Source organism: Flavobacterium sp. ACAM 123 (genome assembly GCF_000264055.1).
Classification (GTDB): domain Bacteria; phylum Bacteroidota; class Bacteroidia; order Flavobacteriales; family Flavobacteriaceae; genus Flavobacterium.
Genome location: NZ_AJXL01000009.1, coordinates 1 through 57,671 on the forward strand (window position 1 = coordinate 1; position 57,671 = coordinate 57,671).

Here is a 57,671-nt window from a genome sequence, read left to right on the forward strand (position 1 = left end):
TGTAGTACGTTAAGGCTAAAATACTTCCAATAAAAAAAAGGTATCTAGATAAAACGGTAATTTTAAAAAAAAAAAAATNTATATATAGTCAAATTTAGTTATCGATATAAATTTAATTATTTCTCTTGTAGCTTGCCTGAGATTGACCAGAAGTCGTTGCCAATAGTAATAGAGCGTAAGAGACAATTGATTTTGATTAAATACTTATATACAATTCATTATCAGCACAATATTAAATTGGTATGTATTATCTTATAAAATTGGTATGCCCAAAATGACGAAAACTTTCTTTGTTTTACAGCGAGTAGTTTTTACAAATACCAATCGATATGAGAAGAGCCTATTATCAAATATTTAGCAGCATCATAACTATTGTATTCGTTGCAGGGTGTGCTAGTGTAAAACCAGTACCATTTAAAACGGCTGTAGATACGACCTTAAAGCATATTGATTTTCAAAGCAAGCAAACATACCATTTAGATGATCTCGGAATTTATGCCAGTAATGAATTTGATGGAGCCCGTTTAAATAGTTTTGTTAAAAAGAATGATAGTACGGCTTTGGTTTTAGTACAACCGGAAAATATGCCGATCAACAATAGTCCCTATTATGCTTTTAAAACTTGGTCTGACGCTCCAAGATCATTCTATTTTGAATTTAAATATCCAAAAGGGTTTAAACATAGGTATATATCAAAGTTAAAGATCAATAACAAATGGACTGTAATCGACTCTTCGTTTGTATTTAAAAAAGATAGCATTATTACTATTAAATTGAATTTAAGTAAAGCGCCCATTACTGTGGCAGCTCAAGAAATCCAATCATCAATTGATGTAAAAAATTGGTATAGTGAAATTGTAAAAGGTAAAGAAGATTTTGTTAAGGTTAGATCAGCTGGAAAATCTGTTTTAGGGAAGAATTTACCAGTATTAGATCTTTATAGCGGTAGTAAAAAAAATAAAGAGATTATTATATTATTGACGCGCCAACACCCACCTGAGGTCACAGGTTATTATGCATTTCAAAGTTTTTTATCAACTATATTGGCAGATAATGATTTGTCTAAAAGTTTCTTATCTAAATACAGGGTATTGGCTTTTCCTATTTTAAATCCTGACGGAGTAGATTTAGGGCATTGGCGCCATAATGCAGCTGGTGTCGATTTAAATAGAGATTGGTCTGTTTATAATCAACCAGAAATTAGACAAATTACAAGATTTATTGAGAGAAATAAAAAAGGAAGAATCATTTTAGGGTTGGATTTCCACTCTACTTGGCACGATGTTTTTTATACTAACAAAGCTAGAGAAGGAACTACGCTTCCAGGTTTTATTGATGATTGGTTCGCTTCACTGGAAAGAAATATTCCCAATTATAAAGTAAATGAAGAATCAGGAAATAGTGCTAAACCTGTTTCCAAAGGATGGTTTTTGCAGGGGCACAATGCAGTGGGGATTACTTATGAGATTGGAGATGCTACTCCAAAAGAATCTATTGCGCTTTTCGGCAGAATTTCTGCTGAACAAATGATGACTATTTTAATGACAAAATAAATATTAACCAAAACCAAATTACTAACCAAACTCAATTAACATGAATTAAAAAACTATTTTTATGTATGCTGACTATGCTTCTTTCGAGTAGTTATATGTTAGCGCAGCGCTCGGTAAGCGGTATCGTAAGCGACCGTACCGGACCGTTGCCTGGAGCCAGTGTGGCCATAAAAGGTAGCTCTTTGGGAGTTACAACAGATCTTGACGGGAAATTCTCTCTGAATGTCCCTGATAATAAAACTATTTTATCTATTAGCTACATGGGGTATACAACTGTTCAGGTAGCTGTAGGTGATAAATCTACATTCAAAATTACTTTACAAGAGGATTCACAAGCGCTACAGGAGGTTGTAGTAAACGTATTAGGAATCAAAGGAAAGAGAGATAACCTAGCGTCCACTTATTCAGTTATAGATACAAAAACTGTATTAGATTCTAAAGAACCAACATTCATTAATAGTTTAGCTGGAAAAGCCTCTGGGGTATCCATTACGGGTTCAAGTGGGGATCCAGGAGCGGGTTCTAACATTCAGATTAGGGGAGTAAGTTCTATTAATGGTAGTGCACCGTTAATCGTGGTGGATGGTATACCTCTTAATAATAGTAATCTTGAAGGTCTAGCAAGTGCTTCTGATGGAGGAGTTTCACAGCAGTCTAGGTTGAACGATATCAATCCAGATGACATTGCAACTATTCAGGTCTTTAAAGGTGCTTCAGCAGGATCTTTGTATGGATCGCAAGCTTTAGGTGGTGTAATTGTTATTACAACGAAAAGAGGAAAAGCGGGTAAATTAAAGGCATCAGTAAGCTCTTCTGTTTCTATTGATCAAATCAATAGAAGACATGAGTTACAAACTAATTATGGTCAAGGTGGGAATGGTATTTATAGCCCGACTGCTGCAAACTCGTGGGGAGATAAAATAGCAGACAGAACCGGTGGAGCGGATGCAGTAAACACATCAGGAAGATATTTTGAAGCTGCGGATGGGAGTTTATATTATCCTATAATTACTAAAAATTCTAAAGAGGTATTTCGTGACAGTAATTTTGATCAGATTTTTCAAAATGGTTTAGCTCAGGAAACAAGACTCAACTTGTCAGGAGGAACTGACAAAGCAACGTTTTATTTTAGTGCTTCACACCTTGGTCAAGAAGGGATAATCAAACAAAGTAACTATTTCAAAAACACCTTTACATTAGGAAATACGTATAAATTTAATGATTGGCTAGATGCTTCAGCTAAAGTTTCTTATATAGCAAGTTCTTCAAATAGAATACAGCAAGGATCAAATACGGCAGGTATTTACTTAGGTTTGTTAAGGAATCCTGCTGATTTTGACATAAGTGATTATACAGGTACTTATTTTGACGCTCAGGGAAATCCAACACCAATGAGACATAGAAGTTATAGAAGATATTTAGGAGATACTGCAAATCCTACTTATAATAATCCTCTATGGACTATTAATGAGCAAACTAGCCTTACAGAAGTTAATCGTGTATTAGGGTCCTTAAATTTTAATATTAAAGCGACTTCTTGGTTAAACTTTATAGCAAGAGGGGGATTAGATACTTTTAATGATGATAGAACTTATTTTTTCCCGATGTTTTCAGGGGATGGTGCCAATACTGGAAGGTACCAGAATGAAATCTATAAAAACACAGAGATTTCTGCAGAATTAATTTCGATTATGAATTTTAACATATCAAAAGACCTTTCGGCAAATGTAACGGTAGGTAGTGCCATTACAGATAAAGCTAGAAAGCAAATATATGTAGAAGCAATTGATTTTCTTTTCAATAGTAGACTTCAAAATCCATCTGTTGCCTCTAACGTAGACGAACGAGAAAGCAATAGAAGAATAAGAAACGCTCGTTTTTACGGTCAGTCTAGTTTTGACTATAAAGATTTATTAAATTTAAATCTTGGTCTTACTTATGAAGATGCGTCTTCCAGTATTAATTCAATAATTTATCCCAGTATAGAGATAGGCTTGAAATGGCATCAATTACTTAAATTAGAAAATGATGATTTGCTTTCTTTTGCAAAACTTAGATTGACATATGGTGAAGTTGGATTAGCACCTGAGCCACATGGTTTTGAAACAGGGTATGAAAGTGCAACGTATTCGGGGTATTCAGACGGGATATCTTTACCTGCCTTTGGTGGTGGCTTTAGACTGAATGATGATCAAGGAAATCCAAATTTGGATTTTGAGAAAAAGAAAGAATATGAAGCAGGTCTAGATTTTAGATTTTTTAGAGACCGATTGAAGCTTTCTGGGACCTATTACTTTAACGAAACTCGCGATATGTTACTTCCTGTTGCGTTGAATCCATCATCTGGGTTTGATACTTTTTTAGGAAATGTAGCAGCACTTCAAAATAAAGGGTTTGAAGTAGAGTACGATTACAGCTTTATTAAAAAACAGAATTTTTCAGCAAGTATTTACGGTAATTTTTCACAAAATAGAAGTGAGATAACAGATTTAGCGGGGGTAGCTTCGGTAAACTTTACACCGGGTTCATCTATAAAATCCAGTGCTGTTGTAGGACAACCTATAAGCGTATTATTAGGGAGCGCGGCGATGAGAAATGATGATGGTACTTTCGATCTCGATGCTAACGGGTTTCCTCAATTAGACACAACTGGTGATAAAGTTATTGGAGATCCAAATCCGGATTGGACAGGAGCTGTAGGAATGAGACTTAATTACAAAGACTTCTCGTTAAATGTTTTATTTGATACTAGTCAGGGTAATGACATTGCTGAACGTACAAGATATGTTCTTTACGGTTTTGGTACGCATGGTGATGTTGGTAATGAAGTAACGCTAACTCAGGATTTAAAAAACTATAGAGGAGCTGTTATTCCTGCTGGTTCTTCCGTTAGAGGAAATATTGCAGATTACGGCGCAGGTCCTATATTATTAGACGAAAATTGGTATACTACACTTGGAGGAGGATTTGGAGGTTCTGTAATTAATGAATTTGCCATAGCAGATGGAAGTTGGACTCGTTTGAGAGAGCTAGGTTTAAGCTATAATTTGAAAGGAAATTTACTTAAAAAAACGGGTTTAGAATCCGTTAACTTTTCTGCTACTGGAAGAAACTTGTTTTTATGGACAAAAATTAAAGGAATTGATCCTGATGTTAACCAATTTGGTACTGGCGTAGGAAAAGGGATAGATTATTTTACAAATCCAAGCTCAAAATCTTTCGTTTTTGGAATTACTATTAACTATTAAAAAAGAGTAAGATAGAAAAAACATTTTAAAACAATTATATATACCGCACTACTATTTTCTTTTTTAAGTTGCGATAGCTACTTAGATATTAATGAGGATCCTAATGTATCTACAGACGTGCCGCCAGAGTTAGTGTTAAAAAGTATGGAGTTAGCTAATGTCCAAATTCAATCAGGTCATTTAATGCGTATTTCTCAATTTTGGACAGGTCAAATGAAAGGAGTTTTTAATTTATATGGGCGAATTAATGATTATATTATTTCACCTGAAGATTCGAATGATATGTGGGCCTTTATGTATCATGGAATCATGACACAAAATGACATAATACAGTCCAAGTCAGAAGATAATTTGGTAAAGGGAATAGCTAATATTATTGAAGCGCATGGAATTGGGAGTATGGCTTCAATGTTTGGAGATGTACCCTATTCAAAAGTGGGAGTGGAAGCAAAAAGTGCGTTTGATAGTCAAGCTGACGTTTATAAAGCTGCACAAATATTACTTAATGATGCAATTACGCAACTAAGCACTGTTCCATCTGGCAGAAGATACACCAATGATATCTTGTTAGGAGGGAATCCAACGGCTTGGATTCAAGTTGCAAATACTTTAAAAGCTAGATATTTTTTAATGACTAGGGAATACCCAGAAGCTTATAATAGTGCACTTTTAGGAGTTAAGTCAAATAGTAATTCATTAAAGTATGCTGCAGCTTATAGCGCATATGGAACAACAAATGAAAATAGTAACTTATATTTTCTTATTTTATCTGGGAGTAGGTCTGGTGACCTTACCTCAACTGGTTCTTTTATTCAAAATTTATTAAGTAATACCAATTCACTTTCTAGAAACAATGCCAAAACGAATGAAAGTAGAAGACGTGATTTTTTAATTTTGGATCAAGCGGGTATTAAAACCAATAGATTGAGTGCTCAAAAGGCAATGATGCCTCTGGTTACTTTTGAAGAAAACATGTTGATTTTAGCAGAAGCAGGATTTAGAACGACTGGATTTAATGAAGGTCTTACGCGATTAAATGCTTTACGTGCCCATTTAGCAACTGGAATGTCGTTTGCAGGAGATCCGTTACTTCCTATTCTTTATGCGAACTATTTGTCTACTGATTTTGCTGCTGGAGGCATTGAAAATACTGGAGGTATTAATGCAAATAGAGCTTTACTGAGAGAAATTATGGAAGAAAAATATGTGTCTAGTTTTGGAACATTGCTTCCTTTTGATGACTTTAGAAGAATTCGTACTACTGATAATGATATAGCACTACCTATTCCTATTAATGCAGGTACTGCTTATCCTGAAAGGTTTTTAATCGCTCAAGATGAAATTAATGGAAATAATTTTGCACCATCACCAATACCTGGTTTATTTGTTAAAACAGCAGTGAATCAATAATAACTAAGTTTTTTTATACTAGAGGTTGTTTAATTATTTAGTAAACAACCTCTTTTTAATTTAAAATTAATTCAACTATTAAATGCTAATTCCTGATCATTGATTAATTGGTATCAGTAATACACTACTACATAATCACAATTTAAAGTTTTCCTAGCTAGGATTCTCTGTTAATTGAATACTGTAACTTACGCATTAAATGTAATTGTAGAATAATTTGAGTGACTATAGCTGACATTGTATTATAGAAATTAATTTATATCAAACCTACTTGTGTTTTCGTCCGACCGGAGTTTGAGTACTAGGTTCATGGAAATAGTCCATGCTTATTTTTCGACTTAACAGGAATGTAGTACAATGCAGTTGGACTATGTTGAATCTACAATCAGTATTGTTTTTTTAAAGATGGGCTAGTGCAACACTATAATTTAGTGCCCTTTTAAATAGTACTATTTCAAAATGAGATTAACCTTTAACGTAGCTAATCGTTTTTGCTACAATATAATATGGTAATTTGTGTGCGTTAATTTAGAGCGCAGCTAAGTCACTTAGAATTATTTAAAAAGTGTATTTGAACTTATGTCCACACAAGTAATGGTAAATTCTTGAATAACTGGTTTCTAAAGAGTACTATAAATTCAATTGTGAATTCATTAATCAATAACAAGACGTAATAAATAAAAAAGAACCTATGAGAACTAGTAAAATAATTGTGTTGTTTCTAATTATGGCCGCATCAGGTCATATTCAAGCCCAAAAGTTAACAGAAATTGAAAAAGAAGTTATTGCGATCATTGATAAAAATAATGATTATGCCATAAGTCTACTTGAGAAAGTGGTCAATATTAACAGTGGATCTTTAAATGTAAAAGGCGTTAAAAAAGTAGGGGATGTTTTTGCTACTGAGTTTGAGTCTATCGGATTTAAATCGCGTTGGATTGATATGCCAGCAGAACTAAATAGAGCAGGACATTTATTTTGCGAATTAAATACGGGCCAAGTCGATGGGAAAAAATTATTATTAATAGGCCATTTAGATACCGTTTTTGAAGAAGATAGCCCTTTTCAGGAATATAAAAGAGATGGAGATAGGGTGTCTGGTCCTGGTGTTGATGACATGAAAGGGGGTGATCTCATTATTTATGCAGCACTAAAAGCACTACAGGAAGCGGGTGTTTTAAATAATACTCAAATTATTGTTGCCATTACTGGTGATGAGGAAAAAGCCGGATGTCCCATTAGTATAAGTAGAAAAGATTTGGTTGATGCGGCAAAGCGAAGTGATATTGCTTTAGGCTTTGAGGGAGCAACTGGTTTGAATTATGCTACTGTAGCGAGAAGAAGTTCGGGAGGATGGGTACTAAAAACCGAAGGAGTGCAAGCACATTCGTCCGGAATTTTTACGGAAAACGTTGGAGCTGGAGCTATATTTGAGATGTCTCGAATTTTGACTGCCTTTTACAATGAACTTCCAGAAGAATACCTCACCTTCAATCCTTCAACAGTTATTGGAGGAACCGCTGTAAATTTTGATGAAATGCAATCCAAAGGGTATGCGTCTGGTAAAGACAATATTGTTCCTAGAGAGACAATCGTCCATGGTGATATTAGATGCCTTAGTAAAGAACAAATAGAAGCGACGGTAAATAAGATGAAAGCAATAGTATCTTCTAATCATTTACCAAAAACGAATGCAACAATAAGCTTTAATTTGAAATACCCTCCAATGAAACCAACACCTGGCAACTATGAAGTTCTAAAAGTTTTAGATGAAGTTAGTAAGGCGATGGGGCAAGGTGCTGTTGAGGCATATGATCCTGGTAAAAGGGGGGCCGGAGATATTTCTTTTGTTGCTGAATATGTAGACGGTTTAGATGGACTAGGTACAATGGGCGGAGGATCTCACACACCAAAAGAATATATGGATCTAACCCATTTTAAAGATTTAACAAAAAGGGCTGCGCTTTTAATTTATAGACTGATCAATACTACGTCATAATCAGACTAAAAGGGTGACAAAACCTCATTAAAAGGGAGGCCCTATTTATCTAAGATAATTAGTGAATTGGTTTTAGTGAAGCAATAGGAATGTAGAGTTGTTTCTAGTTGTATTAATTTTAAAAAAAAGAGTAGTAGCTGATCAAATGTAAAAGTTTTGTAATGTAGTCAACTACCATGATAGGTTTTGAAAGCAGCAAATCCACATTTCAGACGGTTTTATTTTTTTAGTCATATTAGTAGAGAATGTAAAAGTAGAATTTAGAAAAAAATGAAATTTATATAACTTAAAATAATAACATACATACAATGGAACTTACCGTGAAAAAAACAATTCAGTTATTATTTTTATGCTGTGCTTTACAATCATTTTCTCAAAATACGGACTTAAAAGAGATTACTAGGCTTCAAAAATCAGCTAAAGAAGTTACTATTATTAGGGATAATTGGGGCATTGCACATGTTTATGGTAAAACTGATGCTGACGCTGTTTTTGGGATGCTATATGCCCAATGTGAAGACGATTTTAAACGTGTCGAAATGAATTATATTGAAAAACTGGGGCGCCTCTCGGAAATCAAAGGACCATCGGTTTTGTATAATGATCTAGAAATACGCCTTCTCATTGATGTGGGTGAAGCAAAAGCAGATTACAAAAAAGCAGCTCCTTGGTTGAAAAAACTATTAAGCAGCTATGCTGATGGGATCAACTTTTATTTATATCAACACCCTGAAGTAAAGCCTGCTTTATTAACTCATTTTGAGCCATGGTTTCCTTTGCTTTGGACAGACGGAAGCATCGGGGCCATAAGTACTGCAGATTTAACCACTGGCGAACTAAAATCTTTTTACTCCGGTAATGCAGATAAGGTTTCTTATATTGAGCGGGAAAAAGATATGCAAACGGGATCTAATGGGTTTGCTTTGGCTCCGGCCAAAACCGCTTCAGGAAATGCTATTCTTTACATAAATCCACATACGACTTTTTATTTCAGACCAGAAATACAAATAAGCAGTGAAGAAGGCTTGAATGCATATGGAGCCGTAACTTGGGGGCAATTTTTTATATATCAAGGATTTAATGAAAATTGTGGATGGATGCATACATCCACTAATGTAGATGTAGCAGATATGTATGCCGAAAAAATTGTTACTAAAAACGATAAACTATTCTATGAATACAATTCGAAATTGGTACCTGTTATCGAAAAAAGAATTACCGTTAAATACCTCCAAAAAGGAAAATTAATTCCGAAAGAATTCAAAACTTATTTTACTAATCACGGTCCGATAATGGCTGAAAGGGACGGGAGATGGGTTAGTCTAAAATCTAAGAACCGAAATATGGATGGTCTTGTTCAAAGCTGGGTAAGAACAAAATCTAAAGGGCTTGATGATTACAAAAAAGCAATGGACATAAAAGCTAACGCTTCAAACAACACCGTATTTGCGGATAACAAAGGAAACATTGCCTATTGGCATGGAAACTTTATTCCTATTAGAGATAAAAATCTAAATTGGTCGAAAGTGATTGACGGAACTACATCGGCAACAGAATGGAAAGGCTCGCACGAGGTCTCCGAAACGGTTCATTTGTACAATCCTTCGAATGGTTGGCTACAAAATTGCAATTCCACTCCCTATTCAGTTGCTGGTCCAGAAAGTCCAAAAGAGGAAAACTATTTACCCTACATGGCACCTGATGGAGAAAATTTTAGAGGAATAAATGCAGTTCGTTTATTAAGAAAAGGCGAAAAATATACCTTAGACAAAGTAATTGCTGATGGATATGACATGAAACTCTCCATTTTTGAGGTGTTAATTCCTGCCCTGATTTCCAGTTTTGAAAAAAACATAAAAAAAGGTGATTCCCTTTATGCAGATTTGGCAGGACCAATAGCAGTTTTAAAAAATTGGGATTATTATGCAAATGCGAATTCGGTAGCTACAACTCTGGCTAACGAATGGGCTTTTAAGTTAGATCCTATAATTAGGAAAACGTACAGCGACCAAGGGGAATTAGATCAGGTTGAAAATACTCGAAATTTTGCACAAAATGCTTCTCCAGACCAACTCCTTCCGCAATTACAAATGGTGGTTCAGGAATTAAAAAGTAAATTTGGAATGTGGCAAATTCCTTGGGGCGAAATCAATCGTTTTCAAAGATTGTCAGGAGATATTAATCTTGATTATGATGATGCCATTGCTAGTTTGCCTATAGGTGCCGCTTCTTCTCTTTGGGGCTGCCTACCAGCTTATAAAAGTGTTTATCAAGAAAACACAAAGAAAAGGTATGGTTACAGCGGAAATAGTTTTGTATGTGCGGTAGAATTTGGCGATAGGATCAAAGCCAAGTCTTTATTGGCCGGTGGAAATAGCGGAGATCCTAAATCAAAACACTTTCTTGATCAGGCAGAAATGTATCAAAAAGGGGAATTTAAGGACGTGCTTTTCTACAAAGAAGATGTAGAAAAACATAGCGAACGAACATATCATCCTGGCGAATAAATTCTGACCGAAGTTAAATGAAAATAATTATCGAAAAAAGCACAGAGGTATAATATTCCTGATCAAACTAGAATACTTTGGACTAAACCTAATAAAGCTTCTGGTCCTAAATAAACGATGTAAATTATACGTCAATAATTGTTGGTTTTTTTGGGATAATGATATCACTTGCAATAATATTTTTTAGAAGTGTTTTTTCTTTAAATTTCTTACTAACATTAAATAAGATGTTTAATAGGTGAAATTGATCTTGGACTATTAATGAAGTTTAATGTTTGTGTAATTTAGAGAAGCAGAAATCGCTGAATTTTTAAGAATATCTATTTAATATTTTTGCATTTATATGAAGGGAGAAAGAGAGATATGATAACTCATACTATATTTGGTAAAGTTAAAAATTTGATAAGATTAAATAAAGTTATTAGCCAATAATCAAAGGTGCAACCTGTTCCATTTTTAGGCTTGTGTACTCGTAGGTACCCTATCGACACAAGCTCATTTTGGAGCTTGTTGAGTTCTTTTCTAATGTTTTGTAGCATTCTAATGCTTTGGCGATAACTCTTTCCTGTAATACGTTGTATGTCTTTAGGGTAGATACACAATTTCGTGGTTGCTGCTTTCATACTCTATCTATAGCTTTGATTGGGCTTTGGCTTACTTTAAAATTCTATTATCCAAACTTCTAAGTAAAATTAAACAAAAAAGTGCTTGTTTACTTCGGCTGGAATAAACTGCTGTATCTTTCCTCTAATAGTAGTTTGTATTTTTCTTTGAATGCTTTAGACAGGAATGAATTGTCGATCCACTGCATGGCAATTGGTTTGTTTTTTTGGAATCGTTTTACTATTCCTTTTAGCTGTTTTTCGTTAAGACCAAGGTTTGTTCCTAGTGTTTGGAAATGCTCCCATTTTAGTTTTTTCTTTTTTTCATCGAGAGTTAAGGCTAGTTCTTCGGTGTCTTCCGGGTTTACTATGGCCACGTTCAACAGATCATAGGCTGGAGCCAATGTCCAACTATCCCCTGTATTGATCATCGAGAAGTTCTTCAGGTGCATGTCGTTGTTTCCGGTCAGATAGCTAAAAATACCCAGTTCCAAAAAGTATAGTTTATCCAGTAAGGTGTTGTCTGAGAATTCGTTGATTGCTTTGCCTATTTTTTCCATCGAGCTTTTGTATTTGTCAAAAGCTTCCGTGATTTGGAACATGTCAAGCATGTGGATTTTTTCTCCGGTAGCTGTCCTATCAGTGCGTTTGGTAATATAGGAAAGCTCGCCAGATTGTAGTCGGATCAAGCTTGATTTTACAGTGTTAATACCAAAAGCTTCTGCAATGCGCATCGTTACATGTTCATTTGCGGGCATTTCAAGGAATTGGTCAGATGGCGGTTTGAAAATATAATTCCCGCCCAAAGCACCTACGACGGTAAGACGTCCTTTATTCCCGTCCTGAATCGTGTCATTTACTATTGATAGTGATAATTTGGGTTGTACCCCAGGTACTGCTACGCTGCGCTCCACGACATTTAGCGCTAAGGCGGTCATTTGTTGTAGGGTATGTTCAAATGCAGGTTGGTGTTTTGTTCCAAAAAACGCTAAGCTGCACTGCTCATGAAAATCACCTACAATTGTATCATCCAATATTTGATAACAGTATATGCATTTCTTACTCATTTTCATTTGGTATTGGTTGAACACTGACGGCACCGATACAATTTTGGCAGCAGGCCAAGAGTAATCCCATACGGTCATTGGGATTGATTTTCCAGTTTTTGGATGCGATATCCAGGAGCCAGCCTTCAGGAATTAGTCCTTCAAAAAAGGGGAATAATCGTTTGTCGGTATATATTTTAGGACTTACTGGCATCGTAAACGTAATGAACTGCTTGGGATGTTTCTTTATGTATTGTTTTTCATACTGAAAGATATAGTCTCCTTCATCTGTTTCGGTGAGTATTCCCGCTAAGACGTCTTTATAATGTATTTCTGCCTTTCTCATTATTCTTTCTTTTCATTTTTGCCTGCCTGTCCGGTAGACAGAGATAATTCTCTGGCGTTCACTGGTGCGAGGGTATGGCCGAACATTCGGAGCACTTGATTTACCTTCTCGAGATTTAAATTTTCTTTTCCTTGTTCTATTTTTCGAATAACGGTAAGTGCCACACCAGCTCGTTCCGCAAATGCTTCTTGGGTGAGGTTTACTTCATTTCTTTTTTCTTTTACAAAGTCGGCTAGTGTCATCATGATTATATGCATTTACATCGAATTAGAACAAATATATGAAATTATATGTAAAAGCATATAATTTACTTGCTAAAACACAATCTATATGTAATTGCATATAGAAATTTATAACTCGTAACGAACTCACAAGTATCATTTATGTCGAATTATGTCATCTGTGTCTGATTCTGCCATCTAGTCGCCGAGGTCTTTTTAATGTGATTTAATTGGCTAAAATTTGTATTCAAATCAATTGATAAGTGTTGCAACCGGTTGAAAATTGAAACGATTTTAAAATCAATTATAAACTTAAATTTTAGGAATTATGGCAAGACAGAAAGGCATAATTAAGTTGAAAGGTACTATTGGAGATATTACTTTTTACAAAACGCAGGATGGGCATTTGGCTAGAGAGAAAGGAGGTATTAATGCGAGCAGAATCAAAAATGATCCTGCATTTCAAAGAACGCGCGAGAACGGCAGTGAATTTGGAAGAGCGGGAAAGGCTGGAAAAGTGTTAAGAACGGCTTTGAGAGGGTTGCTTTTAAATTCTGCTGATGGTCGAATAGTAAGTCGGTTAACGCAAGCCATGGTAAAAGTGATCCAAGCCGATACGGTAAGCGTGCGGGGATTACGAAATATAATTGATGGTGAAGCGGAATTGCTTATTGGTTTTGAGTTCAACATCAGAGGGAAATTAGGGACCAGTATGTTTGCACCTTATAATGGGGCTATCGACCGAGCATCTGGAGATATTTAAAAAACATAAATTATTCTTCTTTTACACATAAACTTTTGCACATTTATCTCGACTTTAAAGGAATGTCCGAATTAATTTCTGGTATAATGGGAGAAAACTCATTTGAAATACTTTTGGAGCAAGATTTAGTGTTATTTATTCATAATGTCTGTCCGCTGTCCGCAAAAAAAGTTTCCATATTATCAACAAATGAGCTTTATTAAATATAATTTTGTTCGAGCAAGAATAATATTTGGAAATAATGATTTGACTCCACGATTTTATTAAAAATAACGAATCGGATTTGGTTGGAATAAATTAATTTATCGTGGTAACAATTTCGCTTTTTAATAATGTAATTATGGAAGACAATCCTAAATGCTTCAATTTTTTAGAAAAACTAAAAGACATACAGCCTGAATTACTCGATGTTGTAAAGATGTTTGATACAGATTAGAATAATTCATTAGATTTAAACTTAACTCCTGTTTTTTTAAATTCCGAAAATAATTTGGAAAACTGCTCAATAAATAACAAATTAAAAAGTAAAAATAATTACTGTTAGTGACAGCTAAAGTATCTCTGGGCTTGTAAAGCCAACAATGAACCGGCGGTTGAATCTTCCGAGGTATAAAAGTTGAAACTGAAAGTAAATCTACTCATCCAAGTTGACGCCAACTTCACCCTTATTCACTTATGTGTTCATAGCGCCAACTCTTCTTTATTTGAGCTACCGCCACTATCAGCGAAGAACACCATATTTTTTTCGCTATTTGAGAGTGTCTTTATTACTTTATTTGTAAGCATCGTTACAAAATTAAATGTGAGTTGCCAATTGTTTCTTTAAAATTGGCTTCTACATTGGCTTTTTCGGCAAATTCATACCAATTTGTAACGGTTGCACTAATCTGCTGTATAATAACATTTGCCTTTTTAATATTCATAGTCTTGGCAATACCTAAAAGATCATTTTTTGTAATGTCTTTTCTTTTTCCATTGATACTAAGATTGTGTTGGCTCACCCAATCGCTTTCAGGACGGTAGGCAAAGCAAATATCGTAGGCTGGTGCCAATTCCCATTCTCCTTCTTTTTTTAAGCGAAAAGCGAAGTTTTTGGTATGGTCATCACAATTTCTAGCGATTACATTAAATACCATTCTTCTAAAAAGTTGTTCAGCTTGAGGGTAGGGAAGTCTTAACAAACGCATGGTTTGAAAGAGCTGTTCGTAGCTAAAACTTGTGATTTGACTAAAATCATAATGCTGCACGGCGCACAAGGTTTGTATGTGGTGTTTTTGTTCTCCACCTTCACGGTCAAAGCGCTTGGTCATGAAATGTGCTCTGCCATTCTCCTCCATTAATCGACTTTCCATCATGTCAATATCACAGGCTTTTGCCATGAGATAGTAGGCCATTTCGATTCTGCCATAGCCGGTGCTTTCGCCAAATTGTACATCACTTACTGTATCTAATTTGATTAACCAGTGTTCAAATCCTTTTGGAGCGATTGTTTGTCCAGATTTTACCTGCCCTGTTTTTTCATTGTAGGCGATAATAGCCTTTGGACGAGCACCACCTGCTGAGGTTCCGATCTTAAGAATATCTAACATAGCTTTTTGTTCGTCCTCGCTTAAGTTAGTTTCAAAACCGGCTCTTTTGGAAAGCATTTTTTGAGAAAGGCTAATCAAATTATCTATTTCAATATCAAAAGCTTTTTTATTTATTTTAAGTTGTGAAGGTTCAAACTCCAAAGCTCCCATGCCACGTGTTCCAATGAAACATAGGAGTTCGACGGGGTTCATGCTGTTTTCAGAACGACCGTTTTGTGCTAACCAACTGTTGATTAATTGGTTTCCGTAGTCATCGGGCAGTACATCCGCTAATAAACCAGGCAAGCCTTTAAATGTTTTTACATCCCGTAATTCTGGAAAGGAAAAAATACGCTTGTTACTATTGATTAGTGGCATTTTTAGTGGTGCTAAATCCGATTTAGTACTTATAAACTTTGGGTCGTATTCAAAACTAGCTACACCAGTTTGGTTATTCCATGCTACGGCACCGACTGTTTCTCCCCATATTTTTACAAAAGCTGTTGTTATCATTACCAGTCGGATTGTTTTGTGTTATCAGTACCACTATTTCTAGCACGTTTTCTTTTTTGTTGGTCTTGTTTTGCGAGTTCTATAGGGCTGATTTCCTGTTTAATGGAAAATCCTTCGAACAGGTACAAAACATCTAAAGCTCTCATAATTTGAATTAGTGAAATCATCGTAATAGCTTCACCGTTTTCAATTTGGCCTAACGTCCATCGGTTGATTCCTGCCTCATTAGACAATTGTGCTTGCGTTTTATTAATCTTTAATCGGTGCTGTTTAATGAATTCTCCAATGGTATTCACGATCGCGCTGTCGCTCATTCCTACCCAATTAGTGTTGGTGTTTACCATTTTTAATGATTTAAATTACGCTCAGTGTTGGTACTTACCAGCAAATATAATAAAAAATAATGATTGAAGTTCAATTAAGAAGTGTTTTTATTTGTTGATAAATACCAGCTTAATTATTTAAAATAGCAATTAGTGTTGGTTTTTACAATCTTTTGCGTTATTTTATAGTAGTAAAAAAATAAGGTCTATTATTTTGACTTCATTACTATCTTCATCATAACGGCTAGATTATGTCAATTGGGGATAATTGCTTATTAAAGCCATTAAAACTCTATAGTGGATATACTAATTTAGCATGGAGACTGAGTTTAGAGAAAAACTTACTTTTAACATATGATAACAGTGAGAAAAATTTATGATACTGCTTTTAAGACCAAAGCAGTTGAATTGAGTAATGAAAGATCAAACATTACTGAATTAGTCAGAGAACTAGGCATTGGAGTTGATATGATATACAAATAGCGCAAAGAGTATAAAAAATTTCGTTCAGATAGTTTTCCTAGAAATGGGATTCTCAAACAAACATAAGATCAAAAAATCGTAAGCGATTTAGAAGCAAAACTCAAAGATGCAGAACTCGAACGCGACATATTAAACAAAGTAATAGGTGTTTTTTCCAAGAGCGGTTGATGATATCTGATTTCATAAAAGACAATGAAAAAATATTTCCGATTGAAGAAATGTGTCAGGTTTTAGTGGTACGTTCCAGTGCGTTTTTTAGATGGAAAAAGAAAATTATTTCAAATAGAATTGATAGAATGAACCATATAAAAAGAAAAAATAACTTCAATCTATTTTGAATCCAAACAATGGTATGATAGCCCCAAAAAAACCATTGAATTGCAAAGTTTAGGTTATTCAATTTCAAGAATAACAATAGCAAAATACATGAAACAAATGGGTTTAAGAAGTAAATTGAGTAAGAAATTTAAAGTAACTACTGATTAAAAACATAATTATTTGACAGTTGAAACTGTTTTAAACAGAGAATTTAAACCAACATTACCGTCAAAAGTATGGTTCTCAGACATTAAACATATCCATATAAAAGAAGGATTTTTATACCTAAGTACTGACTATTGTAAAATACCGTATTTTTAAATCAAATAAAATATTTTAATGAGTTGATTTTTAGTTGTTATCCGTTAGATTTGTTTTTTTGACTTTACGACTTTAAAACTTTCGATTTACTTAACAACAGTTATAGATTTATAAGATAGAAAAATAATTGGCTGGAGTTGAAGTAGTACCATGAGTACTCAAGACACTATATTAACGGCTTGGCGACTGGCAACTCATAACAGAGCTGTGCATGCAGGATTAATATTTTATTCCGATAGAGGGACTCAGTACGCTAATAATAAATTTGTAAATGTTCTAAATTCGTGTAAAAAATTACTCAAAGTATGTCCAGAAAAGGCTAACGCTGTAGCAGAAAGTTTCTTTAAATTATTGAAAACCGAATTGATTTATGGTCCCAAGCTCATTACTAAATATAAATAACAAATGAAATTAGAAATCTTTCAGTATATTGAAATTTGGTGTAATAAAAAAAGAAGGCACTTAGCCTTAAACTATAAAAATATTGACGAATTTAGCAATCAATTTAATTACAAAAATGTCACTTAACTTAATCTCCGTTTTTTATTTGCATATCCAATTTTGAATTTGAACCAAAAGCAACTGTAAGTTTTGAAGCAGTCAAATCTTTTTCTAGAAACTTCCTGTCTTTTTCAAACTGCTCTAGTTGTTTCAAGAGAATCCCACAGTATCTTGATTAATATCGTCTATTTCCCTAGTTAGGTGTATAGTTTCATTCTCCAATGTTGCTTTACGAGCTCTCGGTCCTGCTGCTTTAACCCCTTTATCAACGAGAGATTGAGATTCTGTTTTAAATGTTTCAAACTTAGCATTGATTTTTTGAATAAGATCTTTCATGATAGGTTTTTATTAAGTTACGACCTAAAAATAGTAATTTAGTCTTTAGCTCTACTAAATACGCAATAGAATTGGAGCAGTTTATTCTTTATTTTACTACTTTCGCTTCTTCTTTTTTAAGTTCTTCAATAAAATAGGGGGTAGGCATTCCCGTTCTGGTTTTAAATGCAGTCGCAAATCGTTGGGTGGAACTAAACCCACTTTCCTCTGCCAATGCTGTATTTGTATATTGCTGCAGCTGTTTACTATTTTTAAGTGCCTCGACCATAAAATCTATTTTAAGATCATTTATATAGGGTATGAAATTTTTCTTTCGGTAATGGTAGATAACAAGAGAAAGGTATTTTGTATTGGAATTAAAAGTAGTTGCTAACTTTGCTAAGGTGATGTCTTTCTCTAGGAATTTCTTTGCCTTTTCCCATTTAGCAAGTTGGGTTACTAATTCGCTAACTGCCAAGGAATTCATGTCTTCGATACCAGCGTGTAACGTTTTACTGTATTCTTTTTTCCCCTGTGGATCTTTACTCATCACTGCGTCGTATTTTTTTTTGTACATACTTTTAATTTTAAAGTTGCGATAACTTACGAAAAGTAGAGCTAAGAATATGAAAGTGCCAAGGACTATAAAAATTATTTTTTTAGTATTGCTGCCCATCGGCCATTTGCTTTAGTTTTTGGTTTTCAGACAAAATTGTTTTATTGTCATATTCCTTATTAATTTTAGAGACAAGATAATTATTGGTTTCACGTAACGCGACTTCTGCTTTAAGAAGTTGGTCTATATAGTACAGGTGTAGTTTATCCTCTTTTTTTGTTTTATAGTAGTTGATTAATAATACATAGGTCTCCAACAAATCCTTACGTATAAATTGAGTGCTATTAAAAATCTGGTCCACTTTATTAAAATAGGGGATAGCCTTAGGTTCTTTCTTAAGTTCCCAATAACTTTTGCCAATGTAAAAGTTTCCAACAGACTCATTAGCAAAATCGTTGTTACTTTGTATTTCAAGCATAGTACTCTTTAGATTATCAATAGCCTGTTGATAATTTTTTATAAAGTATTGGTTGACACCTTCAGAATGCCTGAAATAGACTCCCATTTGAGGAAGAGCACGTTTGGCGCTTTCTTTGATTCCTTTGTCGTTAGTTTGCGAACACTTGCCGTAATTTCCTATCTTATTATAAGAAAGTCCTAAAGAATGAAGTGAATTGAGATAAGGTCTGTCGTCATTCTTTTTGTAATATTTTACACATTCCCTCAGTAAAACGATGGCTTCGTCATAAAACCCCATACTGCTTTTTAATTGTGCAATGTTGTATTTCACTTTATGAATAAGATAGTGGTCGTCAGTTTTGCTTATATACTCGTTAGCAATCAGATAATCATCTAGCGCTTCTTTGTGTTTTTTGTCCGCAAAAGAAACAATTCCTTTGGATAAAAACGCACTACCTATAGTTGCATTGTCTTTGGTCTTTTTTGCGGCATAAACCATGCTGTCAGCGTAAACAGAACGCAATGATGCTGGGGACTGGTGCATTATGTTTTGATAGCCGTTTTTTAGTTCCTCCCAGTTGCGTTCCCTTTTCGCTTTTTGGATGTAAGTAAACAGGTATACGGCAGCTCTAGCGCTGTCATTGTTAAAATGATCAATTCTATTTTCCAAATAACGGAAATCTCTATTTTGGATGGAATCTGGAATTATAAAAGAGGTATTCTGAGATTGCACCCACATGGGACCAATTAACACTAAAATAAAAAATTTCTTCATAAGTGCATCAATTAAGTTCAGGGACAGCTGCGAAATATTCTTTTTTTGTTTTAAGATGTAAGTACTGGAATATTCTCAATAAAGCATATTTCAAAAATACTATAATCTCCTGAAAAATAGAGTTTTATTATGAGAAAAGTAGTGTGGATTTCGTGAAAATCCATACTTGAATTCGTGAATATCCACTACTAAAGTGTTGTAAGGCATTTTTTGAGCACATAGATTTGTAACGAATTCAAAAGCAAAAAGTTTAGCATCGTGCTAAATAAAGGTTCTGCTTACCCGGGTAAATGAACGGAGAAATTATTCTCAGTCACATTTTATAACTAGTAATTATGAAAAATTTATTTTTAGGTTTGTTTGTTATTTTGGTAATGATTTCCTGCTCGTCGGAAGAATATGGAATAACAGCCGTAGATGGTAATGATGTTTCTACTCAAGCTAGCACAGTGAAACAATTGGGCCCCGCCAATGATGCTAATCCTTATGATGAAGTTGGAAAAAGATATGGTAAATGGCTTACAGACTACTATCAGATTCATCGAAATTCTAAAACTATTCATGATTTGACTGCTCAGGTAAATTATGTGGGAGCAAAGTTGAAGGTAAACGATGTCTTTGGTAAAAGTAACATTTTGATAACGGAAGACGGTATTACTTTCAGCGTGAGCAATCTAGAAAATACGGCTACTTCAACACTTGCAACGGCCACATTAAGCGAGTCGGCAAAAAGTAGTTTATTGAGTTTTTTTGTCTCTCTCATTCAAAATAAAGAAGTAGAGTACAGCTTATTGTATGATTTCATTGTCGCATATGAAGCGGATATATTAGACTCTACCAATCTAACAGTCCAAGAACTGGAAACGATTTTAGGGATTACCTCAGTAACCAGATACGCACTTGATGCCGAAGGAGGCCATAAGGATCGAGATTGGGAAATTTCTGTGGGAAACAAGAAAGTACCGTCAAAATTTGGTCCTTTTCAGGCTTCCCTAATTTCAGTAATCGTTCATCTGCGTTTTTACCTATAACAGAAGAATCTTTTTATAACAAAAAATGATCTTTATACTGATGAAACTACGCATTTACTTTTTTTTATTGTTGGTCATTTTTAACCTCACTAGTCTCTATTTCATTATAGATTTATTAAGCTACGATGAAATAGTCGGCTATTGGATTAATGGTCGCATGAAAAATGTGAGTACTCAATCCATGGGTTATTTGATGTTTGCTACAACACTGTCTAATCTGTATTTTTTTTTCTTGATTGTTATCGAAAAATCAGATAATAACCATTAGTAGGACTTTAGTTTACTATAAATCTTGATTTTTTTAAATGAGTGAGCTTATGTTAACGACTTTACTACATATCGATTTAAATGAGCTTCCTGTTAAAGGCTTAGACGTTCAAATTCTAAAAGATTGTATTCTTACGAAAGAGAAGCATGAAGCTTTCTTTATAAACAATACTGCTGTACTGCTTATAAAATCAGGAAGTCTAAGGCTTTCGTTTCGTGACGTTTTTTTTGAGTTATTCGAAAATGATTTAGTAGTGCTTTCGAAAGGAGCTTCTTTAGCCATTTTAGGTACGGATCCTCAGTTACAACTTTTCTATCTTTCATTTAGCACTAGCTTTGCCATAGAAAATTGTACTAAACAAGCCCTCCTTGATGCTTTTTATTTTCTTAGTGGTAAAAGTGTTAGAAAGGTTAGTTTAGATCTTAAAAGTACTTTAGTAGTATCCCTAATCTACAAGTTAATATATCAAGTGAACAAAGATTCCGCAATTCGGCAAGCGGCTACAGAGCTACAGCGTATTAGTTTTAATCTCTTTTTATATGAACTCCGTTGTATTTATGGGCATTTTGTGAGTGATTACCACTTGAGTTTTACAAGAAATGAAAATTTGACCATTCAATTTTTAAATATTCTTGCCATTCATTTTAAAGAGCAGCATAGCGTACAGTTTTACGCAGGTGTTTTATATGTTACGGCCGGACATCTGAACAAGGTGGTCAAGCAGACTACAGGCAAACCAGTAAAGAAAATTCTTGAAGAAACCCTTATCATGGAAGCAAAAAATAGGCTTGATGACGACCAAATTACTATAAATCGTTTATCAGAGGAGTTGGGTTTTAACAGTCCTTCTTCTTTCAGTACCTTTTTTAAAAAGCATGTTGGAATAGCACCGTCAGTATACCGTAGTAGTTTAAGCAAGTAGATTTACCGCTCCCTTAATTAATTGTTTTTCACAACCAATAAAACAATTCTATGATACAAACAAAATACCCCTTAGAATGGTTCGATTGTTTAATAGTGCAGGAACTTAACCCCAGGAGTGGCGTACTACAATCCATATCACTTGCTGAAAGCAAGGAACTGGTTACTCATATTGTAAAGGAATCTCGTAGGATTCAAATACAAATTAAGCAAGAAGTTTTTTCTGTTCGAAAAAAGAGACAGTTTCGGCTTTTGGTTCGAAAATACCACTCTAGTTTTATTTATCTTTTAGATTGTAGTATAGAAAACCAACAACATGAGCATTTTAAAGAACCCCATCTTCATCATATTGGAGTAACCATTACATCCGTTTTAGAAGATTTAATATCTTTTGTCGAAAATCGTTTTTACAAGTACCTTAGTTTGGATGTGCGTGTTCCGATCACCTATCAAATAGTTTCCAAAAGAGAAATGCTGTCGAAGCTGGATGTTATTAAAAAAAACATTTTGACGTCGATAGATACAGAAGAATCTTTACAACTTGTTATAGCAAAACTATATCAAAAAGTGACATCTGAACACTGCAATAAGAGCACCTATAGGGAAATAGTCTATAGAAAGGAGTTATTGAATGCCTTAGCTAATGATACGCGAGAAGTTGTAAAAAGCAATACATATTCTACAGCAGATGAAATACTCATATGTTTTAATTTTAATTGTCAGGAATACAGTACTTATCTTAAGAATAGGATTCTACTCCAACTCGATCATTATGATAAAGTTGGCGATAGATTGGCCGCTATCTTACTTATTTACAAAGAATTTGGGCAGCTCTATTGTAAGCCCAAAAGAATGTTTGACCCCCAGGAACCTCATTTGAAAGAGGTTTTACAAACTTGGTTTCAACATGAAATTCGCTACCTGGAACAGCAAATAAAAACCAAAGAAGTAGCTGTTGTAGTTACAACTTCTCAAAGTGACATAACAGTAATCGATTCCAATCTTAAAATGGAATGTGATTTATCGTGCGATCAAATTGCTCTTATTTTGAGAGCTGCAGATGAATCTCGTGTCGTAAAAGCCCGTTCTATGAGTCAGGTATTTAAAAGTATTGTTCCTTATTTGTCTACCCCGTTTAAAAAAGAGCTTTCCTATCAATCAGTAAGGAGCAAGTCTTACAATGCTGAAGACCGTGATAAGGCAGTTGCTATTAAGACACTGGAGAAGATGATTACCAAAATAAACGGCTACTAATTATTAATATATAAAATAGATTATATAGCTCTTTTAATCAGGGGTACTAAAGGGTACGACTTAAAGTTGTACTTGTGAGTAAAGTTAACTAATTGTTCTTTTGACTTATGAAACCAAACATCAATTGTTTTTGTGTTTGAGGTAAAAAAAAGGAAGTTGAACATTTAATTAAGAAACTATGTTTACAAACATTTCATGGAGCAATTACATCTTTGTGATTGTACTGCTATTAGCCAGTTGGTATCTATTTATTGGATTTAGATATTATTTATTTGACATCACAGAAATTGTGACAGGAAAGCGGAAACTTCGGAATCACAGAATTAAGGATTTAGAAATTCATTATGATGTAGTTCATCCGCAAACTTTTACTGGTAGTTCTAAAAAAACATCATTTGGAGAAACAGAAGAAACTATTCTTGATATAGATGCTTTCGCCGAAAAGCTAAAAAATCTAGTAAAAGATGCAAGTCAAAGAGAAGTTATCAAATCAGAATTTATTGGACATCTCAGTTTGCTATTTACCGAATACTCCAGTATTAAAAACTCTCCTTTTAGATCCTCAGTCAGTGAACTGATTATTTCAGAATGTGAAAAACTAGATACTATAAGTTTAAGCCATGTAGAGGTGGAGGACTTGTGGAATGAATAAGAACAATGTTACAATGTGGAGGAATTGCCCCTGTCCATTTCAGTGCGGTATGGCTTAATGTGACAAGAATGAGAAATTGAGACAGCGGCATGCTCTACATTATTTTAAACGAATGGAACTTTAAAACAAGGAATTATGAAGAAGTACGACTGGAACATTGAAAGAATGAGCCGACAAAAGAAGATGATCGGCGTTAGCATAGTGGTATTACTGGTATTTAGTTATCAAGGATATGGACAGGATGGTCTCGCAGGAATTAATGAAGCCAATCAAAAAGTGAGAAGTTATTTTGATGCAGGTACGCAATTGATGTACGCTGTTGGTGCTTTACTAGGATTGATAGGAGCTGTTAAGGTCTATCAGAAATGGAATGCGGGCGATCCTGATACAGGAAAAGTAGCAGCAGCCTGGTTTGGTAGCTGTGTATTTCTTGTTGTTGTCACCACCGTAATCAAATCCTTTTTTGGGGTTTAAAGCTTGGTAAATATGGGAAATAGCGTCTATCATATAAATAAAGGAATTAATAAGAGTATCGAATTTAAAGGGTTAAAAGCGCAGTACATCTGGTATTTTGGAGGAGGAATAGTAGTGTTAATGATTCTTTTTTCGATGATGTATTTTATCGGTTTACCCTCTTTTATCTCGTTGGGAATTATTGGCATAGCAGGAACGGTGATGGCTGTAAAGATTTATAAAATGAGTCACAAATACGGAGAGCACGGAATGATGAAAGAGCTAGCGAAAAGACAATTACCTACAGTAGTTAAGACTCAAAGTAGAAGGATTTACAAAATGCGAATGCTGCAGTGAAAGGAATGAAGAATCAGTTAAATTTAAATGAAGATGGAAAAGAGGATGGAAGCTGTTTTACCGATAATGGATATAGAACACGACTGTATTCTATCAAAGCAAGGAGATGTTACCGTGGTGTTTAAAGTAGCCCTACCAGAGATATTTACATTATCAGATCAAGAATACGAGGCATTTCACCAAGCTTGGGTGAAAGCTATAAAGCTATTGCCAAAGTTTAGCGTTTTCCATAAGCAAGACTGGTTTATTGATAGCAAGCATCAACCACATTTTGCCAACGACGACCATAGTTTTCTCAGTCGTTGTAGTGAGCGATTCTTTAATGAGCGTCCATTTCTAGATCATTCTTGCTACATTTTTTTGACTAAAAAGCCAGTGGGAAGAAAAAGCTCTAGCTCGCTATTTTCTAATTTAATTAGGTCTTCAATTGTCCCTGAGGAAACCTTAAAAGAACAAGTACGTCAAGATTTTGTCGATAGCACTGGACAATTCAGACGAATATTGGAAGACAGCGGATTTGTAAAGTTACAGCGTCTTAGCGATGATGAGCTACGAAGTCACAGCAGAAAGATTGGTATTATAGAACGCTATTGTTCCTTGTCTGAGAAACCGGAATCCTTTGTATTCAATGACATCGCTTTCAAGGATAGTTTACAGGTGGGAGAGAAACATTGCCAGATTTATACTCTAGGAGATGCAGCCGATTTGCCTGCGTTATGTGGTTCTAGAATTAACTATGATAGGTATTCAACCGATAGGACCAAATTTAGCATTGGTTTTGCTTCTACTCTAGGTCAGTTACTTTCGTGTAATCACATTTATAATCAGTACATTTTTATAGAAGATTTCCAAAAAACCTTGAAGAAGTTGGAAAGTAAAAGACTGCGACTACAATCTCTATCAGCATACAGCAGGGAAAATCTAATTGCTCGCGATGCTACAAATGATTTTCTTAATGAAGCCATTAGTCAGCAACGGCTCCCTGTCAAAGCGCATTTTAATGTCTTGGTTTGGACAGATCGAAAAGAAGAATTGAAAGACATTAAAAACAAGGTTTCTTCTGCGTTAGTACAAATGGATGCAGCAGCAAAACAAGAAACAGTGGGAGCAGCCCAGATTTATTGGGCAGGGATTCCTGGAAACGCCGCTGATTTTCCGATGAATGATAGCTTTGATACGTTTGTGGAGCAAGCAAGCTGCTTTCTAAATATGGAAACTGGCTATCGTTCGTCACTAAGTCCCATTGGGATCAGACTAGGAGATCGTTTGACTGGAAAGCCAGTACATGTAGATATCAGCGATGAACCAATAAAGATGGGGATATGCACCAATCGAAATAAGTTTATACTAGGGCCTTCTGGAAGCGGAAAATCTTTCTTCACCAATCATATGGTTAGAAGCTATTACGAACAAGGAACCCATGTTGTACTTGTCGATGTAGGTCATAGTTACAAAGGGTTGTGTGATATGGTCAATGGATACTATTTCACCTATGATGAAAAGAATCCAATCAAGTTCAACCCCTTTTACATCAGTGAAGGCGATACTTTAGATACAGAGAAAAAAGAAAGTATAAAGACCTTGCTCTTGGCACTTTGGAAAAAAGACGATGAGACTTTTAATCGGATTGAATATGTAGCCTTATCGAATGCTTTACAATTGTATTATGAGAAACTAGCTATAAATCCGCAACTGTTTCCCAGCTTTAATACATTTTATGATTTTCTAAAAGAGGATTTTGTAAAAATATTGGAAGGGGATAAGGTAAAAGAAAAGGATTTTGATGTAAATAACTTTCTCTACGTACTGCGTCCGTATTATCAAGGAGGAGAATTTGACTACTTGCTCAATGCTACTCAAAATTTAGACTTGTTGCAAGAGCGATTTATAGTATTCGAATTAGACAATATTAAGGATCATCCGATACTTTTTCCAGTGGTTACTATTATTATAATGGAGCTGTTTATCAGTAAAATGCGGAAGCTAAAAGGGGTTCGTAAAATGATACTAATAGAAGAAGCGTGGAAAGCTATTGCTAAGGAGGGTATGGCAGAATACATTAAGTATTTATTTAAGACCGTTCGAAAGTTTTTTGGAGAGGCAATCGTAGTTACTCAAGAAGTGGAAGATATCATTTCGTCACCTGTAGTGAAGCAAGCTATCATCAATAATAGTGACTGTAAGATATTACTAGACCAGAGTAAGTATCAAAATAAATTTGAGCAGATTCAAGAACTATTGGGGCTCACAGAAAAAGAAAAAGCATTGGTATTATCTGTAAATAAATCCAATGATCCAGACAAGAAATACAAGGAAGTATTTATCTCACTGGGAGGAATGCTATCTAAAGTTTACCGAACAGAAGTTTCGCTAGAAGAGTATCTCGCTTATACCACCGAGGAAACGGAAAAACTAAAAGTCCAAGCCTATTCGAAAATGTTTGGAGGCGATATTCAAAAAGGAATCGCTGCATTAGCAGCTGACTTACGGGGGGAAGCAAAAGGATGAAAAAGAGACTATAACGCTCTAATAGAGGAGAAAACAAACCTAAATTAAATGCATTATGAAAACAAAGAGAAAAATAAGCTTGTGTTTGCTTTGTCTACTGCTGGTCAGTAGTCCAGCAAGGCCTGCAGCAGTCGTTGCTTTGCCTATAGTTGGAGTGATAACTGCCGCAATTAAAAAAGTGATTTTGGCGATAGACTTGCGAATACAGCGGTTGCAAAATAAAACTATCTGGCTTCAAAATGCACACAAGAAACTGGAGAATACGCTTTCCAAACTAAAACTAGGAGAGATTTCTCAATGGACACAGAAGCAAAAGGACTTGTATAAGAATTACTACGAGGAGCTGATGAAAGTCAAATCAATAATTAGTTATTACCAGCGCATTAGGGATATTACGCAGAAACAAGTACGGCTAGTGGATGAATATGACAGAGCTTGGAATCTCATTAAACAAGACCCACATTTTAATGTGGCAGAACTGGAGTATATGCATAAAGTGTATTCGGGTATATTAAACGAGAGCCTAAAAAACATAGACCAGATTTTTCTAATTCTGGATTCTTTTACGATCCAAATGAGTGACGCCAAAAGATTGGAAATCATCAATACCGCCGCTGATCAAATTGATGCTAACTATGATGACCTTAGACTGTTCAATAGTCAAAATAGGCAACTCAGCTTACAAAGAGCAAAAACGAAGCATGATGCAGAGAAGATTAAGAAGCTTTACGGAATTCCTCACTAAAATAATAAGGCGATGAAAAAATTATTTTTATATCTATTATTTATAGGCTTGCTCGCCAATAATTTACAAGGACAAGCTAAGCAAAGAAAAGTGTTGCTGCAGCAAATTGCTGCTTTAAGGATCTATACTGATTATGCACAAAAGGGGTATTCTGTAGTCAAAAATGGACTAACGACAATAGGAGATTTCAAGCGAGGGGAATTTAATCTTCACAGCAATTATTTCAGCTCTTTAAAAACAGTTAATCCGAAAATAAAAAACTATTTCAAGGTGGCCGATATTATTGCGCTACAGCTAAAGATAATTCATAGTTCCCGTTTTATTATTAAGCAAGTGCAAGGGGACGATTTATTTCACGGAGATGAAATAGCGTATATCAAAAGAGTAGTAGATCGTTTGATTGAAAATTGTGAAGCTAATATGGAGGAGCTCCTGACTATTGTAATGGATGGCCAACTTGAAATGAAAGAAGAGGAGCGAATCAAGCGCATTGACGCATTATATCTTAATATATTAGAAAATTACAGTTTTGGTGAAAGCTTTAATAAGCAAACAAAATTATTGGCTTTGTCAAGAGCCAAAGAGAAGAAAGATCTGAAAATAAGCCGTAACATGCATGGCGTTAATTCTAATTTCCAATGAAAAAGATAATAATTATAGGGCTTCTTTTCATGGGTTTATTTTGCCCCCCTCGGATTTCAGCCCAATCACAGGAAATGCAGCAACTACTGCTCAACATAGAAAAATTGGCTCAATTCAAACAGATACTTAGTGATATGAAAAAAGGGTATCAAATCGTTAGTGGAGGGTACAACACGATCAAAGATTTATCTCAGGGTAATTTTAGCCTCCATGAAACATTCCTTGACGCATTGATGCAGGTAAGTCCAACGGTACGTAAATATAAGAGAGTGGGTGAGATTGTGAAATACCAATTGCTTTTAGTAAAAGAATACAAATCCGCATTTGAAGGGTTCAGAAATGGAGGCAATTTTAGTCCCGATGAAATCGACTATTGCGCAAGAGTATATGATAATTTGCTGAAACAGAGTCTCCGAAATTTAGACGAATTGGTCATGGTTATTACTGCTAATACATTAAGAATGAACGATGAGGAAAGACTTACAGCGATTGACAAGATTTATGCTGATATGCAGGACAAAGTTTTATTTCTGCGAAGCTTTAATAACAATACTACTGTACTAGCGATCCAGCGTGCAAAAGAGCATAATGATGTGCGTGTAATGCGTAACATTTACAAGGCAAATAACTAAACAAAGAATGATATGGCAAAGACAAGTAAGGGAGTATTATTTACTGCCCTAGGAATACTATTGCCCTTTGCGAGTCAGGCGCAAAGTGTAGCGGACGACATGAATAGCTTGCATGGTGTACTGGACCAACTCTACGAGGAGATGATGCCTTTATGTAATAATTTATTGGGCGTAGGTCAAGGAATTGCTGGTTTTGCAGCTATTTGGTATATCGGCTCAAGAGTGTGGCGGCATATTGCCAGTGCAGAACCAATAGATTTTTATCCGCTGCTAAGGCCTTTTGTTATTGGTTTCTGTATTATGATTTTTCCTTCGGTCTTGGACTTGATTAACGGAGTAATGAAGCCTACCGTTACAGCAACAGCGGCGATGGTAGAAGGATCCAACAAGGCTATTGGATTGTTGTTGCAAAAGAAAGAAGAAGCTATTAAAAGTAGCAACTCTTGGCAGATGTATGTAGGGGAATCAGGAAGTGGTGATCAGGACAGATGGTATAAATATACACACGACAATGCTAATCCTGATAATGAAGGAATGCTTGAAGGGATCGGAAACGATGTCAAATTTGCTATGGCGAAGGCATCGTTTAATTTTCGCAATTCGGTCAAGGAATGGATGAGTGAAGTACTAAGAGTATTGTTTGAAGCAGCTTCACTTTGTATCGATACTCTGCGCACATTTCAACTGGTGGTTCTTTCCGTATTAGGGCCCTTAGTATTTGGTATCGCTGTATTTGATGGTTTTCAACATACTTTGACCGTTTGGCTGGCAAGATACATCAATATTTATCTGTGGCTTCCTGTTGCTAATATTTTTGGTAGTATCATCGGTAAAATACAGGAGAAGATGTTACAACTGGACATTGCTCAGGTAAATGATTATGGAGATACTTTTTTTAGTAGAACCGATATGGCGTATCTGGTATTCATGATTATTGGGATTGTAGGTTATTTTACAGTTCCCTCAGTAGCTAATTACATAGTTCATGCCGGCGGTGGCGGAGCATTGAGTCAAAAGGTAACCACCATTTTTAGTAATACTACAAATTCTGCAGTAAGTAGTGTGGGTACTGGTGCCAGTATGATGGCGGATGCGATGGGAAATGCAGCAAGTCGTATGTCTCAAAGCATGTCGGGTTCTAGTAGTTCCACTCCGTACTTCAATGACAAGAATAGTCATATGGGTGATAAATTAAAAGGCAATTCTTAATCTCTAAATTGAAATATCATGTTTAGTAAAATGAAAAATATTGACACGGCTTTTCGATATGTTCGAGGCTTTACGATGCTAGTTATAATTGGATGTGTGATTCTCTGTTGCTTTGCTCTTTACAAAAGTTTTAGTCTGGTTTCGCAAATGCAGGATAAGGTTTATATACTGGCTAACGGTAAAGCATTGGAGGCATTCTCATCGGATAGAAAGGATAATATTTCAGTTGAAGCAAAGGATCATGTAAAGACCTTTCATAGACTGTTTTTTAGTCTTGATCCCGATGATAAAGTGATACAAATAAATGTAACCAAGGCGCTTTATCTGGCGGATGATAGCGCAAAAAGAATATATGACGATTTAAAGGAAAACGGATATTATTCTGGGATTATATCCGGTAATGTCAGCCAAACGATAGCTGTGGATAGTGTAACAATTAACATCAATGAATATCCCTATCAGTTCCGTTGTTATGCGACTCAAAATATCATAAGACCCACAAGTATTGCTTATCGAAGTCTAATAACGGAAGGCAATCTTCGCAATGTTTCACGAAGCGACAACAATCCACATGGTTTTTTAATTGAGCGGTGGAACACTATTGAAAACAGAGATTTAAGTTCAAAAAACAGAAAATGATAAAAAACTGATTATGAAATTCACATTTAAAAGAAACAGCAAAAATAATCCTGAAAGTGTCAAGTACAAAGAGCGCTTTCTACTAGAACGATGCAACGAAGCCATTTTTTTGTTGCAGCATAAATGCGCTCAGTGGCTGGAACAGAAGACGGCACATTTATCTGCAAAAAGCTGGATCGTAATCCTATTTTGTTTTGTAGTATTTACGGTCGGAGGGAACATTTATTTAATTGTAGATGGCCTAAATGGAAACTCAAACAAGATAGAGCGCAGTCTCATCAGTAGGCCGACCAATGCACTAGTATTAGATACTAAAAGTACAACGCTTAATACGTCATTAAGTAAAACCCACTTAGAACGAATGGCTCGTTTTCAGATGTACATGGATAGTTTGGGACGGAGTCCTAATGGAAAGCAAGTACAGGACAGTATGCTAAGATTACGCCCTGGATTACTAGACAGCCTTGTTATCGTAGAGGATTATTATCGCTCACAATTTAAAAATCAATAGTATGGAACGAAAAACAGAATCACTAAAAATGCAAAGACAGCGCAAGATGTTTATGGTATTGCCGCTCTTGGTCCTTCCCTTTATTACAGCTGTATTTTGGATTCTAGGAGGGGGCAAAATGGATGCCGCTACTTTAGAATCAGTCGAAAAAACAGGCTTTAATACAAAGCTTCCAGATGCAAATGGGAGAGAAGCTCTTTTCTTAGATAAGATGAAATATTACGAGCAAGCTGCAATCGATTCAGCAAAGCTGGATGAACTTATCAAAAATGATCCAAATTATCTGAGTCAATCTTTTCACGTAGCTGGAACGGAAACCGATACGGATACCACTTTTAAAGGAAGTAGTGATACCAATCGAAACGGTGGATTAAATACATCGGTTTATCGAGATTCAAATGAAGAAAAGATTCATAAAAAACTGGAAGCACTTCAAAAGGCTATTAATTGCCCAACTATAGTTGCGGAACAGAATCCTAGTTCGAATCAATATGCAAAACCCACTACTTCAGAAATGCATTCTGAAGATATTAATAGGTTAGAATACATGATAAGTTCTTTGGATGGACGAAAAGAAGAGCAGGATCCTGAATTGAAGCAGCTCAGTGGAATGCTAGAAAACATACTTGATATTCAGCATCCTGAAAGAGTACAAGAGAGACTGCGGAACGTTTCGAAAGAAAATCGGGGACAAGTATTTACGATTAGTACCAAAACGATGGAAGGGATGGTTTCTTTATTACAAAGCAGTCCTGAAAATCCGTTGGGCACTGATGGACAATCCAGGCGTAATGGATTTTTTTCTTTTGATGAAAATGCCAGAACGGTCGATATGCAAAATACGATATCGGCTGTGATTCATGAAACGCAAACCATCGTTACTGGGGCAACAGTAAAGCTGAGGCTAACCAATGCGATTTATATTAATGGAGTCGCAATACCAAAAGATCATTTTCTATTTGGAATAGCTTCTTTACAAGGGGAGCGATTGAGCATCAAAATAAATAGTATTAGATATAATAACTCCTTGTTTCCAGTAGTACTTTCTGTCTACGATATGGATGGATTGGATGGGATTTATATCCCTGGGACTATTAATAGAGATGTTGCAAAAACAACTGCAGATCGTTCGATGCAGAGTATCGGAATGGGAACTCTTGACGATTCCTGGGGAGCGCAGGCTGCGGGAGCAGGAATAGAGGCTGCCAAAAGCCTACTAAGCAAGAAAGTTAAGTTGGTTAAAGTGGTTGTAAAAGCTGGCTATCAAGTATTGCTTCTCGATGACAACCAAAAACAAAATGATTCCAATTAAAATACTAAAACTTAAAAACATGAAAAAAATTAAATGTATTGCTAGTGGCATTTTTGTGGATTTTATCCAATGGAGCCGTTGCACAGAAAACGGAAGGAAATTATTTTGAAGAAGTCGCGTCGGACTCACTTTTTATCGGGTATTCGAAAACTACGACTATTGTATTTCCTTATACTATTAAAACCGTAGACCGAGGAAGCCAAGATGTATTAGTGCAGAAAGCGAAAGGACTAGAGAACGTATTGCATATTAAAGCGGCACAGCAGGGCTTTATTCCTACCAACCTTACGGTGATCACCTCAGATGCCAAGCTGTATTCCTTTGTGGTAAACTACGATGACGAATCGCCGCAATTAAATCTCAGTCTACATACAACTAAGGCAGAAAGTCCAGAAATGTACTTTTCAGCGGAGGGTGCGAACGAAGAGGAGGTAGAAAAATATTCCAAAGTTGCTTTTTACAATGGAAATAAGATCTCCGGTGCAAAGAAAAAAAAGGATGAGATTAAATTCCAACTAAATGGAATCTTTATACGAGATGATGTCTTGTATTATAGGACAAGAGTTCTCAACGGTTCTAAAATAAATTATGATATCGACCAGCTCCGATTTTTTATACGGGACAGCAAAAAGGTAAAACGTACCGCTTCCCAAGAATTGGAAATCGTACCGATAATGAGTTATAATAAACCGACTGCTATAAAAGGAGAGTCTGAGAACACGGCGGTTTTTGCGCTGCCCAAGTTTACGATTCCAGATAAGAAACATTTAGTAATTCAACTAATAGAGAAGAATGGTGGTCGGCACCTTGAACTTAGGTTGAAGAATAAAAAGCTTTTACAGCTTACTGTTCTACCGAAATTATAAATAGTAATCATTTAAATATAAGAATCATGAACGAGAAAAATTTTGAATACTTGCGTAACCAGGTTAAGTACACTGGTTTTGGAGAAGGATTGGACAATGAATTAAAGGAGAAAATGCAGCAGCAAACCTCTAATTTTACATTGAATCATGAAGTACTGTACGGAGTTGATCATGCCAAAGCAACACTAAGTTTTAAAAAATCAGATCAGAGTGAGATGTATTTTTTTAATTCTTACAAGGTGGATTTGCAGAAAGACAATTCTAAAGAATCGCTGGAGCAAACTTTCTATATTAATAAAGGAAGTAATATTACGATGAAGGAAGCTTACAATCTAATGGAAGGTAGAGCAGTTAATAAAGAACTTACTAATAAAGAGGGACAGCTTTATAATTCTTGGGTTCAAATGGATTTTAAGGAGACAGACAGTAATGGAAATTTTAAACTAAATCAATACCATCAGAATTATGGATACGATTTTGAAGCTAGCTTGAGTAAACTACCTATAAAAGAATTAGAAACTCCAAAATACAAAGAAGATTTAATGGATTCTCTCAAGAAAGGGAACTTACAATCGGCTACATTTTTGAAGGATGGTAAAGAAGTTAAGCAATTTATTGAAGTTAATCCGCAATTCAAGACCATCAATGTATATGATACGAACATGAAGCGTATTGACAATAGAGAAGCTAAAGTAGAAAAACAGTCGGAAGGCGAAAAGGCTTCCGTTAAACAGAGCAATAAAAAACAAGGGTCAAGTGCCGATAACGAGGAGCCTGACATACCAAAGGAAGTAAAAAAAAGAGTGAAAAAGCAGTCTAATTCAATTTGATAAATAATGGAAAGTCTAAAACCCTTATCTGATTTCTTTTTAGCTATTGAAAAGGATTACCGTATCAGTATTACGCATATCGGTGTTTATGCCGCATTGTTGAAATACAGTGGGGATAGGGGTTTTACTAGTCCAATCCAGGTTTTTAGCTATGAAATTATGCACATAGCAAAAATATCTGCATCAAGCACTTATCATAAATGTGTCAAAGAATTAAACGAGTATGGCTATATTAAGTACGAACCCTCTTTTAAGAGAAATCAAGGGAGTAGGATTTATTTTTCTTGTTCGTTCCCTAGTTAGTAGCTAAGAATTTCAAAATAGTAGTACGATGAAAAAAGTAACAGTTGGCGAACTTTCTGTTTCGGTAGAAGTATTATTTACCAAGATAGAACAATTCGAATCCTTACTTGGACAAAGATATCCTAATACTTTAAATAGAGAAAGCGCTATAGGAAAAGGAAGTAGGTTTAAATGTGCTTCTCAATATAATAAAAATGAAATAGCACAACTATTTTATATCCTAATGGACGAAGGAATCTTATTTTTTGACGATATAAACGAAAAAGAGAACAGAAGTAAGATGCAAAAGTTTATTGAAGATAATTTTACTTATTCTGGTGATTTTGGTAATCAAGTAAGTATCGGCACAATAAGCAAGCAGTTTTCAGAAGCCAAGGGTTTTACCTATGGAGATAGTCATCTTAAATTTCTGGATAAAATTATTAGAGTGTTGCAGACACGAAGAGCTAAAATTGATTTAAAAAGCTAATTAGCCTTCAAAATTTCTAACAAATTGCTTGTGCTTCATTCTCTATTTAAATCATTAAAAACTCATAGATCATGTCAAAAGAAGGAAAAGCTAATATAGTCGCATATCTGTCAGCAATCAAAAATTTGCTTGAGCCTTTGCAATCCCGACTTGAAAAAATCGATTCTAAGATTAGCGGTCAAGATGTAAAGCCACGATTGCAGTATTATAGAAATGAGGATTTAAAGAAAATATTCGGACTATCTAATAATACCATTATAAAATACCGCCAAACAGGTGTACTCCCATATACAAAGCTTGGTGATATATTTTTGTATGAGGCAAGCAAAATAGAAAAATTACTGAATAAAAATGGGCAATGATAATAGTAATAACACAAGGGTTTTAAGATTCTTACAGTGTTATTAGTTAATTACCCAAATGTAAGATCTCAAAAACAATTGTAGCTGCATTTATAGAATAGTTAGAATAAAAAAGGATTCCTGCGGGAATCCTTTTTTGTTGAGTATACTTGGTTTGTTTAAAAGATATCTTCTATTAGGTATGGTGATAAAAGATTACATATATTTTTCCTTCAGTTTTGCCATGTCTTCCATTACGTTGACATCTAAAACCTTAGCGTAATGTTGCGTTTGTTTAATATTTGTATGCCCCATCATTGAAGAAACATTTTCTATTCTGACACCATTACCTAAAGTTACAGTGGTTGCAAAAGTATGTCTTGCGACATACCAGGTCAGGTTTTTATCAATTCCGCATAAATCTGCAATTTCTTTTAGGTAGGCATTCATTTTTTGATTTGATATCTTAGGAATTAATCCTATTTGTAAATCTTTATATTTATTTATAATTTTAAGAGTGGGAGGGAGTACAGGTACGTTTGCCCTGATTGCTGTTTTTGTCCTGTTAGTCATAATCCAAAGCGCGTCATTATTATCTTGGAATATATTATTTGAAGTGAGATTACATGCATCTACAGGTGCATATCCAGTGTAGCAACTAAAAAGGAAAGTGTCTTTTACTCTCTCTAGACGCTCAGCAGCAAACTTTTTATTTTCAATGCGGTTTAACTCCTGCTGAGTTAGGAATACTGCATCCTTAATATTTAGTTTTCCATCGTAAAGAGCAAATGGATTCTTATCTATCAAACCCATCCTAATGCAATAATAACAGGCTGTTTTATACATTCTCATATATTTTACTACCGAGTTGTTTTTAATGCCAACGCGCCCTTTATAAACACTTTCGTATTTAAGGAAAGATTCGAGATTATAAATGAAAGCGCTGGAAATTTCATTTGATGAAATATCTTGAATTCCATATTGCTTTTTCATAAAGATGGTCAGCAGTTCTTTGGAGCGTTCATATTTTTGGAACGATGCTTTAGATCTTTCGTCTGTATTGACCTTTTTTTGAAAATAGTTATTATGCGTTTCTATCAGGTGTAAAATGCTTGTCCCTTCAGTTTTTGTTTTCCCTGTAAACTCATTTTTAAGTTGAGTCAAAGAGATTTCTGGATCAACTTTGGTCAACTCATTAAATTTTTTTTCGAGGTTCAACTCAAATATGTCCAAGGAATGTTTGAGAACTTTTTCTTTTTCAAGTTTAAGTACATTTCTAAGGTTGTTAGTAAATTGCCATCTCTCTTTAGAGATCCGTTTACTGGTGGTCATATCAATAGATTGCTGATTGTGGGAGATTCTCGCAAAGACAGGAGATTCTCCTTTTGTATTTGCTTTTCCGGGCTTGAGAAAAAAAATTACTTTTAACATAATTTAGGTTTTTAAATTAATAATCAAATTGATTTAAAAACTTTGAAAGTATCTAGCATTCACGGGGAATTCCCAGGGAATACTTGAATTTTAGTGTCCCTATTTTTAATGAAAAATAAGAGGGTCACTAATAGGGACACTAGCCTTTGATAGTATATGTGTCTTTTGAGTCTTGACAAAAAACAAAAAAGCCTTTAAATACTAGTATTTAAAGGCTTTTGACTTTTAAAGTTTCTTTTGAAACTCTATGTGGCGGAGAAAGAGGGATTCGAACCCCCGGACCTGTTACAGTCAACAGTTTTCAAGACTGCCGCATTCGACCGCTCTGCCATTTCTCCAGTGAGCGACAATCATTTGTTGATTGCGAGTGCAAATATAGGCACCTTTTTCGGTTTACAAAAACAATTTGGATAAAAATTTAAGCTATTTTTCAGACTGTTTTTTAAATGTTTCATTTTCTTTGCTTTAGGAAAAATATATTTAAAAAATAGAATTGAAAAATGGGCTAATACTTTACGTATTCTGTGATTTCCAAGCCGTATCCTATCATTCCAACCCGTTTCGTTTGTTCCGCATTTGTGACTAATCTTATTTTTGAGATATCGATATCGTGTAGTATCTGAGCTCCGATACCAAAATCTTTGTTGTCCATTTTGACCTGCGGCGCTTTAAATATACCTTTCGTCTGCAGCTCTTTTAACTCTACTATGCGATTCAATAAGTCCACCGACTGCACTTCTTGGTTGATAAAAAGAATTGCACCTCTGTTTTCTTTATTAATCAGTTGGAACATATTGTCTAGTTTCTTGTCGGCATCATTGGTCAGTGTTCCTAAAATATCGTTGTTTACCGAAGTGGAATTGATTCTGGTCACAACCGGTTCTCCGATATTCCAGGTTCCTTTAGTTAAGGCAATATGTATTTGTTTGTTTGTCGTTTGTTGGTACGCTCTAAGTCTGAAAGTCCCGTAGTGCGTCTCAATATCATAATCTTCTTTTTTTATAATCAGACTGTCATGTTGCATTCTGTAGGCAACAAGATCTTCAATTGAAACCAATTTCAAGTTGAATTTTTTAGCCACTTTAGCCAATTGTGGCAAACGTGCCATGCTTCCGTCTTCATTCATGATTTCGACAATCACTCCTGCCGACTTAAAACCTGCTAATCGGGCAAAATCAATTGCTGCTTCCGTATGACCTGTTCTTCTAAGGACGCCTCCTTGTTTGGCAATTAAAGGGAAAATATGTCCTGGTCTGGCTAAATCATGTGGTTTAGTGTCAGCATTAGCAAAAGACAAAACAGTTTTAGCTCTGTCTGCAGCCGATATTCCTGTCGTTACGCCGCCACCTCTTAAATCTACGGAAACCGTGAAAGCAGTTTCCATAGGATCAGTATTGTTAGTCACCATTACGTGTAATCCTAATTCTTTACAACGGCTTTCTGTCAATGGTGCACAAATTAATCCGCGGCCGTGAGTCGCCATGAAGTTGATCATTTCTGGGGTTACTTTCTCGGCTGCTGCTAGAAAATCACCTTCGTTTTCTCGGTCTTCATCATCAACAACTATTATGATTTTTCCTTGACGAATGTCTTCTATTGCTTCTTCTATTGTATTAAGTTGTATTCTATTTGTGACCATGGTAGGTATTTATTTTTTAGATGGAAATAATTTTTGAAATAGTTTTTGGAATGGACTTAAAATCACATCCATGTTTATTAAACCTATATCATTTGTTGCGCGGTAGGTTAACAATATAGCTAATGGCGTCAGGATAAAGGAAGACATCCACGCTCCCATAAAAGGAGACATTCCATTTTCCTGCGCTATTTTCTTCCCGAAGGTGTTGATGAAGTGATAAGAAATAAAAATTAAAACAGCAAATATAATAGGTAGTCCAAGCCCGCCTTTTCTAATAATGGCGCCCAAAGGAGCTCCTATAAAAAACATCATAAAACAGGCAAAGGCAATTACAAATTTATCGAAAAAAGCAAGCTGATGGTTGTTGATGTTTTTCTGCTTGTTCTCTAAATTAACTTTAGTAGCATCAATGGAGTATCCGGTACTTACTGTGTTACTGTTCGCTATTTTTAAGATCTCTAATTTTTGCGTATTTGTATACACAGATAAGATGTCAGCAGGAAGTGTTTTCTTTTTTTCTACGGCTGTTTTAGGAACAATATTGTTGTTGGTGATTCCGGTTCGCAAGTTGATATTTTCCGAATACGATACGATTTCGGTTTTCAAATTTTTATGTAGGGAATCTAAGGTGTAGCTTAACTCGTTTATCGTCAACATCGTATTGGTGTTGGCTATGTTTTTGTCGTCGATATTTACTTTATTCAATTGCGACAAATCGATATTAAGAGTATATTTTTTATAGTAACTTTTTGCGAAAGGCATCTTTATGCGATCTTCGTATTTTTTCGGGATGAGATCTTCATAATAGTACCCGTCATTTAGGACTAATTGTAAGATACTGGATTGTTCACTGCTGACTAACTTCCCGTCTTTTGCCTTAATTACCGTTTTGCTCCCGTCTCCTATACTGGATTTCTTATGGATGGTAATACCGGTCAAAATGTTTCCGTTATTTCCAGATTTTTTATTGACTTTGATGTTATAATCTCCCACGTCACTAAACTGTCCTTCGGCTATTGCCATAGCAGGTTTTACTTGTGCAATGTTTTTTCTGAAATTTATAAATTTATATTCTGCATACGGAATTACATTATTGGCAAAAAAGAAAGCGATGATACTAAGTAAAAGAATAAAAGCAGTGAGACTTCTCATTGCTCTTTGCAATGAAATACCAGCAGATTTCATAGCCGCAAACTCATAGTTCTCCGCTAAATTACCAAAGGTCATTATCGACGCCAGCAGTATGGAAAGCGGTAATACTAGTGGGATTATTCGTGGCATCGAAAACATCAAAAACTTAATGATTAAAGCTACATCCAAGTCCTTACCTGCAAGCTCAGCAATGAACAGCCAAACGGTTTGCAGTATGAATATAAAAAACAAGATTACAAATACCGTAGTAAATGTAATCAGGAATGTTTTTAATAAGTATTTGTCAAGAATTTTCACCTAAGAATTAATCTAATTTATTGATGTAGTAATTTGGATATTTACTTTCTACAAAGATAAATTGATTTTTCGACAAAGGTTGATTGGTTTTAAAAGAATTAACGGTTAATGTAGTTTTTGTTCCGTTTTTACCCATTTCTATCAAGTTATAGATGTGTTTGGTTTGTACATCAATACCTAATAGTATTTCTTTTCTCTGATCTTTCGAATTAGTGGGAATTAGTTTGATATATTGTATTTTGCGCCCTCTTACATCTTGTAGGATATCCATAGAATATTTATAGCCACTATTGAAGAAAGTTAACATTTTTGAAGGTGTAATTGCACTTTCGTCTTTTTCGTTAAAGCTTGAAATCGAAATTTCTTCATCTTCTGGAACGATAGTGTAGGTTTTCTTACCGTCAAAAATTTTCGTAATTCCCATAAAGTTCAATACGTATTGATTGTTTTTCATCGTTACGTTTCCTTTACTATCCTGATTAATATTTTCTTTTGCATTATTCAAAGAATATTTGAAATCAATTGCAATATTGTCATAACTTCTCACTTTTGTTGTCACTTGGTCTAAAAGAGCTTTTGCCCTTTTATCTTGTGCCTGTATCGAAAAGCTAAAAAGAAGAATAAATGCAATTAGAATAAAATTTTTCATAGTATTAATTATTTTGTTCATTGTTAAAAAATTGATCAAGAGAACTCATGTCCAGGATGTTTACACCACGTGCTTTACTTCCCTCGAATGGACCCACAATACCAGCAGCTTCTAATTGGTCGATCAGTCGACCGGCTCTGTTGTAGCCCAGTTTTAGTTTTCTTTGTAACAATGATGCTGAGCCTTGTTGTGCGTTGACAATAATTTCGGCGGCTTCTCTAAACAAAGTATCTCTTTCAGAAATATCTACATCAAGATTAATGCCACTATCTTCTCCCACGAATTCTGGAAGCAAATAAGCGGTAGCATATGCTTTTTGGGAACCAATGAAATCAGTTATTTTTTCTACCTCAGGGGTGTCTATAAAGGCACATTGTATACGCACCACATCATTACCATTCGTATAGAGCATATCTCCGCGTCCGATCAACTGATCCGCTCCGGAAGTGTCCAGAATAGTTCTAGAGTCAATTTTTGATGTTACTCTAAATGCAATCCTTGCAGGAAAGTTGGCCTTGATCAAACCTGTAATTACATTTACTGAAGGTCTTTGTGTTGCAATAATTAGATGGATTCCTATTGCTCTGGCTAATTGAGCTAAGCGGGCAATGGGAACTTCCACCTCTTTTCCGGCAGTCATTATCAAATCGGCAAATTCATCTACCACTAAGATGATATAAGGTAAAAAGCGATGTCCATTTTCAGGATTTAGTTTTCGGGCCTTAAATTTATCATTGTATTCTTTAATATTTCGCACCATCGCATCTTTCAATAGCGAATACCGATTGTCCATTTCCACGCAAAGGGAATTTAAAGTATTTACTACTTTAGCGTTGTCCGTAAGAATCGCATCATCAGTATCCGGGAGTTTGGCTAAATAATGTCTTTCAATTTTATTAAAAAGAGTCAGTTCTACTTTTTTAGGATCGACCAAAACAAATTTAACTTCAGCAGGGTGCTTCTTGTACAATAAGGAGGTAAGAACCGCATTCAGACCCACAGATTTTCCTTGTCCAGTAGCTCCGGCCATCAGTAGGTGAGGCATTTTGGCTAAATCGACCACAAAGGTTTCGTTAGATATTGTTTTACCCAATGCAATTGGTAACTCCATCTCCGCTTGCTGAAATTTTATGGAACCGATTACACTTTTCATGGAAACGACGGTTGGATTCTTGTTGGGAACTTCGATTCCTATTGTTCCTTTTCCAGGAATAGGGGCAATGATTCGAATTCCTAATGCCGAAAGGGATAACGCGATATCATCTTCCAGATTCTTGATTTTTGAAATTCGAATTCCCGCTTCAGGAACTATTTCATATAAAGTAACAGAGGGACCAACGGTTGCCTTGATTTGTGCTATTTCTATTTTATAATTGCGAAGGGTGTCTACAATCCTATTTTTATTGTCTTCTAATTCTTCTTGGTTAATCGTGATGCCACCAGTTGAGTATTCTTTTAAAAGATCTATTGTAGGGTATTTATAGTTGGATAGATCCAATGTAGGATCAAATAAGCCAAAATCGGATACAAGTCTTGAAGCTAAATTCTCTTCAATAAGATCCTCTTCAGGCGCTGTTTCAATAACAAATGAGTCATCAACAGCATTTTTGTCTGTCAGAATTTCGTCGACAGGTTTCGGTTTGGGAACAGGATCGAGATTAATTTCCGAAGAATGGTTGATTGTTGGTTTTAAAGATTCTTTGTTGACTTCAAATTTGGAAGGCTTTGGAACAAGAGAACTGTCCTCCAATTCCTTTTCTTCTGTTATTGCAAATTCTTCCAAATTATACGAGCCTCCCATATCAGCTGCGGTAGTGGAACCTAAATCCGTTTTAATTTCTTTTTTAGTATTTTCGAAAAAGGATTGAATTCTTTCTGGAGAAAGTTTCAGTTTAAAAATAACATAAATGACAAGACCAAAAATCAGAATCAATAGAGTTCCTGTTTTTCCAATATAATCCTGTAAGAATAAATTCAGTTCATAACCGACCGTGCCCCCTAATTCAGGTAGTGAAGTGGCAAAAAACCCAAATAAAATTGACAAAATAACAATAGCAAATAAATCCCAGAACCAAATACCTTTCAGTTTTTTCGAAGAAATACCGAGAATCAAAAAGATTCCAGTCAAGAAAAATAACCGAACAAACAGAAAAGAGGCAAGCCCAAAACCTTTATAAACAATTAAATCTGCCAAAAAAGCGCCAAATTTACCCAACCAATTTTGAACGGTCTCCGAGCGGTCTGTCAATTCAGAAACGGCACTTTGATCTTCTTGCCCATATATATAAAAGGATGTAAAAGCAACCAGTAAAGCAACAGAAAATAAGATAAAAAGACTACCTAGCACGATTTTGTGCTGTTTCGTCAGTACCCATGAATTGCCTTCTTTAGCTTTTGAATTGTTTTTCTTATCTAAAGGTTCTTTTTTTGTTGTTTTCGCCATTCTTGATTGTATGTAATATTACCAGCTAAAAAATTAGTGGGACGTAGATGATTAAACCGATAATTATTGCTGTTATACCTGCAAAAAAAACAGCTCCCGCGGCAATGTCTTTTATGAAACCAATTTTTTCATGATACGTTGGATGTATAAAATCAGCGATTTTTTCTACAGCTGTATTTAGTCCTTCGATACTCATCACAAAGCCGATTGCCAAAGTTTGAAAAAGCCATTCCGTTGTAGAAATACCGAAATAAAATCCGGCAATGGTTACCAAAATTCCAAGTGAGAATTGAACCATTATACTATGCTCCGTGGTAAGTAACTTAAGGGCTCCTTTCACGGCATAGTTGACACTTTTCAATCTTCCGGTAATGAAGCTGTTGTCTTTTTGAAATTCCATCGCTTTAATGTTAAAGTACAGCTAAAGCAGCCTCATAATTTGGTTCGTCAGCAATTTCAGGTACTTGCTCTGTATAGATAATCGTGCCATCTGTATCAACCACTATAAGAGCTCTTGAGTGTAAGCCTGCTAATGGACCGTCTACTATTTCAAGACCATTTGTCTTACCAAAGTCACCTGAATTAAAGTCTGATAAGTTAATTACATTTTCAAGTCCCTCAGCACCACAAAAACGCTTTTGAGCAAAAGGTAAATCTCTTGAAACGCACAGCACTGCTGTGTTTTCTAATTTCCCTGCACTCGCGTTGAATTTTCTGACTGATGCAGCGCAAGTTCCGGTGTCGATACTTGGGAATATATTTAATACTAACCTTTTTCCTTCAAAATTACTGAGTGAAGCAATGGAAAGATCATTGAGAGTTAATTTAAAGTCAGATAGTTGTGTTCCCACTTCTGGTAATTGTCCTGAAGTATGTATTGGATTTCCTCCTAATGTAATTGATGCCATGTTTTATATTTTTCGTTGTGGCTCAAAAGTATGAAAATTATTTCAGAATTAGGATTTAAGATTTAAGATTTTAGAGTGGTGAACAAATGGTTTTAATCGAGTGTCTTTTTGATAAATAGGCAGTAAATAAAAAAACGCATCCATTCCTGATTGCGTTTTTTCTAGACTGAACGTTATTTAACGGTTTCTATTTATCGATAGAACCGAGTACTCGTTTCATAAAAGTATTCAAGGCCTCTTTTTTATCAGTTCCGCTTTTTACCATTTTGTGGACTTCTAATGCACCATACATATTTGAAATTAATTCACCAATAACATCTAATTCTTCATCTTTTAAAGATGGGATTTCTGTCATTGCTTCCAGAACGTCGATAGTTTCTATGAGATAGTCTTGATCGTTTTCTTCTATAAACTGTGTTAAATGCTTGATTACGGGTAATTTCATATGGTTTTTTTTGCTTTGATGATAAAAAAGGCTACGTTCTAAGAGCCGCTATTAAACTATTTCTTGTACTAAGTCGATCAGTACTTCTTGTTTGTTGGTTTGTGTTTCATTGACCAACACTCCATTTACGAAAGTTGCAAAAGTAGGTAAGTTACTTACGTTCGCTAATTTTCTTGATTCAGGAGAATTTTCTGCATCAACAAGAACGAAAGTAATCGCATCGTTTTCTGAAGCCAATCTTTTAAATTTTGGTTTCATTATTCGACAATTTCCGCACCAGGAGGCTGAAAATTGGACTACTACTTTCTCGTTTTTAGTTATTAAATCCTGTAATGTGTCTTCGTTTAAATCTATTAACATATCTTTTTAATTTAAAAGTACAACTGCAATAGCAATATTCAATATTTTTAATTGAAATTTGTTATTGCAATTGACATTGTTATTAATTTAGTTTACGCTTAAGTATTCAGCAGTACTTTTTCTGTCAGCGCTCATTGCTTCTTTCCCTGGTTCCCAGTTTGCAGGACATACCTCGCCTTTTTCTTGGATGTGTGTGTAAGCATCAACCATACGTAAATACTCATTTACATTTCGACCTAATGGCATATCATTTACACTTTCGTGGAAAATTTTTCCAGTTTCATCGATTAAGTACGTAGCCCTGTAAGTTACGTTTGATCCTTCTACCATTACTGAATCAGTCTCTTCGCTGTATTCAGTGGATTCGATGTCAAGTATACCTAAAATGTTAGATAAGTTTCTGTTTGTATCTGCAAGAATTGGGTAAGTAACACCTTCAATTCCACCGTTGCTTTTTGCGGTATTTAACCAAGCAAAATGAACTTCATTTGTATCGCATGAAGCACCAATTACGATTGTATTTCTTTTTTCAAATTCCGGTAAAGCATCTTGAAAAGCGTGAAGTTCAGTTGGGCATACAAATGTAAAATCTTTTGGATACCAAAACAAAACTACTTTTTTATTGTTATTTACCGCTTCTTCAAAAATGTTTATTTTCAAGTTGTCACCCATTTCTGAGATGGCGTCAACTGCAATACTTGGGAATTTTTTACCTACTAATGACATAATTATATTTTTTTATTGTTAGTTTATTCTGGTGCAAAAATAGACCATAAAGGGAGGTTGTAACAATCAATTTCAATTATATAATTTTATGAAGTTATAGATTTAGATTATGACTATGAAAAAAATAGCCATAACTGTAAGATAGCCATGGCATTATGAGTGTAATCGAGGATTAGTTGTATTTTTAATTATTTTTTTTTATTTCGATTACCAGTTGTCTGATTTTTATATCGAAAGCCGCAAATATTAAAGTCATAAACGGACTCAATATGTTAAAGAAGGCGTAAGGCAGGTAATCGATGGTCGAAACACCAAGTGTGCCGGATTGATAGGCTCCACAAGTATTCCACGGAATTAATACAGAAGTCACTGTTCCAGCATCTTCAAGTGTTCTACTTAAATTTTCAGGAGCAAGTCCTTTATCTTCATATGCCTTTGCAAACATTTTACCTGGTACCACAATGGCTAAGTATTGATCTGAAGCAGTGATGTTTAAAGCTAAACAACTTCCAACTGTGGATGCGAATAGTCCAAAAGTAGTGTGGGCTAATTTTAATAGCGCATGACTTATTCTGGATAAAGCACCTATTGCATCCATAATGCCACCAAAAACCATAGCGCAAATAATTAACCAAATAGTTCCTAACATTTTTTGCATCCCTCCTGAAGTAAAAAGAGCAACCAAGGTCCCATTCTCAGTAGGAATGACAACTTTTCCTGTAATAGAATCCATAACTCCTTTGTAAGCAGACTGGAAAGTCATGTGCTCCACTCCAGCAATCTGATTTATAATATGAGGCTGAAATAGTATTGCAAAAATTCCCGCTAATAATGTTCCAAATAACAAAGCAATTAAGGGTTCCGTTTTTTTAATAATTAAGCCAATTACAATCACAGGTACTAGAAATAGCCAAAGCGAAATAGTAAAGGAAGCTTCAATATCCGTTAGCAGACTGGCAATATTCACGTCTCCTTTAATATCGACTGATAGTCCTAATACAATAAAAAGAATCATTGTGATAATATATGTTGGAATGGTCGTTAAGGTCATGTACCTGATGTGAGTAAATAAATCAGTTCCAGCCATGGCTGGAGCGAGATTAGTTGTATCTGACATCGGTGATAGTTTATCTCCAAAATAGGCGCCAGAAATTACTGCACCGGCAACCATACCTAAATCGAATCCCAGCGCTCCACCGACACCGATCAAAGCAATACCTACAGTAGCACTCGTGGTCCAAGAACTTCCTGTAGCAATAGAAATTATGGAACATATAATTACTGTAGCCGGCAAGAATATGGCTGGACTTAGAATTTGTAGGCCGTAATAGATCATGGAAGGAATAATTCCGCTGACTAACCACGTACCTGCTAATGCACCTACCATAAGTAAGATTAGAATGGCACCGACAGTCGCTTTTATATTCTCAGCGACTTCCTCTATCATTCTATCGAAACTGACTTTATTAAAAAACCCAACGAGCGCAGCAACAGCAGCCCCTAATAATAAAACAAATTGGTTACTACCGCTTAATGCTTCGTCACCATAAACATAAACATTAAACCCTAGCATTATTATAAGTGCAGCTACAGGAATTAAAGCTTCCCAAATTGATAAATCCCTATTTCTGTTTATTTTTGTGGTCATTACATACGTTTTGAGTTCGCAATATAGATAAAAAAGGGAATAATAGCCTAAAGCAACTTTTTAAAAGTACCAGTTTACTTATTTGATTCTTGTCGATTTCTTTACGAAAAATGAAAAAATAATTCTATTTTGTTGTTTTATTTTGATTTTAATCGCGATTAAAAGGAGTGAAAGGTATTATTTTTTTTAAAGAAAGCTTTTCTGATTTAAAACTTATTTATAAGTTGCTAATGGACACTGGTAGAGTTCCTTGACAGTGCGAGTTTTCAAGTAATTGATGGGCTGCCGCTTCCTGAAATTCAGTAAAATCCTGATAGACTTGAACAAGACCAGTAATAGATTGCAGGTCAGGCAGAACTTGTAAGGCATAAGGGTTTCCAAATACATATAAAACACAATTTTTTGATCTAAATAATTTTTTCAACAGTTGCAAAACAGTGTCCTCGATGTCAAAATTATTCAGAGGTTTTGCCTTTGGTACAAAAAGAGCAATAATTAAAGTGTCATAATCCGCTAAATTATTTTCTATGTCTTCGAAAGTGTTTTTAGCATCCATCTCCATAGCAAATTCTGGTGCTGATAGCGAAGGAGCAAGCGTTTTAAAGAAAGTATTGTCGGTGTTTTTATAAAGACTCAACTTTGCTAACGTGTTTTTTTTTGCAGCATCGATTACAAATTTAGTATTTTCATTATCTTTAATTTTGGTTATGCACTTTTGTGCAATTTGCTGCTTTAAAAGAGAAGTCGTAGCAAAATCTAATTCAGAGTTTAGTGCTTCTTCTATATTCAATAAACCTGCCTTTTTCTTGCATTTCATTATGCGGTTGTAGCTTTCTTCGATGCGTTCCGGAGCTGCATTTTTAAGTATTTCCTGAATGCCTTCTGCTACATTTTCAGCAAAGCACAACACGTCATTTCCCGCATTAAAAGCTTCCCATTCCAGTTGGCCTTTTCTTTCGTACAATTGTGAAACGCTATGCATGTTCAATGCATCTGAAATCACTAATCCGTCATATTTTAAGTGCTTTCGCAAAAGCGTCTCTATTACTGATTTTGATAAAGTGGCCGAAGTGTTTGCTCCGTTATTTAAAGCAGGAACAGCTAAATGTCCAATCATAATTGAGTCAACGCCATTTTCTATTCCTTTTATAAAGGGAAATAATTCATTTTCAAGTAATTCTTCCAACGTTTCTTCTAAGATAGGTAATCCTAAATGAGAATCTACCGTAGTATTTCCATGTCCAGGAAAATGCTTGAGACAGCCTAAAATACCTACTTCATTCATTCCGCGCAAGTACTCCAAAGCGAAGTGGGCTACCTTTTCTTTATTTTCACCAAAAGAACGATATCCAATCACGGGATTATTTGGGTTGTTGTTGATATCTGCTAAGGGTGCTAAATTATAATGAAGCCCTACTGATTTTAAATCTAAACCTATTTGTTTTCCTACTTCATAAACCAAATGAGATTCACTAAGTGGCAAAGCGCCTAGCGTAATAGCATAAGGATACTGTGGTGTTTTTTCTACACGCATCGCTAGTCCCCATTCTGCGTCAATACTCATTAATAAAGGAGTAGTCGCGCAATTTTGATACCTTTTAATCAAATCTTTTAGTCGCTGGTAACTGTTGTCATTAAAAATGATTTTTTTCTTAGTCTCATAATTTGTTGCCGCACTGGCTCTGCTATGAAAAAAAGTAAGACCACCGATATTATGCTTTTTGATCAATTCTTCAGTTGCTTGAATGTTTTCCTCTGTATCGTTTATGAAAACGGCAGGAAAAAAGAATTGCCCTATTTTATGTTCTACTGTCATCGTTATGCTTAAAGTTAGTTATTACTTAGTTCTTAGTACTTAGTCCTAATCTTGAAGCGATAGACGCCAAATTCAATACTAGGTACTCACGACTCTGTACTAATTACTACTTTTCGATTTCTTTCCAAAGTCATACGGGTAAATCAAGAATCTTGACAGAATTAAACCTGGAATTGTGGCTAGAAACACCCAAATAAAGAAGTTTCCGTAACCCAAATATTCTTGGATAAACCCACTTGCCATACCGGGAAGCATCATTCCTAAAGCCATAAATCCAGTAGCAATAGAGTAATGCGAAGTTTTTGATTCGCCATCGGCCACATAAATCAAATACATCATGAAGGCGGCAAAGCCAAAACCATAACCAAACTGCTCTGCTATAACCGTAGCATAAATATAATAAATAGAGGAAGGATGAAAATGCGCTAATAAAACAAATCCAAGGATGGGTAAATGCATTGCCAGAATCATTGGGAGCATCCACTTACCAAGACCGTCTTTAGAGATTACGATTCCTCCAATGATTCCCCCGATAGTCAAGGCAAGCACTCCGAAAGTTCCATAGATAATCCCCACGTCCTGTGTGGTCAAACCCATTCCACCAACCCCTTTATCGTCGATAAGGAAAGGGGTCAGCATTTTCAATAATTGGCTTTCGCCCAAGCGAAACAGTAATATAAACGCCAGCACAAATCCAATTTGCTTTTTTTGAAAAAAACTGCTAAAGACAGCTCCAAAACTTACTTTTGACTCTGATGATTTCTCATCCTTCGTTGCTGCAATTTCTGTTCTCGGTGTAGAAAAATAATTGTAAATGGTTAAGGCAGCCATAATCAAACCAACAATAACCATGGTGTAGGACCAGGCCTTCTGCTTGTCGCCATATTCTTGCTCCAGATAACCGCCGATTATTACAATCAATCCGTTTCCAGTAAGCATCGAAAGACGATAGAAGGTACTGCGTATTCCAAGGAAAAAAGATTGCTGTTCTTTCTCTAAAGCCAACATATAGAAACCGTCACTTGCAACATCATTTGAAGCTGAAGCAAAAGCGGCAACCCAAAAAATGGCGAGGCTGATCACAAAGAAATTATTCATGGGAATTGTTAATCCCACAAGTAGAAAGGCAATAGAAATTACTAATTGCATGGCTAAAAACCACTTTCTCTTGGTAGCATACAGATCGATAAACGGACTCCACAATGGTTTTATAACCCAAGGGAGATACAGCAGACTCGTATAGATCCCAATATCTTCATTGTCAATCCCTAGATTTTTGTACATAATAACCGAAACCGAGATGATAATAGCGTAGGGCAAGCCAGAGGCAAAGTTCAGAAATGGTATCCAATACCAAGGTCTATTATCTGTTTTCATCATTTGAATGACTTTGGGACGTTTTGGTTTCTGTATTTTTATTTAAAAGAGTGGCCTCACTTTCATTCCCGAAGTAATCAATGTACGTGATGGCAGAAATATTGCCTTTTTCTAAAAGGCGCTGCGGGATAGTGATGCTGATGCTATCTTTTCTTTCCGTAAAAGCAATTTTGTCAACAATTTGACTTGGATTATTGATGTTAAGTTTAGCACTTTCGTTGGCACTATATACCATTACATAGCGTATTTTGCTGAGCAAGGGATAGTTTAGTGTAACAGTCGAAATGAAATTATTAGTTGTAATGGTGGAAACCTTGGGAATCTCGATATCTGTTCTTCTCGAATTAGGAACTACATAGGGAAGTGCCGGGTATTTATATTGATTTTGCAAAAGCAAGTCGGTCACGGCTTTGTTTCTGTTTACAAATGATTTGGCACTAAAAAAAGCATTCCCTCCTATGTTTTTATAGGTTCGGGTCAGGTCGATCTGATTAGGAATTTCGCTTGGAATATTCCATTTTTTATCTGAATCGGTATTGACTTTATAACTGCCGTTTCCTATATAAATAGCCGTGTTTGTTGAGTTTTCAGCCCACCATTTAATCAGTTTAGCATAAGAAGCTGTTTTATGGTCGATACTCCAGTACAATTGCGGAAGTAGGTAGTCAATCCAGCAGTTTTCCATCCATGCCACGGGATCCGCAAACAAGTCATCATAATTTGTTTGCCCTGAATTCGTATCGGAACCTCTTGGATCTAATGATTTATTGCGCCAAACGCCAAATGGGCTGATACCAAATTGAACCCATGGTTTGATAGTTTTTATAGAAAACGCACAGTATTTTACAAAATTATTCACGTTCAAACGCCTCCAGTCGGCTAAATTCATTCCTCCACCATATTTTTTGAAGGAAGCGGTATCATTAAAGTTTTCCCCTGGTATTTTGTAAGGATAGAAATAATCGTCGAAGTGGATTGCATCGATATCATAGTTTTTGACTACTTCATCGACAACTGCGATTAAATGATTTTGCACTTCAGGCAAGGCAGGATCGTAATAATATTTTCCACCATATTTAATCATCCATTCCGGATGTTTGTAAAAATCATGCGTCGGACTTAGAATATCTGTTCGTAAATCCATAGTGGCTCTGTACGGGTTCAACCAGGCGTGGAACTCAAAGCCACGGTTATGAGCTTCCGTAATCATCCATTCTAAAGGATCGTAGTAAGGAGTAGGGGCTTGCCCTTCTTTCCCGGTCAGGTATTTTGACCATGGCGCTAGTTTTGAAGGATAAAAAGCATCACCTACGCTTCTAATTTGGACAATAACAGCATTATAATTTAACTTTTTATAGGTATCTAAAATTTCAAGATAATCAGCTTTTTGTTTCTCAATAGGATCCGTACCATTTTTTGGCCAGTCGATATTTACCACAGTGGCAATCCAAACTGCTCTAAATTCGTTTTTGGGATAACTCACTTTTTCCTGTGCATTTGTATTTGCAAACGACAGCAAAATAAAGGAAAGCAATAGAAATAGGTACTTGTTACGGTTCATTATTGGAATGTTTTTATAGAATTCAAAAATAGTTTTTTTAGCCAAGTTTATGAGAAAAAAATGTTTTAAAATTTAGGTTACTCCAATAACGCAATTTCTTTACCAATTATTTTAGGATCTAATTTAGATCGCAGTTCAATTTTGAAAGCAAAGGGTTAATTATTTTGCTTTTTTCTTGCTTTATTTTTTAAAATATAGGTTGCTATATCTTTATATTTGTAAAACGATTCTGTAGCCGCAGTTTTGACTAAAATACACTATAATATAGGATTAAACATGTCGACCTCACTTGAATTAAAATATTTATCCGACTCATTAGAGGGAACTCTTCTGTACGACGACCTTCATAAAACACTCTACGCCACAGATGCTTCGGCATATAGAATAATACCAACAGCGGTAGCGCTACCGAAAACAAATGAAGATATCGTTAAGTTGGTGCGTTTTGCCGAAAAATATAAAATTTCTTTGATTCCAAGAACTGCTGGGACTTCGCTGGCAGGACAAACAGTTGGAAATGGGATTATTGTAGATGTTTCAAAATATTTCACTAAGATTGTCGCTTTCGATCCCATAAAAAAAACGGTAACCGTTCAGCCAGGTGTGATTCGTGATGAACTGAATTTATACTTAAAGCCGCATGGAGTATTTTTTGGGCCTAATACTTCGACCTCGAGTCGTTGTATGATAGGAGGGATGGTCGGTAATAACTCCTCAGGAACTACCTCGATCCGCTATGGTGTTACCCGCGATAAAATAGTGGAGATTAAAGCTATTTTGAGTGATGGTTCTGTGGCCGTATTCTCAGATTTGTCACCCGCAGAATTCATGGCGAAAACGAAAGGAGATACATTAGAGAGCACCATTTATAAAAATATTTTTGAGGAACTTTCGAATAAAGAAATTCAACACGAAATAACCAGAGAGTTTCCAAAACCAGAAATCCACAGACGCAATACTGGCTACGCAGTAGATATACTGTTGAAATCCGAATTATTTGCTGGGACAGAACCTACGATAAACCTCGGAAAATTACTTTGTGGTAGCGAAGGGACACTCGCATTCACAACTGAAGTTACTTTGAAAGTAGATGCACTTCCTCCATCCAAAAACATTATGGTAGTAGCCCATTTCCATAGTATTCAGGAAAGCTTAGAAGCCGTTGTGGTAGCCATGAAGCATCATCTGTATACTTGTGAAATGATTGATGATACAATTTTAGATTGTACTAAAAACAATAGGGAACAAAGCAAGAATAGGTTTTTCCTCCAAGGCGAACCCAAGGCAATTATGATGTTTGAAGTAGCTTCTAATGATATGGAGGATACAGAGAGACAAGCGGACGCTTTAATCAAAGAGTTGCAGGAAAATAACTTTGGCTATGCATTGCCTAAAATTTACGGCTCCGATATTGACAAAGTTAATGAATTGAGGAAAGCAGGATTGGGTCTTTTAGGGAGTATTGTTGGTGATAACAAGGCAGCAGATTCCATAGAGGATACCGCCGTTGAATTAAGTGATTTACCAAGTTATATTGTCGAGTTTTCTGCGATGATGAAACGTCACAATCAAGAGGCGATTTATTATGCTCATGCCGGTGCAGGGGAATTGCACTTGCGACCCGTTTTAAACTTAAAAGCAAAAGAAGGCATCCATCAGTTTAGAAGTATAGCTACTGAAGTCGCTGTTTTAGTAAAAAAATATAGAGGCTCTTTGAGTGGCGAACATGGAGACGGAATCGTAAGAGGGGAGTTTCTACCGTTTATGATAGGCGAAAAAAATTACGAATTACTGAAGCGAATTAAACTGGCTTTTGATCCGAATTCAGTGATGAATATGGGGAAAATAGTAAATGCCTTGAAAATGGATGAAAATCTCCGTTTTGAACCAGGCAGAGAAGAACCAGAGGTTCAAACCATCCAAGATTTTTCAGATAGTATGGGCATTTTACGTGCTGCCGAAAAATGTAATGGTTCTGGTGATTGCAGAAAACCGCCCTCAGCGGGGGGAACGATGTGTCCAAGTTACCGAGCAACGCTAAATGAAAAAGATACTACTCGGGCTCGTGCCAATGCGCTACGGGAATATTTGACCCATTCAGAAAAAGACAATAAGTTCAATCACAAAGAATTATATGAGGTTTTTGAGTTATGCATAAGCTGTAAAGCTTGCGCCAGCGAATGCCCAAGCAACGTGGATGTAGCTGCTTTGAAATCAGAGTTTTTATATCAGTACCAGAAGGCTAATGGTTTTTCTTTTCGAAATAAGATTTTTGCCAATAACGCCAAACTGAATAAACTCGGAAGTATTTTTCCAGCATTGACTAATTTCATGGTCAATACACCTTTGGTAAAAAAAGGAATGGGCGTGGCTTCAAAAAGAGAAGTGCCTTTATTGGCTCCAAAAACTTTCAAGAAATGGATTGAAAATAACAAATACAAAAACAAAAACTACTTCATTTGTAAATGGGAAAGTAGTGCTGTTTTGTGATGAGTTTACTAATTATTACGATGTTTCAGTGGGTATTGACGCTTTTGAATTACTATCTAAATTAGGTTACGAAGTTGTTGTTGTAGATCATGAAGAAAGCGGAAGAGCCTATATTTCCAAAGGTTTTCTGGAAGAGGCGAAAGCAATTGCCAATAAAAACGTGAATACTTTTAAAGGAATTATATCGGTTGAAACTCCTTTGATAGGGATCGAACCATCGGCAATATTAACTTTTAGAGATGAATACCTTCGTCTGGCTGATGATAGTGCTTCCGCCGAAAAATTAGCGAAAAACTGCTTGACAATCGAAGAGTTTTTCAAAAAGGAAATTATAGCAGGTAAAATCCGCTCAGAACAATTTTCGGAGGAGGAACGTCAAATAAAAATTCACGGACATTGCCACCAAAAATCACTCAGTTCAATAGAGGCGACTTTTGCCATGTTGAATGTCCCTAAAAACAGCGTGGTTTCGATTTATAATTCGGGTTGCTGCGGTATGGCGGGTTCTTTTGGTTATGAAAAAGAACATTATGACATTAGTATGCAGATGGGAGAGGACACTTTATTTCCAAAAATAAGAAGTACTGCCCCAACAACGGCCATTGCTGCTGCAGGTACAAGTTGCCGTCATCAAATTTTTGATGGGACCAACAGAAAGGCGCAACACCCGGTAAGTATTTTGAAAAACTTTCTGAAATAGCACCAAATGAATTTATGTTTTAAACCAAAAGCGCTTTAGTATAATTCCGATGCGACATCAAAATAGTTTAGTGCAATTGGGCTATCTCAAAAATATAATCAGTATCGTCAATTGTTTTAGGCTTTTAGAAAAGGGTAGTTGCGATTTTTTGAAAGCTAACTTTAACAACGGAATTGTAATTATTATATTTTTAACTTATCACTTCTTCCTTAAAAACAGAATTTGCTTTCTAAATAGTTGATAAATAATGATTTGACTTTTTATTAGAATCTAATAAATAATAAGTCTCCTATCATTAAAAAATGAAATTGTTTTATACATTTGATTTCGAAATAAAAGCTACGTTATTACTATAATAATGGGATGTTATTTACAAAATAGTAGTTTTTAATGTGAAAATTTAAAGGATGGCATTTTCAAGTTTATTTCGTAAGAAGACCGTACAGGATATCTTAAAACAGATTGAAAAAAATGAAGCTGACGGGCATGTATCACTCGGCAGATATTTAACGGCAAGAGATTTGACCGCTTTTGGTATTGCCGCCATAGTGGGTGCAGGTATTTTTAGTACCATTGGTAAGGCTAGCTCCGATGGAGGTCCTGCCGTAATTTTCCTCTTTTTATTTACGGCGCTTGCCTGCAGTTTTGCTGCCTTTGCTTATGCAGAGTTTGCCTCGATGGTTCCTGTTTCTGGAAGTGCGTATACGTATTCCTATGTTGCCTTCGGGGAGCTGATGGCTTGGATTATTGGTTGGGCATTGATCATGGAATATGCAATTGGAAATATTACTGTGGCTATATCGTGGAGCGATTATTTTACGGGACTGCTCGAAAGCGGTGGACTCTATCTGCCCCAATGGGTTCAAGTGGATTACTTGACCGCCTCAAATGGATATAGAGATGCTACTGCTTTAATGCAAGGCGGAAAATCATATGAAAATCTAAGCGATGGATTAAAAGCGTCGTATACTGCTTGGACGACTTCGCCAACAATAGGTTCTTTTCATTTTGTAGCCGATTTACCTGCGCTGTTTATTATCATATTGATTACAGCTCTAGTATATCGTGGGATGAAAGAATCACGAAATGCTAGTAATATGATGGTTGTCGTAAAACTTTGTATTATCCTTCTAGTAATCTCAGTGGGGGTGTTTTATGTAGATACTGATAATTGGACTCCTTTCGCGCCTAATGGTACAAGCGGAGTTTTAAAAGGAGTATCGGCGGTTTTCTTTGCTTATATTGGTTTTGATGCCATTTCAACCACTGCAGAAGAATGCAAGGACCCACAGCGGGATTTACCGCGCGGTATGATGTGGGCGATCATTATATGTACTGTTTTATATATTGTGGTTGCGTTAGTGCTTACCGGAATGGTAAATTATACAGAGCTAAATGTGGGTGATCCATTAGCGTTTGTCTTTCATAAATTAGATTTAAAATGGATGTCCGGTATTGTTGCGGTAAGTGCTGTGATAGCGATGGCAAGTGTTCTATTGGTATTCCAAATGGGCCAGCCGCGTATTTGGATGAGTATGAGTCGGGACGGTTTGTTGCCAAAACGGTTCTCTAGAATACATCCCAAATATAAAACGCCTTCCTACGCGACGGTAGTTACCGGTTTTGTGGTATCTATTCCAGCCTTGTTTTTAAACCTGACTATGGTTACTGACTTGTGCAGTATTGGAACATTATTTGCTTTTGTGCTGGTTTGCGCTGGTGTTTTGGTCTTGCAGAATAAACCAGATATTCCAAGAGGTAAATTCAAAACACCTTATGTGAATTCAAAATACGTCATTCCTTTTATGTTGGCTGCAGGTATCTATTATGCTTTTAATTATAATAATAAGGGGACAATGGATTTTCTTACTAATGAAACCCAATTGAATGATGCTACTACTATTATCACTTCTTTAAACAAAGAGGAATCCAAAAAAGTATATGATTACTTAGAACGTATTGGAGCTCAAAAAACGACTGAGGAGTCTCTCGATTTAGAAAATTTGTTAAGTCAGTACCAAAGAGACGATGCGAAGTATGCTGCTGTAGTGGCAGGATTACCGATAGACAATGCGCTAAAATATGAAAGTGGACTGAGCTTGTTCAAACACAAAATTCCGATGTGGATTTTCCTTATTGCGTTGGTTGGGCTTACGTTCTGGTCTTTCGCTGAAAATTTATCTTTGATTCCATTATTAGGATTAGTGAGCTGTCTGTATATGATGGCAGAACTCAGTGTTTGGAACTGGATTTATTTTA

Annotated in this window: 51 protein-coding genes, 1 tRNA gene and 3 pseudogenes (1 of these 55 running past the window's edge); 31 read left to right on the forward strand and 24 right to left on the reverse strand. The window is 35.6% G+C overall.

Translation table 11 applies throughout. The annotated features are described in order from the left end of the window. Nucleotides 1-329: 329 nt before the first annotated feature. From A3SG_RS0102570 to A3SG_RS0102590, 5 genes are all read left to right on the forward strand, one after another. A complete protein-coding gene (locus A3SG_RS0102570) occupies nucleotides 330-1,553 on the forward strand; it encodes a M14 family metallopeptidase (RefSeq protein WP_016988443.1) in 1,224 nt (407 codons plus the stop codon). A 65-nt stretch (nucleotides 1,554-1,618) separates the two neighbouring features. After that, the gene (locus A3SG_RS0102575; protein WP_035663288.1) at nucleotides 1,619-4,801 is read left to right on the forward strand and encodes a SusC/RagA family TonB-linked outer membrane protein; all 3,183 of its coding nucleotides are present in this window, start codon (nucleotides 1,619-1,621) and stop codon (nucleotides 4,799-4,801) included. Nucleotides 4,802-4,945: 144 nt separating this feature from the next. Continuing rightward, nucleotides 4,946-6,211: a SusD/RagB family nutrient-binding outer membrane lipoprotein gene (locus A3SG_RS0102580; RefSeq protein WP_016988445.1), complete on the forward strand. Its 1,266-nt coding sequence runs from the start codon at nucleotides 4,946-4,948 to the stop codon at nucleotides 6,209-6,211. Between the two features lie 691 nt (nucleotides 6,212-6,902). Then, nucleotides 6,903-8,210, forward strand: a complete 1,308-nt coding sequence (locus A3SG_RS0102585) for a M20/M25/M40 family metallo-hydrolase (protein WP_035663291.1) — start codon at nucleotides 6,903-6,905, stop codon at nucleotides 8,208-8,210. Between the two features lie 308 nt (nucleotides 8,211-8,518). Continuing rightward, nucleotides 8,519-10,717, forward strand: a complete 2,199-nt coding sequence (locus A3SG_RS0102590) for a penicillin acylase family protein (protein WP_016988447.1) — start codon at nucleotides 8,519-8,521, stop codon at nucleotides 10,715-10,717. A 712-nt stretch (nucleotides 10,718-11,429) separates the two neighbouring features. Here the strand turns inward: A3SG_RS0102590 and A3SG_RS0102595 are convergent. Genes A3SG_RS0102595 through A3SG_RS0102605 form a run of 3 tightly spaced genes read right to left on the reverse strand, consistent with a single transcriptional unit; the run spans nucleotide 11,430 to nucleotide 12,956 of the window. Continuing rightward, nucleotides 11,430-12,386, reverse strand: a complete 957-nt coding sequence (locus tag A3SG_RS0102595) for a type II toxin-antitoxin system HipA family toxin (protein WP_035663298.1) — start codon at nucleotides 12,384-12,386, stop codon at nucleotides 11,430-11,432. Continuing rightward, nucleotides 12,379-12,711, reverse strand: coding sequence for a HipA N-terminal domain-containing protein (locus A3SG_RS0102600; protein ID WP_016988449.1), 333 nt, complete (start codon nucleotides 12,709-12,711; stop codon nucleotides 12,379-12,381). The genes A3SG_RS0102595 and A3SG_RS0102600 overlap by 8 nt, the downstream gene beginning before the upstream one ends. Then, nucleotides 12,711-12,956 (reverse strand): helix-turn-helix domain-containing protein, encoded by a 246-nt coding sequence (locus tag A3SG_RS0102605; protein ID WP_016988450.1) that lies wholly within the window; start codon nucleotides 12,954-12,956, stop codon nucleotides 12,711-12,713. The genes A3SG_RS0102600 and A3SG_RS0102605 overlap by 1 nt, the downstream gene beginning before the upstream one ends. 304 nt (nucleotides 12,957-13,260) lie before the next feature. Between A3SG_RS0102605 and A3SG_RS18910 the strand changes: the two are divergent. Together A3SG_RS18910 and A3SG_RS22700 are read left to right on the forward strand one after the other, a co-directional pair. After that, nucleotides 13,261-13,692 (forward strand): annotated as a pseudogene (locus A3SG_RS18910) (hypothetical protein); the annotation flags it as partial. A gap of 310 nt (nucleotides 13,693-14,002) precedes the next feature. Beyond that, complete coding sequence (locus tag A3SG_RS22700; RefSeq protein WP_255347661.1) at nucleotides 14,003-14,131, forward strand: hypothetical protein; 129 nt, start codon at nucleotides 14,003-14,005, stop codon at nucleotides 14,129-14,131. Between the two features lie 352 nt (nucleotides 14,132-14,483). On the opposite strand, the gene A3SG_RS0102630 is transcribed toward A3SG_RS22700, so the two are convergent. Together A3SG_RS0102630 and A3SG_RS0102635 are read right to left on the reverse strand one after the other, a co-directional pair. Continuing rightward, nucleotides 14,484-15,776, reverse strand: a complete 1,293-nt coding sequence (locus A3SG_RS0102630) for a type II toxin-antitoxin system HipA family toxin (RefSeq protein WP_016988455.1) — start codon at nucleotides 15,774-15,776, stop codon at nucleotides 14,484-14,486. Then, nucleotides 15,776-16,120, reverse strand: coding sequence for a helix-turn-helix domain-containing protein (locus A3SG_RS0102635; RefSeq protein WP_016988456.1), 345 nt, complete (start codon nucleotides 16,118-16,120; stop codon nucleotides 15,776-15,778). Before A3SG_RS0102635 ends, A3SG_RS0102630 begins: the two co-directional genes overlap by 1 nt. Nucleotides 16,121-16,453: 333 nt before the next feature. On the opposite strand from A3SG_RS0102635, the gene A3SG_RS22160 reads away from it, so the two are divergent. The 3 genes from A3SG_RS22160 to A3SG_RS20630 all read left to right on the forward strand — a co-directional run bounded on the left by A3SG_RS22160 (nucleotide 16,454) and on the right by A3SG_RS20630 (nucleotide 17,623). Then, on the forward strand, nucleotides 16,454-16,582 hold the full coding sequence (locus A3SG_RS22160) for a hypothetical protein (RefSeq protein WP_016988457.1): 129 nt from the start codon (nucleotides 16,454-16,456) through the stop codon (nucleotides 16,580-16,582). Nucleotides 16,583-16,900: 318 nt separating this feature from the next. Next, nucleotides 16,901-17,068 carry an IS3 family transposase gene (locus A3SG_RS23035; RefSeq protein WP_083832395.1) on the forward strand — a complete coding sequence of 56 codons (168 nt, stop codon included), beginning with the start codon at nucleotides 16,901-16,903 and terminating at the stop codon, nucleotides 17,066-17,068. Between the two features lie 303 nt (nucleotides 17,069-17,371). Next, complete coding sequence (locus A3SG_RS20630; RefSeq protein WP_016988459.1) at nucleotides 17,372-17,623, forward strand: hypothetical protein; 252 nt, start codon at nucleotides 17,372-17,374, stop codon at nucleotides 17,621-17,623. A gap of 127 nt (nucleotides 17,624-17,750) precedes the next feature. Here the strand turns inward: A3SG_RS20630 and A3SG_RS22705 are convergent, their stop codons facing one another. The 4 genes from A3SG_RS22705 to A3SG_RS18930 all read right to left on the reverse strand — a co-directional run bounded on the left by A3SG_RS22705 (nucleotide 17,751) and on the right by A3SG_RS18930 (nucleotide 19,827). Beyond that, nucleotides 17,751-17,876 (reverse strand): hypothetical protein, encoded by a 126-nt coding sequence (locus A3SG_RS22705; RefSeq protein ID WP_016988460.1) that lies wholly within the window; start codon nucleotides 17,874-17,876, stop codon nucleotides 17,751-17,753. Beyond that, complete coding sequence (locus A3SG_RS0102660) at nucleotides 17,873-18,058, reverse strand: hypothetical protein (RefSeq protein WP_016988461.1); 186 nt, start codon at nucleotides 18,056-18,058, stop codon at nucleotides 17,873-17,875. The genes A3SG_RS22705 and A3SG_RS0102660 overlap by 4 nt, the downstream gene beginning before the upstream one ends. 88 nt (nucleotides 18,059-18,146) lie before the next feature. After that, on the reverse strand, nucleotides 18,147-18,614 hold the full coding sequence (locus A3SG_RS22165) for a helix-turn-helix domain-containing protein (protein ID WP_050979816.1): 468 nt from the start codon (nucleotides 18,612-18,614) through the stop codon (nucleotides 18,147-18,149). An 82-nt stretch (nucleotides 18,615-18,696) separates the two neighbouring features. Further along, complete coding sequence (locus tag A3SG_RS18930) at nucleotides 18,697-19,827, reverse strand: tetratricopeptide repeat protein (RefSeq protein WP_016988463.1); 1,131 nt, start codon at nucleotides 19,825-19,827, stop codon at nucleotides 18,697-18,699. Between the two features lie 335 nt (nucleotides 19,828-20,162). Here A3SG_RS18930 and A3SG_RS0102670 point away from each other — a divergent pair, with 335 nt between their 5' ends. The 19 genes and pseudogenes from A3SG_RS0102670 to A3SG_RS0102760 all read left to right on the forward strand — a co-directional run bounded on the left by A3SG_RS0102670 (nucleotide 20,163) and on the right by A3SG_RS0102760 (nucleotide 35,791). Next, nucleotides 20,163-20,858, forward strand: a complete 696-nt coding sequence (locus A3SG_RS0102670) for a hypothetical protein (protein WP_016988464.1) — start codon at nucleotides 20,163-20,165, stop codon at nucleotides 20,856-20,858. A 317-nt stretch (nucleotides 20,859-21,175) separates the two neighbouring features. Further along, nucleotides 21,176-22,048: a helix-turn-helix domain-containing protein gene (locus tag A3SG_RS0102675; protein ID WP_157485279.1), complete on the forward strand. Its 873-nt coding sequence runs from the start codon at nucleotides 21,176-21,178 to the stop codon at nucleotides 22,046-22,048. Between the two features lie 50 nt (nucleotides 22,049-22,098). Beyond that, entirely contained in the window at nucleotides 22,099-23,301 is a 1,203-nt protein-coding gene (locus A3SG_RS0102680; RefSeq protein ID WP_016988466.1) for a hypothetical protein, read from the forward strand. 178 nt (nucleotides 23,302-23,479) lie between these two features. Continuing rightward, nucleotides 23,480-23,953 carry a hypothetical protein gene (locus A3SG_RS0102685; RefSeq protein ID WP_016988467.1) on the forward strand — a complete coding sequence of 158 codons (474 nt, stop codon included), beginning with the start codon at nucleotides 23,480-23,482 and terminating at the stop codon, nucleotides 23,951-23,953. Between the two features lie 135 nt (nucleotides 23,954-24,088). Further along, a complete protein-coding gene (locus tag A3SG_RS0102690) occupies nucleotides 24,089-24,427 on the forward strand; it encodes a DUF4134 domain-containing protein (RefSeq protein ID WP_016988468.1) in 339 nt (112 codons plus the stop codon). A 12-nt stretch (nucleotides 24,428-24,439) separates the two neighbouring features. Then, nucleotides 24,440-24,763 (forward strand): DUF4133 domain-containing protein, encoded by a 324-nt coding sequence (locus tag A3SG_RS0102695; protein ID WP_016988469.1) that lies wholly within the window; start codon nucleotides 24,440-24,442, stop codon nucleotides 24,761-24,763. A 33-nt stretch (nucleotides 24,764-24,796) separates the two neighbouring features. Beyond that, a complete protein-coding gene (locus tag A3SG_RS0102700; protein ID WP_016988470.1) occupies nucleotides 24,797-27,271 on the forward strand; it encodes a TraG family conjugative transposon ATPase in 2,475 nt (824 codons plus the stop codon). 55 nt (nucleotides 27,272-27,326) lie between these two features. Beyond that, on the forward strand, nucleotides 27,327-28,016 hold the full coding sequence (locus A3SG_RS0102705; protein ID WP_016988471.1) for a hypothetical protein: 690 nt from the start codon (nucleotides 27,327-27,329) through the stop codon (nucleotides 28,014-28,016). Nucleotides 28,017-28,028: 12 nt separating this feature from the next. After that, entirely contained in the window at nucleotides 28,029-28,658 is a 630-nt protein-coding gene (locus A3SG_RS0102710) for a hypothetical protein (RefSeq protein WP_016988472.1), read from the forward strand. Next, nucleotides 28,655-29,290, forward strand: a complete 636-nt coding sequence (locus tag A3SG_RS0102715) for a hypothetical protein (RefSeq protein ID WP_016988473.1) — start codon at nucleotides 28,655-28,657, stop codon at nucleotides 29,288-29,290. The genes A3SG_RS0102710 and A3SG_RS0102715 overlap by 4 nt, the downstream gene beginning before the upstream one ends. A 12-nt stretch (nucleotides 29,291-29,302) precedes the next feature. Beyond that, nucleotides 29,303-30,499 carry a conjugative transposon protein TraJ gene (traJ, locus tag A3SG_RS0102720; protein WP_016988474.1) on the forward strand — a complete coding sequence of 399 codons (1,197 nt, stop codon included), beginning with the start codon at nucleotides 29,303-29,305 and terminating at the stop codon, nucleotides 30,497-30,499. A gap of 30 nt (nucleotides 30,500-30,529) precedes the next feature. Further along, complete coding sequence (gene traK / locus A3SG_RS0102725) at nucleotides 30,530-31,138, forward strand: conjugative transposon protein TraK (RefSeq protein WP_016988475.1); 609 nt, start codon at nucleotides 30,530-30,532, stop codon at nucleotides 31,136-31,138. Between the two features lie 13 nt (nucleotides 31,139-31,151). After that, nucleotides 31,152-31,649: a hypothetical protein gene (locus tag A3SG_RS0102730; RefSeq protein ID WP_016988476.1), complete on the forward strand. Its 498-nt coding sequence runs from the start codon at nucleotides 31,152-31,154 to the stop codon at nucleotides 31,647-31,649. 1 nt (nucleotide 31,650) lies between these two features. Continuing rightward, complete coding sequence (gene traM, locus A3SG_RS0102735) at nucleotides 31,651-32,961, forward strand: conjugative transposon protein TraM (protein ID WP_016988477.1); 1,311 nt, start codon at nucleotides 31,651-31,653, stop codon at nucleotides 32,959-32,961. 35 nt (nucleotides 32,962-32,996) lie between these two features. Next, nucleotides 32,997-33,827 (forward strand): annotated as a pseudogene (gene traN / locus A3SG_RS0102740) (conjugative transposon protein TraN); the annotation flags it as partial. 26 nt (nucleotides 33,828-33,853) lie between these two features. Beyond that, a complete protein-coding gene (locus tag A3SG_RS0102745) occupies nucleotides 33,854-34,657 on the forward strand; it encodes a hypothetical protein (RefSeq protein WP_016988479.1) in 804 nt (267 codons plus the stop codon). A 6-nt stretch (nucleotides 34,658-34,663) separates the two neighbouring features. Then, nucleotides 34,664-34,960 (forward strand): hypothetical protein, encoded by a 297-nt coding sequence (locus tag A3SG_RS0102750; protein ID WP_016988480.1) that lies wholly within the window; start codon nucleotides 34,664-34,666, stop codon nucleotides 34,958-34,960. A gap of 28 nt (nucleotides 34,961-34,988) precedes the next feature. Continuing rightward, on the forward strand, nucleotides 34,989-35,429 hold the full coding sequence (locus A3SG_RS0102755) for a hypothetical protein (RefSeq protein ID WP_016988481.1): 441 nt from the start codon (nucleotides 34,989-34,991) through the stop codon (nucleotides 35,427-35,429). A 71-nt stretch (nucleotides 35,430-35,500) separates the two neighbouring features. Then, nucleotides 35,501-35,791 (forward strand): helix-turn-helix domain-containing protein, encoded by a 291-nt coding sequence (locus tag A3SG_RS0102760; RefSeq protein ID WP_016988482.1) that lies wholly within the window; start codon nucleotides 35,501-35,503, stop codon nucleotides 35,789-35,791. A 195-nt stretch (nucleotides 35,792-35,986) separates the two neighbouring features. On the opposite strand, the gene A3SG_RS0102765 is transcribed toward A3SG_RS0102760, so the two are convergent. The 15 genes from A3SG_RS0102765 to A3SG_RS0102835 all read right to left on the reverse strand — a co-directional run bounded on the left by A3SG_RS0102765 (nucleotide 35,987) and on the right by A3SG_RS0102835 (nucleotide 52,222). After that, nucleotides 35,987-37,201, reverse strand: coding sequence for a site-specific integrase (locus tag A3SG_RS0102765; protein WP_016988483.1), 1,215 nt, complete (start codon nucleotides 37,199-37,201; stop codon nucleotides 35,987-35,989). Between the two features lie 250 nt (nucleotides 37,202-37,451). After that, a tRNA-Ser gene (locus A3SG_RS0102770) sits at nucleotides 37,452-37,539 on the reverse strand. A gap of 167 nt (nucleotides 37,540-37,706) precedes the next feature. Beyond that, nucleotides 37,707-38,840, reverse strand: a complete 1,134-nt coding sequence (ribB, locus tag A3SG_RS0102775) for a 3,4-dihydroxy-2-butanone-4-phosphate synthase (protein ID WP_016988484.1) — start codon at nucleotides 38,838-38,840, stop codon at nucleotides 37,707-37,709. A gap of 9 nt (nucleotides 38,841-38,849) precedes the next feature. After that, entirely contained in the window at nucleotides 38,850-40,289 is a 1,440-nt protein-coding gene (locus A3SG_RS0102780; RefSeq protein ID WP_029596578.1) for an LptF/LptG family permease, read from the reverse strand. Between the two features lie 7 nt (nucleotides 40,290-40,296). Beyond that, entirely contained in the window at nucleotides 40,297-40,938 is a 642-nt protein-coding gene (locus tag A3SG_RS0102785) for a LolA family protein (RefSeq protein WP_157485283.1), read from the reverse strand. Between the two features lie 4 nt (nucleotides 40,939-40,942). After that, on the reverse strand, nucleotides 40,943-43,381 hold the full coding sequence (locus A3SG_RS0102790) for a DNA translocase FtsK (RefSeq protein WP_016988487.1): 2,439 nt from the start codon (nucleotides 43,379-43,381) through the stop codon (nucleotides 40,943-40,945). Nucleotides 43,382-43,406: 25 nt separating this feature from the next. Beyond that, nucleotides 43,407-43,781, reverse strand: a complete 375-nt coding sequence (locus A3SG_RS0102795; protein ID WP_016988488.1) for a diacylglycerol kinase family protein — start codon at nucleotides 43,779-43,781, stop codon at nucleotides 43,407-43,409. A 10-nt stretch (nucleotides 43,782-43,791) separates the two neighbouring features. Continuing rightward, entirely contained in the window at nucleotides 43,792-44,289 is a 498-nt protein-coding gene (gene tpx, locus A3SG_RS0102800; protein ID WP_016988489.1) for a thiol peroxidase, read from the reverse strand. 187 nt (nucleotides 44,290-44,476) lie between these two features. Then, a complete protein-coding gene (locus A3SG_RS0102805) occupies nucleotides 44,477-44,734 on the reverse strand; it encodes a DUF6952 family protein (protein ID WP_016988490.1) in 258 nt (85 codons plus the stop codon). Between the two features lie 51 nt (nucleotides 44,735-44,785). Then, on the reverse strand, nucleotides 44,786-45,094 hold the full coding sequence (locus A3SG_RS0102810; protein ID WP_016988491.1) for a thioredoxin family protein: 309 nt from the start codon (nucleotides 45,092-45,094) through the stop codon (nucleotides 44,786-44,788). Nucleotides 45,095-45,181: 87 nt separating this feature from the next. Further along, nucleotides 45,182-45,820, reverse strand: coding sequence for a peroxiredoxin (locus tag A3SG_RS0102815; RefSeq protein ID WP_016988492.1), 639 nt, complete (start codon nucleotides 45,818-45,820; stop codon nucleotides 45,182-45,184). Nucleotides 45,821-46,004: 184 nt separating this feature from the next. Further along, the gene (gene nhaC / locus A3SG_RS0102820; protein ID WP_016988493.1) at nucleotides 46,005-47,468 is read right to left on the reverse strand and encodes a Na+/H+ antiporter NhaC; all 1,464 of its coding nucleotides are present in this window, start codon (nucleotides 47,466-47,468) and stop codon (nucleotides 46,005-46,007) included. 217 nt (nucleotides 47,469-47,685) lie between these two features. Further along, on the reverse strand, nucleotides 47,686-49,284 hold the full coding sequence (locus A3SG_RS0102825) for a glycoside hydrolase family 3 protein (protein ID WP_016988494.1): 1,599 nt from the start codon (nucleotides 49,282-49,284) through the stop codon (nucleotides 47,686-47,688). Between the two features lie 99 nt (nucleotides 49,285-49,383). Continuing rightward, nucleotides 49,384-50,661 (reverse strand): MFS transporter, encoded by a 1,278-nt coding sequence (locus tag A3SG_RS0102830; protein WP_016988495.1) that lies wholly within the window; start codon nucleotides 50,659-50,661, stop codon nucleotides 49,384-49,386. Next, nucleotides 50,648-52,222, reverse strand: a complete 1,575-nt coding sequence (locus tag A3SG_RS0102835; RefSeq protein ID WP_035663301.1) for a glycoside hydrolase family 10 protein — start codon at nucleotides 52,220-52,222, stop codon at nucleotides 50,648-50,650. Before A3SG_RS0102835 ends, A3SG_RS0102830 begins: the two co-directional genes overlap by 14 nt. A 276-nt stretch (nucleotides 52,223-52,498) precedes the next feature. Here A3SG_RS0102835 and A3SG_RS18935 point away from each other — a divergent pair. Next, nucleotides 52,499-55,412 (forward strand): annotated as a pseudogene (locus A3SG_RS18935) (FAD-binding and (Fe-S)-binding domain-containing protein). Nucleotides 55,413-55,819: 407 nt separating this feature from the next. Continuing rightward, nucleotides 55,820-57,671, forward strand: the 5' portion of a protein-coding gene (locus A3SG_RS0102845) for an amino acid permease (protein ID WP_016988497.1). Its footprint extends 80 nt past the window's final position; 1,852 of the gene's 1,932 nt are visible here — the first part of the coding sequence; it begins with the start codon at nucleotides 55,820-55,822; its stop codon lies off the right edge, out of view.

Excerpts from the sequence above, each read along its gene's own strand:
- A3SG_RS0102570 (WP_016988443.1), top strand. The coding sequence starts at position 330 with ATGAGAAGAGCCTATTATCAAATATTTAGCAGCATCATAACTATTGTA.
- A3SG_RS0102575 (WP_035663288.1), top strand. The coding sequence starts at position 1,619 with ATGCTGACTATGCTTCTTTCGAGTAGTTATATGTTAGCGCAGCGCTCG.
- A3SG_RS0102580 (WP_016988445.1), top strand. The coding sequence starts at position 4,946 with ATGGAGTTAGCTAATGTCCAAATTCAATCAGGTCATTTAATGCGTATT.
- A3SG_RS0102585 (WP_035663291.1), top strand. The coding sequence starts at position 6,903 with ATGAGAACTAGTAAAATAATTGTGTTGTTTCTAATTATGGCCGCATCA.
- A3SG_RS0102590 (WP_016988447.1), top strand. The coding sequence starts at position 8,519 with ATGGAACTTACCGTGAAAAAAACAATTCAGTTATTATTTTTATGCTGT.
- A3SG_RS0102595 (WP_035663298.1), bottom strand. The coding sequence starts at position 12,386 with ATGAGTAAGAAATGCATATACTGTTATCAAATATTGGATGATACAATT.
- A3SG_RS0102600 (WP_016988449.1), bottom strand. The coding sequence starts at position 12,711 with ATGAGAAAGGCAGAAATACATTATAAAGACGTCTTAGCGGGAATACTC.
- A3SG_RS0102605 (WP_016988450.1), bottom strand. The coding sequence starts at position 12,956 with ATGATGACACTAGCCGACTTTGTAAAAGAAAAAAGAAATGAAGTAAAC.
- A3SG_RS0102630 (WP_016988455.1), bottom strand. The coding sequence starts at position 15,776 with ATGATAACAACAGCTTTTGTAAAAATATGGGGAGAAACAGTCGGTGCC.
- A3SG_RS0102635 (WP_016988456.1), bottom strand. The coding sequence starts at position 16,120 with ATGGTAAACACCAACACTAATTGGGTAGGAATGAGCGACAGCGCGATC.
- A3SG_RS22160 (WP_016988457.1), top strand. The coding sequence starts at position 16,454 with ATGATAACAGTGAGAAAAATTTATGATACTGCTTTTAAGACCAAAGCA.
- A3SG_RS20630 (WP_016988459.1), top strand. The coding sequence starts at position 17,372 with ATGAGTACTCAAGACACTATATTAACGGCTTGGCGACTGGCAACTCAT.
- A3SG_RS0102660 (WP_016988461.1), bottom strand. The coding sequence starts at position 18,058 with ATGAAAGATCTTATTCAAAAAATCAATGCTAAGTTTGAAACATTTAAA.
- A3SG_RS22165 (WP_050979816.1), bottom strand. The coding sequence starts at position 18,614 with ATGTACAAAAAAAAATACGACGCAGTGATGAGTAAAGATCCACAGGGG.
- A3SG_RS18930 (WP_016988463.1), bottom strand. The coding sequence starts at position 19,827 with ATGAAGAAATTTTTTATTTTAGTGTTAATTGGTCCCATGTGGGTGCAA.
- A3SG_RS0102670 (WP_016988464.1), top strand. The coding sequence starts at position 20,163 with ATGAAAAATTTATTTTTAGGTTTGTTTGTTATTTTGGTAATGATTTCC.
- A3SG_RS0102675 (WP_157485279.1), top strand. The coding sequence starts at position 21,176 with ATGTTAACGACTTTACTACATATCGATTTAAATGAGCTTCCTGTTAAA.
- A3SG_RS0102680 (WP_016988466.1), top strand. The coding sequence starts at position 22,099 with ATGATACAAACAAAATACCCCTTAGAATGGTTCGATTGTTTAATAGTG.
- A3SG_RS0102685 (WP_016988467.1), top strand. The coding sequence starts at position 23,480 with ATGTTTACAAACATTTCATGGAGCAATTACATCTTTGTGATTGTACTG.
- A3SG_RS0102690 (WP_016988468.1), top strand. The coding sequence starts at position 24,089 with ATGAAGAAGTACGACTGGAACATTGAAAGAATGAGCCGACAAAAGAAG.
- A3SG_RS0102695 (WP_016988469.1), top strand. The coding sequence starts at position 24,440 with ATGGGAAATAGCGTCTATCATATAAATAAAGGAATTAATAAGAGTATC.
- A3SG_RS0102700 (WP_016988470.1), top strand. The coding sequence starts at position 24,797 with ATGGAAAAGAGGATGGAAGCTGTTTTACCGATAATGGATATAGAACAC.
- A3SG_RS0102705 (WP_016988471.1), top strand. The coding sequence starts at position 27,327 with ATGAAAACAAAGAGAAAAATAAGCTTGTGTTTGCTTTGTCTACTGCTG.
- A3SG_RS0102710 (WP_016988472.1), top strand. The coding sequence starts at position 28,029 with ATGAAAAAATTATTTTTATATCTATTATTTATAGGCTTGCTCGCCAAT.
- A3SG_RS0102715 (WP_016988473.1), top strand. The coding sequence starts at position 28,655 with ATGAAAAAGATAATAATTATAGGGCTTCTTTTCATGGGTTTATTTTGC.
- traJ (WP_016988474.1), top strand. The coding sequence starts at position 29,303 with ATGGCAAAGACAAGTAAGGGAGTATTATTTACTGCCCTAGGAATACTA.
- traK (WP_016988475.1), top strand. The coding sequence starts at position 30,530 with ATGAAAAATATTGACACGGCTTTTCGATATGTTCGAGGCTTTACGATG.
- A3SG_RS0102730 (WP_016988476.1), top strand. The coding sequence starts at position 31,152 with ATGAAATTCACATTTAAAAGAAACAGCAAAAATAATCCTGAAAGTGTC.
- traM (WP_016988477.1), top strand. The coding sequence starts at position 31,651 with ATGGAACGAAAAACAGAATCACTAAAAATGCAAAGACAGCGCAAGATG.
- A3SG_RS0102745 (WP_016988479.1), top strand. The coding sequence starts at position 33,854 with ATGAACGAGAAAAATTTTGAATACTTGCGTAACCAGGTTAAGTACACT.
- A3SG_RS0102750 (WP_016988480.1), top strand. The coding sequence starts at position 34,664 with ATGGAAAGTCTAAAACCCTTATCTGATTTCTTTTTAGCTATTGAAAAG.
- A3SG_RS0102755 (WP_016988481.1), top strand. The coding sequence starts at position 34,989 with ATGAAAAAAGTAACAGTTGGCGAACTTTCTGTTTCGGTAGAAGTATTA.
- A3SG_RS0102760 (WP_016988482.1), top strand. The coding sequence starts at position 35,501 with ATGTCAAAAGAAGGAAAAGCTAATATAGTCGCATATCTGTCAGCAATC.
- A3SG_RS0102765 (WP_016988483.1), bottom strand. The coding sequence starts at position 37,201 with ATGTTAAAAGTAATTTTTTTTCTCAAGCCCGGAAAAGCAAATACAAAA.
- ribB (WP_016988484.1), bottom strand. The coding sequence starts at position 38,840 with ATGGTCACAAATAGAATACAACTTAATACAATAGAAGAAGCAATAGAA.
- A3SG_RS0102785 (WP_157485283.1), bottom strand. The coding sequence starts at position 40,938 with ATGAAAAATTTTATTCTAATTGCATTTATTCTTCTTTTTAGCTTTTCG.
- A3SG_RS0102790 (WP_016988487.1), bottom strand. The coding sequence starts at position 43,381 with ATGGCGAAAACAACAAAAAAAGAACCTTTAGATAAGAAAAACAATTCA.
- A3SG_RS0102795 (WP_016988488.1), bottom strand. The coding sequence starts at position 43,781 with ATGGAATTTCAAAAAGACAACAGCTTCATTACCGGAAGATTGAAAAGT.
- tpx (WP_016988489.1), bottom strand. The coding sequence starts at position 44,289 with ATGGCATCAATTACATTAGGAGGAAATCCAATACATACTTCAGGACAA.
- A3SG_RS0102805 (WP_016988490.1), bottom strand. The coding sequence starts at position 44,734 with ATGAAATTACCCGTAATCAAGCATTTAACACAGTTTATAGAAGAAAAC.
- A3SG_RS0102810 (WP_016988491.1), bottom strand. The coding sequence starts at position 45,094 with ATGTTAATAGATTTAAACGAAGACACATTACAGGATTTAATAACTAAA.
- A3SG_RS0102815 (WP_016988492.1), bottom strand. The coding sequence starts at position 45,820 with ATGTCATTAGTAGGTAAAAAATTCCCAAGTATTGCAGTTGACGCCATC.
- nhaC (WP_016988493.1), bottom strand. The coding sequence starts at position 47,468 with ATGACCACAAAAATAAACAGAAATAGGGATTTATCAATTTGGGAAGCT.
- A3SG_RS0102825 (WP_016988494.1), bottom strand. The coding sequence starts at position 49,284 with ATGACAGTAGAACATAAAATAGGGCAATTCTTTTTTCCTGCCGTTTTC.
- A3SG_RS0102830 (WP_016988495.1), bottom strand. The coding sequence starts at position 50,661 with ATGAAAACAGATAATAGACCTTGGTATTGGATACCATTTCTGAACTTT.
- A3SG_RS0102835 (WP_035663301.1), bottom strand. The coding sequence starts at position 52,222 with ATGAACCGTAACAAGTACCTATTTCTATTGCTTTCCTTTATTTTGCTG.